Origin of the sequence: Stieleria tagensis (genome assembly GCF_024129865.1) — a bacterium.
Taxonomy (GTDB): domain Bacteria; phylum Planctomycetota; class Planctomycetia; order Pirellulales; family Pirellulaceae; genus Stieleria; species Stieleria tagensis.
In genome coordinates, this window is sequence record NZ_JAMYFE010000111.1 from 1 (window position 1) to 57,671 (window position 57,671).

Sequence of the window (57,671 nt, forward strand, 5' to 3'; positions counted from 1 at the left end):
CCTGACCCTAGGCTAGGCTGTCGAACGCCGTTGGCGTAATGAGACCGCAACCAGAGTCAAAAACTTCGCCACATGGTTTTCCACGGTTGCGGCCGCTGGCGTGCCGCTGCGGAGACAGGCCTGCTCGTGCTAGCTCAAGACGTGAGGCGATTGTTCAACCTCACCCTGAAAACCCCCGCCTTGTTGAGCCGTGAGCGAAGCTGCACGACCTCCAAGCGGGAGAGTGAATTGCATAAGCGCAACTTCAAAGCGCGTGAGCGAGGGATTTAGCCGGTCGACGGGATCCCTCGCTCACGCGTCGGGCTACAAAAAAACATTGCCCCATGCGATGGCGAATTGCTAAGCTGCACCGCCACTAACCGAGCGAGATCCCGATGAAATCAGAACTGAACAAGATGCTCGCCGGCGAGCCCTATGATGCATTCGATCCCCCACTTGTCGAAGCTCGTCTGCAAGCGCGAAAGAAACTGTTTCGTTTGAATCAGACTGCACCCGACGACGCTGCAACACAACAGCAAATCTTGAGCACGTTACTGGGATCGGTTGGCGCAAACCTGACCTTGGAAACACCCTTCCGCTGCGACTACGGCAGCAACATCTATCTGGGTGAAAACGTCTACTTCAATTTTGACTGTGTGATCTTAGACGTCTGTGCTGTTCATGTCGGTGACTTTGTCTTTTTCGGCCCCGGCGTCCATATCTACACCGCGACGCACCCGCTGGAATCCGAATTACGTCGCGACCAAGAATTTGGACGTGAGGTTCACATCGGCAATGATTGCTGGATTGGCGGACGAGCCATCATATGCCCCGGTGTGACCATTGGCCCCCGCACTGTCATCGGTGCGGGCAGTGTGGTCACGAAAAACATTCCGCCAGGCGTACTGGCGGTCGGTAATCCAGCACGTGTCATCCGCCAGATCACGTGATTGGCAGCGTGAGAAAACACCAGTGCCGTTAAGCAATCTCAAGCGGCACGATACAGGTCTTCACGGGTTGGCGGCATGCCCGACAACCCCTTGCCGGCACGCTTCGTCGCGACGACTTGGAAAATCTTGATCGATCCGGCTGAAAAACCTGCCGAACCACCGGCCATGTATGCTGCCCACAATCGATAGCGTTCCAAACCAACCAGTCGGATCGCTTCGTCTTTGTTGGCGGCAAGATTCTTGCACCAATACTTCAACGTCAGTGCATAGTGTTCACGCCATGATTCCACATCGTGAACTTCGAATCCTGATTTTTCCAGGAAGTCAGTGGTCATCCCAACCGGGGTCAATTCCGATCCGGGAAAAATGTACTTCAAGATGAATTTGCGTTCGGGACGGATCCGTGTGGCCGAGCGTTTTGAGTTTTTTGCACGACGTGCGATGGCGTGATTCAAAACAATGCCACGATCCCGCAACATTGAATTGATTTTCCCAAAATAGCGGGGGTAGTTTGCGATACCAATGTGTTCGGACATCCCGATGCTGGAAATCTTGTCATAGGATCCTTGGTGATCCGCATAGTCACAGATCTCCACACTCACCTGGTCGGTCAAACCGAGTTCTGCAATCCGGGCCTTGGCGAAATCGTGTTGCTCTTGGGACAACGTGATTCCGTGTGATTTGACGCCAAAATTTTGTGCGGCATAACAGATCAATCCACCCCAACCGCAACCGATGTCCAACATCCGGTCACCCGGCTGCAGCCTTAATTTGCGACAAATCATTTCCATCTTGTCGCGTTGGGCTTGGTCCAGCGAGTTGTTCCAATCGGTGAAGTAGGCGCAGGTGTACTGCATCTCGCTGCCGAGAAACAGCTTGTAAAAATCATTGCCAACATCGTAGTGGAATCGAATGTAATCGGTGTTGTCTCGCTTGCCCTCTTTTCGACCGATCATATCGCGGCCACCGCCCGGCTTTGCGGCCAAGTGGTTTTCAAACGCATGCCCCAAATCAGCGACTTGTGTTTTGGCAAACAGGAACGGCAACGTTTGTTTGACCAGCATCGTTTTGCTGATCTCTTTCATGCGACGACGATTTGATTTATCGGTCCGCAACGCCTCGGTGAATTCCATCAAATCACCGCCTTCAAGCGTGACATGACCGGTCGCGTACAACCGCACCAAAGTTTCCAGACTTGGGCGCCGCAGCAGCGATCCAATGACACCGGGACCCGAAACACCGATCGTGTAGCGTCCGTCGACTTGCGTCCCAAGCGGCACCTGTTCACCGTTCCACAAACGCACCGATACATTCATGTCGAGAGGCTGGGCAACTGCATGAAGCACTTTCTTGATCGAATTGAGTTGCGCGTCAGTTGAAAAAGGGTGTCCCATCCCTGGAATCTCCATCTAATGATTGACCTGAGTCCACTTTCAGATTGGGCCCGGTAGGTGAGGTAGCTGCAAAACCGCGCCGAGAGTAGCAACTTCCCCCGGCAAGGTTTAGCTCAATTTCCAGGCTGCGTGACCGCCGAGTGAAAAGCTGCCACTTCTGCTGGCCAAGGCTGCGGTTGTGTTGCCAGCAAACCTGTTAAGATACGCAGGTTGCCACCTCGTGGTGCGTCAATATTTAAAAGTGGGGTAAACGTCCGGCTTGCCATCACCACTCCGGGTGAATCGCAAGCTGGCAGCGTGCGCCACGAATTGTCGACCCGAAATTCAGATTTGAACGCACCACTCGACCCGATTGGCAGTTTCATGTTCTCACGGATTGTGTGTCCCCCAATGATCTCTCCGATTCGACTGATTTTGTTTGCAGCGTTGACCTATCTTCCGATGTTGACGTTGCCGGCGGCTCCACCGAACATCGTCACCGTCTTCATCGACGACATGGGGTGGTCCGACCTGTCCTGTTTCAACGGCGAACGAGTCGAAACGGAAAACATTGATCGACTGGCTGCCCAAGGCATTCGGTTCACCAACTTCTACGTGAACTCGCCGATCTGTTCACCCTCTCGCGTGGCATTGTCAACGGGCCAGTACCCACATCGCTGGCGCATCAGTTCCTACCTGGCCGCGCGTAAACTGAATCGTTCGCGTGGCATGGCCCAGTGGCTGGATCCGTCCGCCCCGATGTTGGCCCGCCAACTTCAGAAATCCGGTTACGCGACCGGGCACTTTGGCAAATGGCACATGGGTGGGCAACGTGATGTCGGCGAGGCTCCGTTGATCAACGAATACGGATTCGACGAAAGTTTGACGAACTTTGAAGGCCTGGGGCCCCGGGTATTACCGCTAAAAGATGCCTACGACGGCAAGCCGCCGCAACCGCACGATCTCGGTTCCGCGGACCTTGGTCGCGGGCCGATCACATGGGCCGATCGTTCTGTGGTGACGGCCGCTTTTGTCGACCAAGCGGTGGCGTTCATCGACAAGGCCGAAAGTGACGGGAAACCCTTTTTCGTCAATCTCTGGCCGGACGATGTGCACTCACCCTTTTTTCCTCCCCAGGTTCTTCGCGAGGAAACCGATCAAAGTAAACGAGAACTCTATTATGCGGTGTTGGATGCCATGGACCAGCAACTGGGCAAGTTGTTTGACCGTATCGCCAACGACCCCCAACTCAAACGCAACACTCTGATCCTGGTGATGTCAGACAATGGGCACGAAGAGGGCGCGGGAGCGTCGGCCCCACTGCGCGGTGCAAAAACCTGGATGTACGAAGGCGGAATTCGCTCGCCCTTGATCGTCTGGGGTCCTGGTTTACTGCCGGAATCCACCGCGGGCACCACCAACAATGATTCCATCCTGTGCGCGCTGGATGTCAACCGTTCGCTGTATTCAATCACGAATACCGACTTGCCCGAAAACACAAAACTTGACGGCGAGGACCTGGCGTCGACCCTGTTGGGTCAGGACAAACTGAGTCGTAGCGAACCCATTTTTTGGCGACGACCACCGGATCGCCCCGGCACCGCACAACAAGACAATCCGGACTTGGCTGTCCGATCCGGCAAATGGAAGTATCTGGTCAACTACGACGGTTCAGATGCTCAACTGTATGATTTGGACCAGGATCAGTCGGAATCAAATAATCTGGTCGAACAACAGCCTGCGATCGTTGGGCAATTGCAACAAGCCGTTTCAGATTGGAACGCTAACATGCCAGTCGATGCGGGCGATCCCGCTTGGATCGACGAGCAGACAGTCGGTTCCATTGCCCCCGACCAATTCACCAACCCGATCGGCGAGGGCGCTGATCCCTGGGTGATCCGAGATCCGAATCAACCACGTTATTTGTGGTGTATGTCAGTCGGCAATCGTGCCATCTCGATCAATTCCAGCGACGATCTGACTTCGCTCGGGCAGCCACACGTGGTTTGGTCGGCTCCGGAGACGGGCCCTTATTCAAAAGAAATCTGGGCCCCTGAATTGCATTTTTTGGACGATCGTTGGCACATCTATTTTGCCGCGTCCGACGGCAAGAACGAAAACCACTTGACCTATGTGCTGACGTCCAAAACGCGTGACCCGCTAGGCGAATATGAATTGTCCGGTCCACTGGCAACGGGTGAAGGACAGGATGGAAGGTCACCGAATTTATGGGCCATCGACATGACGGTGCTCGATCACAATGGCCAACGCTATGCGATTTGGTCTGGCTGGGACGCACCCGGGACGGACCAACAGTACTTGTACATCGCGCCGATGAAGTCGCCGACTGAATTGGCTGGCCCGCGTGTGCGACTGTGCGATAATGATGACTATCTATGGGAACGCGTCGAACCCGATTCATCGCAGCGGGGCCTAAATGAAGCTCCGGAAGTGTTTCAGGCCAAAGGCAAAACCAGGCTCGTCTATTCCTGCGGCGCTTCCTGGTTGCCCACCTACAAATTGGGTTTGTTAGAACTGGTTGGTGACGATCCGCTGGACCCAAATGCATGGAAGAAACGTGACAAACCGGTTTTCGCTGGTACAGCATCGGTCTATGGCGTCGGGCATTCATGCTTTGTTCGCTCACCGGATCGCAAACAGTGGTGGCACGTTTTTCATGCCAAGCGTGATCGCAACCCAGGTTGGCGACGGTCTATCCATGTCCAACCGATGAACGTTGGCAAACGAGGGTTTCCGCTTTTGGGGAAACCCACCGATGCGGGTGAAATCCTAGACCGCCCCTCAGGCGAACAGATTGAACCCGCCAAAATGCCCCTGTCACTGCTGCAAAGCGATTCGCCCCCTTCGCCACAGTGGTCTTACTATGGTCACCATCAACGATTCCACCACGACGAATCGGGATTGGAAATCGGAGTCGTTCCCGATGCCCCGATCAACGATTACCTCAGCGGCGAAAAAGTGGTGCTCGATGCGGATTGCCCGAAAGATTTCCGAGTCGGTGTAACCATTGATTTTTTCGGCGACTCCTCGGCGCGTGACGCCGGGTTGCTGCTGCGCTGCAGTGCCGCTGCAGTCGGCTTCGACGCCCAGCGAGGCTATTTTGCGGGACTGATTCCACGGACCGGGTTGGTCATCGTGGGGAAAACAGACGGCAGCAACTGGTCGGAAATCGCCCGCGCACCGACCGAAATTGATGTGACAAAACCACAGCGGTTGGACGTGCTGGTCAAGGGAAACAGAATAGTCGTCACGCACAATCAACTTGAACGAGTTTCGACGACGGATTCAACTTACACCAGCGGGACCATCGGACTGCGCGTGGTCAATACACACGCTCGTTTCAGCAATTTGAAAGTAGACGTTGCCGGTTCATAGAAGTCCCCAATAATAACCGGCAGACACCTAACAACCAGCGGCGATCGAAAGCCGTCCACTAGAGTTGAAGCAGATGATGATTCATTCGACACGACGGTTTTTCACCATTGCCATGCAGATCGTCGGCATTGTCACCTTGATCGGCACCGCGCAAGCAGACGACGGTGATTCAAGGGGCGATTCCAGCACCGTTGATTCCAGCACGATGAATGGAAAAGTCATGGTCGGCTACCAGGGCTGGTTCAATTGTCCCAGCGATGGCGCGGAACTCGGTTGGACACACTGGGCACGAAACTCCAGAAAACCGTTTGGTCCCGGAAACGTCACGGTCGACTTATGGCCCGATATGTCGGAATTAGAATCTGATGAACGTTATCCGACCGAATTTAAATTGGCCAACGGTCAGGCGGCAGAGGTGTTCAGTAGTGGCAATCGAAAAACGGTGCTGCGCCACTTCCGCTGGATGCAGGACTATGGAATTGACGGTGCATTTTTGCAGCGATTTGCAAACGGAGTTCTCCCAGGCCGTACATTGCAACACAAAGACACGGTTCTATCGCATGTGCGCGAAGCCGCGGAACTGGCAGGTCGGACTTATGCGGTGATGTACGATTTGTCAGGGCTTCGGGCAGGTGAAGTGTCTCGTGTGCGCGATGACTGGAGTCGCTTGCGTGAGGAACAAAAAGTGACCAGCGATTCGACCTATTTGCACCACAATGGGAAACCGCTCGTCGCCGTCTGGGGCGTGGGATTCAGTGACAAGCGTGATTATTCAATTGACGAATGTTTGCAGCTAGTCAACTGGCTGAAATCCAATGGCTGTAGCGTGATGTTGGGTGTTCCCTCGTATTGGCGCGACGGAACTCGCGACGCTGTCGACGACCCCAAACTACATGCGATCATCAAACAGGCCGATGTCATCAGCCCCTGGTCTGTCGGCCGCTACCAAACTCCCACCCAAGCACAGCGCCATGCCGAAACGGTTTGGCAACGGGATGCCAAGTGGTGCGCCGACGCGGGGTTGGATTTTTTGCCGGTCGTCTTTCCCGGTTTTAGTTGGCACAATTTGCATGGCGACAAACTGAATGCCATCCCACGGCTGGGTGGCAAATTTCTGTGGTCTCAAATGGTCGGAGCCAAACAAGCCGGTTGCAAGATGATCTATGTGGCGATGTTCGACGAGGTCGACGAAGCGACTGCGATTTTCAAATGCAGCGACGATCCGCCCGTCGGTGATGGCGCGAACTTCCTGACCCTCGAAGGGCTCCCGAGTGATCACTACCTGAAATTGACCGGACAGGGTGGAAAACTCATTCGTGGTGAAATCCCGGTCACCGCACAAATTCCTTGATTCTGATGGGACGTCTTGGTGAACGAATCCAAACCCTTTGTCATTGTCGAATCTTTAAGTTCATCGCAGATCCAACAATTACATCAACTGACTACGCAACAATGGTGGGGCAAACAGCGATCACTTGATGACATTCGAATCATGCTCGAGCACACCAGTTTGATCCTCGCTGTGATTGATGAACAGACCGGCGACCTCGCTGGGTTTTGTCGTGTGCTGACGGATTTTGTGTTTCGTGCCACTATTTTTGATGTGATGGTCGACGATCAACACCAAGGCCGTGGCCTTGGAAAACGATTGATCGACGCACTCACCGATCACCCCAAACTCAGAAGGGTTGCTGCGATTTACCTCGCTTGTGAACCAAATCTTGAGCCGTTTTATCAGCGTTGGGGGTTTTCTCCATTCAATGGGCGTACGGGTTGGATGGTGAAAGTTCAACGCCCAGAATAGTGGTCGCCCCCCGATCAACCGTCACAATCGATACGTTTGCTCCCTGGTCCTCGCATCTGGCGTTGGATTGTACCGATCCTGCATGAATTCCACTCGGTGATGAACCGAAGGATAAAGCGGGTTGGTCTCAAATTACAGGGAAGCATCGATGATGACCGAAAGCGGACAAACGGAAACTTCCAATCGTCTGGCGAAACGCTTGTGGCTGATAACGGCACTCGGATTGACTGCAACCGTGGGATTGAGCGGTTGCCAGTCACTTGGCAGCAAAACCGCGGGCAGCCAGGACCTGGAACGCTATGACACCGTCCAAGAGGTCGCTCCGGTATCGCCTGCGCCAGCCGACGACGGAACCGATCCCGCAGTGTTACCGGCGGGTTTCACCGATGAACTAGAACAGATTTCGCCCAGTGATTTGAGCGGGACCGCCGTCCGCCAACCGTTTTCGCTGGAACCCGTTCGCTTGGCCTCTCGGCCTAACAACACGGTCACCGATCAGCCCGATGTCACTGACGGTTTGACATTGGAAGGGATCGAGTCAATCGCATTGGCCAATAATCCAACCATCCAACAATTGGTTGCAACGACTCAAAAGGCAGCCGGATTTCGCACGCAGGTCGGACTGAGGGCGAATCCGACGATCGGCTATCAAGGCCAACAACTGGCGGACGAGGGCACGGATCAACATTCACTGTTCATCTCACAGACAATCATCACGGCCGACAAACGTGAGCTCAATCGACGGGTGCTTAACGAAGCACTCCGTGCGCAACTATTGGAACTAGATGCCCAAAAATACCGTGTTTCAACCGACATTCGCGTCAAATTCTATGATGCCTTGGCAGCACAGCGGCGCATGCAGGTGATCCATGATTTTCAGTCTGTCGCGGATCAGGGCCTGGAGATCGCTCAATTGCGCAAGGACGCCAGTGAAGGATCACAATTAGAAGTCGTGCAAGCCAAGGTGCAAAAGAACGAAATCGACCTTGCGCTACAGCAAGCCGAAGTCAACTACCACGCGGCTTGGCGTGAACTGGCCGCACTCGCGGGCAGTCCCGAGATGATCCCGGTCGCGCTAGTCGGCCAGTTACCCGATTCTGCAGAATCGCAAGACTGGTCAGCGCTGGCGTCCACGATGATCGTATCCAGCCCTGAATATCAAGCCGCACAAACGCGAGTCAGCCAGGCGAATGCAATTCTTGCCCGCCATAACGTACAAGCGGTTCCAAACTTGGAACTGCAGTTGTCTGCCGGCAATGACAATGGAACCAATTCTGGATTCATGAACGTCCAAGTGGGCGCGCCGATCCCGGTGTTCAACAAAAACCAAGGCAACATTGCGGCGGCACGTGGCGAACAAATGCGTGCCTGCAAAGAGGTCCAGCGAATTGAAAATTCGATCAAATCGCGTTTGGCCGTCGTGTCACGTCAATACGATGCTTCACTGGCTGCCGTCAATCAATATGCCAACAATATTCTGCCCAATGCAGACCAGGGACTGAAGCTTGCAGAAATTGCCTACAAAGCCGGTGAAACCAGTTTTGTCCAAGTCCTGGTCGCGCGGCGCACCTATTTCGATACCAACTTGAAATACATTCAATCCCAATCCCAGTTGGCCCAGGCACGTGCCCGCGTCGACGGCTTTGTCTTGACCGGTGCACTCAATCCCGTGATCGATGAAAGCGGCGACGACAGTCTGCGCGGACTCACGTTCAGCCAACAATGATCGTCGCCACTTTGAAATCCGGGTTTGAATGCGCTTGGACTTAGACCTCTGGAATCGATTCCTCTGGCGGTTCGAACCAACGATAGATCGTCGGCAGCACCAGCAGTGTCAGCACCGTTGACGTGATCAGCCCGCCGATCACAACGGTCGCCAGTGGCCGCTGGACTTCGGCGCCAGAGCTACCTGAGAGTGCCATCGGGATGAACCCCAGCGCGCCACAGGACGCGGTCATCAATACCGGTCGCAATCGGTCCATCGCCCCGCCGACAACCGCCTTTCGCTGTGATTCGCCCGAATGTCGCAGGTGCCTTACGTGCTCGATCAACACGACGCCGTTCATCACCGCGATCCCAAACAATGCGATGAAGCCGACGCCGGCTGAAATTGAAAAAGGCATGTCGCGAAACCACAATGCCAACACACCGCCTGTCGCTGCGATAGGTACGTTCAAATAGATTAGCATAGCCAGCTTGACGGAATTGAACGTCATATAGAGCAACGCAAAAATCAGGAACAAGGCAACCGGAACCGCGATCGAAAGTCGGCGTGTTGCCTGTTGCAAATTCTCAAATTGTCCTCCCCACCGTAACATGTAACCCGCTGGCAATTGAACGTCTCGTTCCACAACTCGCTGGGCTTCAGCAACAAACCCTGCCAAATCTCGGCCGCGTACGTTGCACTGGACTAGCAATCGCCGCCGCACGGCATCGCGACTGATCTCGACCGGGCCGTCTTCGGTGATAATGTCGGCCAACTGGGAGATCGGAATGGGTCTCCCCTGAGAATCATCGATCTTCAAGTTGATCAACTGATCGGTCGTTTCGCGTGACTGTGGCTGCAATCGAATTTGCAACGGAAATCGACGTTGGCCTTCAAACACTTGACCGACCGGCATCCCGCCTACCGTACTGATGGCGTCCAAAACATCGCGGGTGTTGATTCCATAGCGTGCGAGATCTTCGCGGCGCACTTTCACACGCAAGTACGATAGCCCGGCGATCTGCTGTGCCTGGACATCGGCCGCGCCAGGCACTTGATCGAGTGCCCGTACCAATTCATCGCCTTTCGCCTTCAACAAATCCAAATCGTCACCATACAAGCTAAGCCCGATATCCGAGCGCACTCCGGCCACGAGTTCTTGAACACGTAGTTCAATCGGCTGTGTGAAGCTATACGAATTTCCGGGGACATCCCGCGTTAGGGCCGTTTGCATCTCTTGAACCAGTTGCGGCTTTGACACTCCCTGCGGCCATTCTGTCGTCGGCTTTAACCGAATCAACATGTCGGTTTGATAGACGCCCATCGGGTCGTTGGCGATTTCGGGACGGCCTGTTTTTGACACCACCGTTTCGACCTGCGGAAATTTCAGCAGCGTTCGCTCCATGGCTTGAGTCATTTCAATCGATGTTTCCAACGAAACGCTGGGCAATCGAGTGGCCTGAATGGCCAAATCCCCCTCGTCCAGTTTGGGAACAAACTCGACTCCGAATCCAGCCGCAAGAACAACACTGATGGCAAACGCAGCCAGCGCACCGGAAAACATTGCCAACGGGTTCTTCATCGAGAACTCCAGCATCGGACGATAGGCTTGTTTGATCCAGCGCACCAAGAACGTTTCTTGCGCCTTGACCTTTCGCGCCAAAAACAATGACGCCATCACAGGCATCACGGTGACCGAAAGAATCAGCGCCGATGAGAGCGCCGTCATGAAGGTAAACGCCATCGGACGAAACATTTTGCCCTCCATGCCCTGCAGACTTAGGATTGGCAAAAAGACAATGATCACGATGATGCCGGCAAACAAAATCGGTTTCCCGACCTCCTTCGCAGATTCACGGAAAACCGCGTCGGGAACCCGCGCACCATCGTGTTCCCGCTGGTAGCGGTTGGCGCGGCGGACACAGTTTTCAACCATCACAACCGCTCCGTCGACAATCACGCCAAAATCGACGGCCCCAAGACTCATCAAATTGGCCGACACGCCGGCATACCGCATGGCAATCAGAGCGCTCATCGCCGATAGCGGAATCGCAGCCGCAACGATCAAGCCTGCGCGAACATCGCCGAGCAGAATAAACAACGTCAAGATCACCAAAATCACACCCAACCCGATGTTTTCACCCACAGTGTGAATCGTTTTGTTCACCAATTCCGTTCTGTCATAGAACGTGTCAATGGAAACACCGGCCGGCAATGTCTTTTGAATCTCCGCGATCTTTTGCTTCACATCTGCAACGACTTGGCGGGAGTTTCCCCCCATCAACATCATCACCATTCCGACAACGGCCTCGCGATTTCCATCCCGAGTCACTGCGCCTTGCCGAAGCATGGGCGCAAAGTCAACGTTGGCGATGTCATCAATGCGGATCGGCGTGCCCTCACGACTTTCCAAAATGATGCTACGGATATCGTCCAACGACGTGACCAAACCTTCGCCGCGAATCAATCGCTGTTCGGCATGATGTGCGATGTAGCCTCCACCAGCGTTCCCATTGTTTTTCTCAAGCGCGTCGATCACCTCGGTCAGCGAGATATCGTAGTTTTGCAACTTAATCGGATCGATCTGTACTTCATACGTTTTCAATGCACCACCAAACGTATTGACCTCGATCACGCCCGGGACGCTGCGTAACTGGAACGCAATTTGCCAATCCAGTATCGTACGCAACTCGGTTAGTGAATGTCCTGCACCAGGGTCGCCACGAACCTCGAACTGATAGATCTCGCTCATTCCAGTCGCGATCGGTCCCAATTCGGGAGTTCCCATTCCCGGCGGAATGTCCTCACGAGCCTTTTGCAAACGTTCGTTGATCAGATTTCGCGCCCAATAGATATCCGTCCCGTCTTCGAACGCCACGGTCACTGCGGACAGACCAAATCGGCTGATCGAACGGATTTCATCGACCCCCGGAATCCCGCTCATCGCGTTCTCGATCGGAAACGTGATGAATTGCTCGACCTCAACGGGGCCCAACGCCGGCGAGTTGGTGAGCACTTGAACCTGGACGTTCGTTAAATCGGGGACTGCGTCCAGTGGGATCGTGATTGCCGCAAAGCAGCCCATGCCCAGAATGGCAATCGAAAGCAGGATGACGATGAAGCGATTGTTCAGCGACCAATCAATCAGATGGTTGACCATGTTTATTCGTCTCCCATCAGTTCGGCGAGCAGCTGAGATTTCAAAATGAACCCACCGTGCACGACCACGGATTGTCCGGCTTGAACTCCTTGCATCACGACCACGCTGGATTGGTTGGCCGGTCCCAACACCACATCGCGGCGCGTGAATTGTCCATCCTGATCATGAACAAAGACGAATTGTTTTCCGTCGTGTTCGTGCACGGCCGACAATGGCACTTGAACCACGTCAGTCGGATGAGCACTTGGGAACTCGATGGTCACAAACATGCCCGGTTTCAACGCACGATCTGCGTTGTCCGCGATCGCTCGCAAGGAGATCGTCCGAGTCGTTTCGTCCATGATCTCGCCGGTATAAAACACTCGCGCCTGGAATACCCGATCCGGCAACGCGGCATTTCGCACCAGCACGGTTTGCTCTTTCAACGAATCAAGTAGTGGTAGGTGTTCTTCATAGATGTTGGCCGTGACCCAGACGGTCGAAAGATCTGCAATACTTAGCAGCATGACATCCGGACGCACCTGTTCGCGTAGAACGACGTCCTTTGTCAACACCGTGCCGTCAAACGGGGCGCGGATCGCATAGTGTGAAATGGATTCCCCCTGGCCGGCGGGATCAATCGTGTCGATGTCGTTTTGGTCAACGTTCAGAATCTTTAAACTGGTCGCCGCCACAAGTGTCTTTGCTTGAGCGACCTTCACCGCCTGGGACGTCAGCAGAGTGGATGTATTGAGTTCGTACTGAATCTGTTCTATTCGAGACTGAACGGTGGCTTGATCTGCATTCCGGTTGGCGGTTGCCGCAAGTAGCTGCTTGCCCGATACAGCCCCCGACTCTGCGACGCTTCTTAGCCGGTCCACATCGGCTTCTGATTTCAACAGATTCGAATAGGACGCCAGGGCTCGCTCGCGAAAATCCCCCATGGGACGATTTCGAAACTCGCGCTCTATCTGTTTGATATCTGCTCCCTGTCGCAGCGATTCGATCAGTTGGTTGGCATTCTTGGCGATCTCGGATTGCAAACGATCCTTGGTTTTTGCCAGTTCCAACTGCAATCGAGCTTGGTAAAGTTCCAACTTCGCCGCACCGACTTCTCGGCTATGCACGACAGCCAGCAAATCATCCGTCTTGACACGCTGTCCCAAACTGACCGAAACGCTATCGACGGTCCCTTCGACCATCGAATAAATGTGGGCCAAACGATCCTGATTCAACGATATCTTGCCGGTCAATTGAAATCGTTTCTGGAACGGACCGCTGTTCACGGCTTCAATTTCAATCCCCGATGCTTGCCATTGTTCGGGAGCAAGCGTCAGCCGTGTCTCCGACGATTCAGCATCTGACGCGTGAATGGTCGAAACACTTGATTTTTGTCGGTCGTCCTCCAAAGTTGTCTTTTGCATCGCTACATCGGAGTTCGGATCGACGGGCACAGTCGTTTCGGAGTGTGCCGTTTGCCAGCGAAAGGCCATCAGACAAATTGATATCGACAGGGCTAGCAAGAAGCAGCTCCCAAGGACGATCGGGGTGCGCACGCGATTGGAAGGCGCCGGTTCGGTTCGGTTCATTGTTTCGGTAGGAATGTCATTAGCGCAGCGAGAGACAAAGAGAACCATCAACCACCGAGCGCGCAGACAGCTACCCGAGTGATGGTCACAAACAGCAATGGCTATGACGCATCCGTTAACAACGAATGACACCCGAGAGTTCGGGCAAAGAGAGGCGACTGGTCAGCAATCGCACCGTTTGGAAAGACAGCGTTCGCGGATCGCTGGCACCGTAATGCACTGAATGCAAGGCAACAGAAAACAGGCCCAGTGTGGGCAAAACTGCGACGTCTAAATCATTCGCTGCCGAGAATTGACTCGCTGGCAAACACTCCACCTCACAATCCGATGGATCACCGCCGATCGATGCGAACGCTTGCGCCGGCAGTAACCAGTGAACATGCCAATCTTGGGGCCAGTTCCCAGCATTGGCCGGTCCGCCGTGATGCCAAACAAGATGCCGTGAAAGTTCCTCCACCTGAAGGACCGATTCAGCTGCCACGTCGTGGCAATGACCGACGGGAATCGGTACCGGCCACAAAAGCAAGACGAACACCAGCTTCTGCAAGAGCGAACGATAGTCGTTGCGGTACGAAAACGGATGCATCGGCTGGCGGGAGTCTTCGTGTGAATACACGGCAGGTGGGCAAACAATCGGGATCATCCTAAATCGTGATCAATCGACTGTCAATCAATCGGTTGCTGGCCCCACAAAAACAGGCCGCCATGGGCAGTGCAGATTTTAGCTGACTGCCTATCGGCGTTTTACATAGACATAGTAGGCGCCACAGATTTCCTGGCCGGCGTCATCTAACATCCACGTTTCCAGTTCTGTTTCCCCCGCCAGTAAATCTGCTGTGAATTGGATCGACAGACCATCTTCGGCAGCCGGTTGAATAGGAAAGGTATGCTTTCCGAGACGGATGCGGCCTTGGGTGATCGGCAATACCTTGCCGGGAACGAAGACGCCGTCGGTCACTACGGTTCGGCGACAACCTTGATCCAATCGCAGTTTGCTTTCTCGTGGCCAACGACGCAGTTCGACATCGTAGGTACCGGCCTGGGCCACGCTCAGATGCCAGACCCCATTTTTTTGAACACCGCGTCGAATTTGGATTTGCTGGTCGACGAAGACATCCAACCATTCGCAAGCTGTCAACATCGCGGGATTCTCCGCGTCGCTACCAATAACGACACGCTGGACTGCCAGAGCGTCCCGTTTCACACCGTTCCACCAATCGTCTAAATGCGTGCTCAGCTCGCGGACCACATCGGGGTTGTCCGCCGCGACATCGTGATCTTGGTGAGGGTCCGCAGCGACATCGTACAGTTCGCGATTCTCCAACAATCGCCAATTTTTCCACAGCACGCCAGCACCGTCACGATGTGGAACCGAGGGGTTTTGGTCGGTGTACTCGACTTTGAACTGCGGCATCCGGCTGTAGTTGATCACCAATTTCCGATCGCCAAGGGTGGAAGGCTGGCCGCGCATGATCGCCGCCAAACTCTGACCATCTAAGTGGGCTGGAACGTTTGTAATCCCCGCCAGTTCGGCAAGGGTTGGCAACAAATCCTGGACCTGGCTCAACTCATCGATTTCCCCCATAGCCAAGTTGCCCGCAGGCCAACGCACGAAACAGGGAACCCGATGCCCGCCTTCCCAAAGCTGTGTCTTGCTACCACGCATACCGGCATTGAAATAGTCCTTGCCCATTGTGCTGCCGTTGTCCGTCAGAAACACGACGATGGTGTTGTCCAACAACGCATGGTCTGTCAAGAACGAGTCTAGTTTGCCAACGTTGTCATCGATGCTCGTTCCCATCGCCAAAAAACTGACCAATGATTCAATCTGGTTCGCATTGAGCTTCTTGGTGATCTCAGGATGATTGGCCAGTGAATCACGAATCGGCTGCCGGTAGTGGTCTGGAACGAACCAGGGCCAATGTGCCGCGTTCAAAGCGATGTAGGCAAAAAACGGCTTGTCAGAATCTTCGCTACCGATCCACTGTGACGCCTGGTTGAAAAACACGTCGGTGCAGTAACCGCTGTATCGTTCCGGCTGGCCGTTGTGAATGTAAGTGTCGTCGAAGTAGTCGTTGTCCCAGTGATCGGGTGTGCTGTTGATATGTGACGAGCGAAACCAAACGGCTTCGTCAAACCCACGATCTTCCGGACGAAACGGATAATTGTCGCCCAAATGCCATTTGCCAAAAATGCCTGTGCGATAGCCTGCCGAGCGAAACACATCGGCAATGGTTTTCAGTTCGGGGCGCATCAACGTCCGCCCGCTGCTCACATTCACCGCGCCGTTGCGGAACGCGTCCAATCCCGTCATCAACTGCCCCCGTGTCGGTGTGCACATCGGCGCAACATGAAAGTCTGTCAAGCGAACCGATCCTGCTGCCAATCGATCTATATGTGGTGTTTCCACCACGGGATTGCCATGGCAGGAAAACTCGCCATAACCTTGATCATCCGTCATGATCACAATGACATTCGGTGATGCCATCGATTCCGCGTGGATCTCCGTTATCCCCAGCCCCAACGCCGTCCAGAATGCGACGACCGCGATTACCAGAGATGTTAAATTCCTCGCCCGAAACGCACCGAGGGATCGTGGATCTACCGACCAGTCTGGGCGAGCAGCTAAACAGGGACGAATGAGTTTTTGCATCGCGATAAAGATTTTGGGGAGAAACGGATCAGTCGGCTAGGAAGAAACCATGACAGGTCACCTCGTTTGAATCGCCCACCCTGGGCGTATTGAAGTTGCGTTTTTATCACAACCAGACCCGTGGGGTTTAAGAGCCAGCGCGCCGGATGACAGCTCTATTGGCCAATGACAAATTCACCGTTGACGGTGTTCCACGAATCGTTGCTATTTTTTCCGGTGAAGATCATGGTGAATCGTCGCCCATCGTCACTGATCCACTTCTGCGTGAAATTCCAAAAGAACGTCGAAACCTCGATCTGTCCTCGCCCCCAATCCTGTTCGTAGCTGACGGTGGTCCATGGCCCCCAAGGTTCCGGCGCATCGAATAATCCGAAATGCCCGGTGTGCGTTTCACTGTGTTCGGTACACAGCAGGTAACGTTTCAATCCCGCATTGTAACCGACGCTGACATTCCAACCGACACCGTTGGGGTCTTTGAAAACAGCCTGGCGCTGCTTCAAATCAGACGTCCACAAAGGTTGTCCGGCATGCACACCGGAAAAGAACTCGTAACCCGATCGATTTCGAATCTGGCTTTTCGGCACCCGTGCCAAGTAGATTTTGCCTGGTTTGTGCACGTCAAATCCGTGTTCGGTCTGCGGCAGCGAGTCGGGTCCCCACTGCGGGTGAATGAAATAGCTGTAGACAAAGTGATCGCGTGCACCGCGGTAATCCTGACCGAAGTTCAAAAACGTCGGCACGCTCAATCGATCGTCAAAATGGAATCCCCAATCGGCGAGTGTCCAACTGGCGCCTTCATCGGTTGACCAAGCGATGCGGCACGATTCCATGTGTCTAGCCGGTTGCGCGGCAACCCACATGTACAACACCCCGTCAACGCTTAGGATTCCATAACTCTTGCCGTCGAACGTCGCGGCATGTTCGGTTTGAAAACCGCCCCAAACGTTTGTTGCTTGATAGTTGTTTGCATCACCACTGATGCGCGCCACACCCAGCTTCACTCGACCAGCTGAATTCGTGCCGCCGAATCCACCACCATCGCCCCAGGCTGAATACAGATTGCCATCGCGCGACCAAGTCACCGGCCAATTGTCACTGCCGGGTGCTAAACGGCGATGCGTTTGAAAATCAAACTCAACGCGATCGATCGTAGAACTCGCCGGGTAAGGTGCTTGCGAGAACACAACGTTGGGCGCGAGCAACAAAACGATCAGCTGCGCGATCAAAACAATCACGGATCGGTTCGACATACGAGTTTTTTTCAGTGGAGAGAAAACGGGCAATCCGTAGTCTAATCAATATAATGGCTCTGGATATTTTGCCACAACGAAATCGTCAGGCGACAAGAATGAATGGCACTCGATTTTTTTTCTGTGCACTCATTGGGCTATCGTTTCAAACCAACCTCTCGGCGGAAGAGAATTCATTCCAGCTAACACGACGTGTCAGTGTCCCTGAAGCGCACCAGGCTGTGCCCCTGGACGAGTCTTCATTTTATGCGATCTCAAATCATGCGATCACTCGATATGACAAACCTTCCGAACAACGCCTTGTCTGGGAAGCACCGGCAAATTCAGGGATTCAACATCTATAACCACACACGTTTCATCGGCTGCGTTCTGTCGTTGATCGTCGCGTGGATTGTTCATCGACCCATTCACTGTGTTGCTGCGGAGCCACTAACGGTTGCATCGGATTTTGAAGGAGCGTCGGTCCGCGTTCTTCAGATCGATAACACGCAGCGCAGCGTCAGTTTCATGCCAGGCGGTGATCCTGCCCGCGGCTGGCCCTGCTGGTGGTACCTGCGAGTCGACGGGATCACTCCCGGAGAGACGATCACATTGCGATTGCAAGGATCAACGGCGGCGATGGAAAACCAAAAGCCACTGTCGGCTTCGTGGGCGATGCCTGCACAAGCCAGTTTTTCGATTGACGGCGAAACCTGGCTGCATACCGATAACGGCAGTCGTCAGGACGAATGGATGATTTACACCGTCAAACCGAACGCCGCTTCCATCTATGTCGCCTGGGGGCCACCGTACACACCGAGCTTCGCCGACGAGTTTCTGAATAGGATGGCAGACAGTTCACCGTATGCAACCGCGATGGAGTTGTGTCGGTCGCGCGAAAATCGTCCGGTACCCATGCTGAAGGTACTCCAAGGCGAACGACCGCATTCCCAACGGTTTGGGGTCTGGATTCAGGCACGGCAACATGCCTGGGAAAGCGGGTCTAGCTGGGTCTCGCACGGTTTCACCGAATGGGTACTCGGTGACAGCCAAGAAGCAACTTGGCTGCGACAGCATGCGGAAATCTTCATCATCCCCATCATGGACGTGGACAACACCGCCACCGGCAACGGCGGTAAGAATGCGATTCCACATGATCAAAATCGCGACTGGTCTCCCGAGCCTCACTGGAACGAAGTGATCGCCGCGCAGCGGCACGTGCGCGGGCTGATCGCTGAAGGGCGGATGGATGTTTTCATCGACTTGCACAATCCCGCTCCCAGCGACCCCAGTTTCTTTTACATCCTACCGAGCGAAATGTTGTCCGAGCCCATGATCGGTTTGCGCGACCGCTTCATTGAATTGGCGTATACGAGAATCAGCCAAATCAAACCACTGATCCCAATGAGCAACAAGCCCAAGGTGACTGGTGTCAACTATCACCCGCTGTGGCGACAGATCAGTGCAAACTGGGTCAGCATGAACGGAAACCCACACACCGTCAGCCTTTGCTTGGAGACGATCTGGAACTACAAAAACAGCACGACCTCTGGTTACCGGTCGGTCGGCGCAAGCCTTGGCCGCGCGGTGCAGACGTTCCTCGCCGAGCGTCCCGCAAAGCATCTTGACGATCAAGATCCGCCCCGCATTGGATCCGACTGAAGCCCTTCCCTGCCAAATCCTGCTCGGATTGACAGCAATCCCCAGTCGTTTTCTCGACATCGACACCGAGACGCTTTGTCGCATCCAGCGGCCGCTTCTGGCAATTTGATTTCTCAACAAGAAGTTCGGCGCGAGATCAAATCGCCGTGATTCGCCGGGTTTTCTGCTCGCAGGGGGCGTTGATCAGTTCCTCAGCCTGCCTCGCCCGCAAGCAACCTCTTTCCAAAATCGACTCATCTCAGTGTATCTGCGCAGACGAATATAGCGTATAGATTCGCCTTCGCGAATATAAGCTTGCTACCCAGCAAGCTCGTCGCACCTTGCCCCCACTGAGCCGAGATCAAGTCGGCTTTTCCAAGCGTACAGGATTTCAAATGAAACGTCACAACTGGCGAGTTCGGGCTGCCGTTGCATTCACGATGGCAGCATTGTCCCTCACCCAAACCGCTTCGATTCAGGCCCAGCAAAACTCGACGCCTGCGATCGAGTCGGCGAGCCCAGGTATCACTGCGATGCAACAGGCGGCGCAGTACGAAAAGTACCTGTTTGTCTATTTTTGGAAACAGAACGATCAGCAAACGCAGGCGATGCGGCAGGTTTTTCAGAATGCAACGGGCGAAATGGCGAACGTTGCCAACGCGATTGCGGTGCAGATAACCGATCCGAAGCAGAGTCCCATCGTCAAGCGATTTGATGTCAGCCGAGCTCCAATGCCATTGGTTCTGGCGATCGCCCCGAATGGCGCGATCACGAAAGGCCTTCCGGTGAAGTTTACCGAACGGCAATTGCAGGACGCGGTGGTCAGCCACGGAACCGCGACCTGTTTGAAAGCGTTGCAGGACCGCAAGCTGGTATTGCTGTGTGTGGCAACTCAATCTGGTGCCAATCCTTTTCAGGGTGTGCGCGAATTTGCTAGTGACTCGCGCTATGCTGCATCGTCACAAATCGTGTCCGTCGACCCGACAGACCCGTCAGAGAAAGTTTTTCTACAGTCGTTGAAAGTCGACCCAGCCGGCAGCACCCGAGTGGCGGTTGTCTTGGCTCCTCCGGGTCAGCCGGTTGCAACGTTTGCTGAAGCCACGAGCAAAGCTCAAATTGTCGAGCGTCTGACAGCAGCAGGTTCGGCTTGCTGCCCAGGTGGAAATTGTGGTCCTGGTGGTCAGTGTGGGCCTGGACAGCAGTGTGCGCCCGGCCAGAAGTGCGGCCCCAACGGCTGTGCCCCTCAGGAGTGAATGCGTTGGACATCTGGACACAAATGGAATTGAAACAGGAGACAGTTTGATGAACCTCAAAACACTGGTCTGGCGTGAGCTGTTCGAGCGTAAAAGTCAGATGATTACCATCTTTGTCGGTATCCTGTTGGGGATCACGACGGTGGTTGCAATCAAGAACATCACCTGCTTTTCAGAGAAAGCGGTTGCGAGGGAAATGGACAGCTTGGGCGCCAATGTGCTCGTCCTACCAAAGTCCGTCACGCTTCAGGATTACTATTCTGCAGACATGCACAGCGAGACGATCCCGGAAGAATACGCGTTGCGATTGACCATGTCGAACCTGGAAGGTGTCGACAATCTATCGCCTAAACTGTGTGTGCCGGTGCAACTGGCAGGCCGCCAGTTCACGCTGACTGGAATCTTGCCCAAAAGCGAATTCCAGGCAAAGGCAGCTTGGGGAGGTGCCGGAATTTTTTCCCGCCCAATCGGCTGTGGCGCGATCGACATGGGTGTCGAGCCGGAAATGGAGGACAAAAAGACGCTGGTTCGCAAACGGGTCATCGATGACCTGGGAACCCACGAAGCTCTCGTGGGTGCGGATACTGCCGCAATTCTTGGCGTCCAAGAGGGCCAATCGCTGCACTTGATGGACACCGAATTCTCCGTCGTCGCGGTGCTACCGGAAACGGGCACCGTGGATGATTCACGAATCTTCGCTCACTTGCACACCGTCCAGGATATGTCAAACAAGGATGCGGTGGTCAGTTGCATCGAGATTGTCGGGTGCTGCAAGGAAATTTCTGCCGGCTTGGTAGGCAACGTGAACAAGTTGTTGCCGGATGCCAAAGTTGTCACGGTGACTCAGGTGGTCGCAACTCAGACAAAGGTGAACGGCATGATGGAGAAGCTTTCGCTAATCTTCGTTGCGATCATTGTGGTGGTCGGCGGGGCCGGTATCGCGAACTACATGTTCGCCAATGTCTACGAACGCCGCCGAGAGATTGGCACTTTGATGTCGTTGGGTGCAGAATCAAAGCTGATCCTGCAAATTTTCTTACTCAAAGCACTATTGCTGGGTGTGGCTGGCGGAGTAGGCGGATTCGCGTTGGGAACAATCCTGGCTGTGACCTTGGGGCCGCGACTTGCCGGGGTTCCCGTTTTGCCAATGCCCCTGCTGGCTTTGTGGGCGATTGGAATTTCAGTTGGCATCACTTTGCTGGCCAGTTTCTTTCCCGCCCGTCGTGCCGCTCGGCTCGATCCCGTAACTTCATTTCAGGAGGTTTGACTGATGTTGTGCATGGAAAACGTAACCAAGACTTACCAGTTGCGACACCAAACCGTCGTAGCATTGGACAATGCTACATTGGATATCCCCGAGGGAGATTTCGTTTCTTTGGTTGGTCCGAGCGGAAGCGGAAAGAGCAGCTTACTGGTGATGCTCGGCGGTATGCTCTCGCCGACATCCGGAAAGGTGCTATTGAAGGGTGAGTCGATGTATGGCTTGGACCCCGACGGTCGCGCTCGCCTGCGGAAAGCGAACATCGGATTCGTCTTTCAGACGTTCAATTTGATTTCTTATTTGTCCGCTCAAGAAAATGTCCAGATCCCGCTTTACCTATCAGGACACACTGGAGTCGAGCAGCAAGACAAAGCCGCCGCACTGCTCGAGCGGGTCGGTTTAGGTGACCGCTTGGATCATAAACCAAGCGAGCTGAGCGTTGGACAGCAGCAGCGAGTCGCTCTCGCCCGCATGTTGGCTAACGATCCAGCCGTGATCTTGGCGGATGAGCCCACGGGGAATTTAGATCCGGAAACGAGCGAGCAGATCATTGGTTTCTTTGAGGATTTCAACCGAGAAGGACGCACCATCGTGATGGTCACGCATAATCCGGACGCCGCGGAGCGAGCCAAGCGAGTTTTGAAACTGCGCGATGGCAAAGTGGTGGACGACCGTGCGTCGATTCAATCCATTTCAGCAGCGTGATGCGTTGCCCCGGTGGCGCGGGGCTTGAAGTGGCGTCAGTTGGCAGCTTGCCTCTTTAGTTGTGTGAGCTGCCAGCTTGCGTGTATGATTGCGCCGGCAAGCTGGAATCCCACCCCCAGTTTTGGTGAACCCGCCCGAAAACAAATGTGAAAAATTGAAATACAGATGCCGAAGACTAGCGAAGCCATGAACGCAACCTGCGGTACATCAATCGAGGACGCCAGCACAGCCATCCCCAAGGCGCAGATTGGCGTTCATATCAACACGATGTTTCGCGCGTTTTCCGATCCGACTCGGCTACGCATCCTTCACCTGCTGGTCAGTGGCGAAATATGCGTGGGCGACCTAGTGGAAATCCTTCAACTACCGCAGCCCGCTGTGTCCCGGCATCTGGCATACTTGCGTAAAGCTAATTTGGTCCAAGTCCGCAAGTCCGGTCTGTGGGCCTACTACTCTCTCGCACCGGTACAGTCGTCTTTTCAAAGCAAGTTGTATGAGTGCTTGCAAGAATGCTTCTGCGACGTGCCGGAGCTGGCCGAAGACTGCCAGCGCAAATTGCAAGTGACACAGTCGGGCGGTTGCTGTCAACTCGAGTCCAGCAGTGATGCTTGATCTCCCCAGTGGATCATGAAGCGCTGACAGTGGACGGATCTAAGCGGGCCGAAGAAAGACTGCCACGCAGGAAACCGCAAGGAAACGCACGAGTGAATTGAGAAAGTTGGTGCAGTCAGTTAGCTGCCACAGAGCAGTTCCACGAGTGAATCGGGCGACGCGGTTCGCGGATTGTTCGACATCCGCTGAGCGTTCACACTTCCGACCAGACGTTGAATTTTTGCGATGTCATTGATCCCAGCGGCGGACAGATTCGCAGGGCAACCAATCTCCGCCAGTATTCTGGCAATGATTTCACGGGCGTGTTCGACGTCGTGTGCACCGAGCAATTCAACAATCAAATCGATACGTTTCCGCACGTGCTGCACACCGCGGGGGTCCGCACAATCAGACTCCGACACCTGTGAGTTAAATAACAACATCGGTCCCAGTGTCATTGCCACCGCAAATCCATGGGGAATACCGTAGTCAGACGTCAGTGCATACGACAGTGCATGTGGCGCGGTCGTCTTGCTGACGTTGATCGCTCGCCCCGCCAAATAGGATGCTCGGCACATCGCAAGTCTGCTTTCCGGTGTCGGGCTACGCACGCCATTCACCAGATGCGCTAGCGAGTGTCGAAGTGATTCCGTTGCATCGCGAACAGAATCCTCGCTGGCCCCCGCTGCCCAAATGGATTCGATGGCTTGGCAGAATGCATCCAGTCCAGTGGCCGCAGTGATTGGCGGTGGTAAACTGTGCGTTAATGTTGGATCAATGATTGCTTCGTTTGGCAACAGTGACTCATCAGCGAGCGAGAACTTCTGGTGGTCAACGTAAACCACCGCAAAATGTGTGGCTTCACTCCCGGTACCTGCCGTGGTAGGGATCGCGAGTAACCGGTTTTCAGTTGGCAACAACGGCGCTTTTCCGGTGACGATCTCGCGTGCCGGATTCGGTTGCCTTGCAAGTGCTCCGATCAATTTGCCAAGGTCCATCGCGGTGCCACCGCCCAGTGCGATCACAAAATCGGCAGCATGATCGTTGTATTGAGCAATCCCCCGCTGTACGTCAGCCAATTTGGGATTCAATTCGAAATCGGTAAAACGGCTAACACACAGATCTTGCAACAGAGGCTCCAACACGTCGCAGCCGCCACTGGCCGAATAGGCGACTTGGTCCACCACAAAAAAAGGACGTCGACAACGCTCGCGGCGCAGAATGCGTCCCACTTCCTGCAATGCGTTTTCGCGTAGGTGAACGTTGGATGGAATCATCGCCATGGTTCAGTCGTGTTCGGTGGGGCAATCGTCGGTCGTCGCCCTACCCGCTAGAGTTCAGTTGGTCTCTGGCTAGGCAGGGTGCATATCGCGGTTTGATATGGAGGCTGCGGTAGTGTACCAACGACCCACGCGACGACAGGAGGTCGTGACTCTAGTTGGGGTCTCTTAACGCCAACGGCGTGAAATAACTAAGCCTAGGGTCAGGTCTTGCGAGCGCCGTTGGCGTCGAGCTGGAAATGGCATCAATCCGATGGCTACAGCAACATCATCAACCCAGATACACGTTCAACCGCTGCGCCGTGTGTTACCATTCAGACTGTCCTTGAGACGATGTTTCCACCCTGATTGGCCTTGAATCGATGATGACTTCTCCGCTTCGTTTTGCGCTGTGGTCCTGTGCGATGGTGATTGCCTGGTTTTCCGGGCACAGCGTCTGCGCCCAATCGCTGCAGGTTCGTTCACCCAATGGTCACCTAACTCTAAAAATCGAATTGGATGGCACTCAGCAAGCCACTGTGAATCTCTCGCGCGATGACGTCGTACTTGTCCACTTCACACTGGGATTGCAATTCGGCGATTCGGGATTGTTCGGCCAGCGATTGAAGATTTTAGAGAGCGCGACGAATAGCCAAGACCTGACCTATCAGATCGCAGTGGGCAAAACCGAGTCAGCTCGCGACCGCCACAACGAACTGAGTGTGCTGGTCGAAGAAGCCAGCGCTGCGCATCGGCGTTTGCAGTTTGTTTTTCGTGTGTTCGATGACGGAGCAGCATTTTGCTACCAGATTCCTGAACAACCAGCGATGAACGAGTTTGTGTTGACGGACGAACACACTCGATTCGAATTCCCAGGATCTCCCACTGCTTACGTGTTGCCGCTTAAAAACTACACAACACCTTACGAGTCGTACTACCAAAAACTTCAGGTCGCAGAAATTGACTCGGATCGTCTATTCGGAATGCCCCTACTGTTGCAACGTGAACTCACGTCCGACCAGTCCGTTTGGATCGGATTGACCGAAGCGGCACTCACGGATTACGCCGGAGCCTACTTGTCTGGGGTCGCCGGTGAACCCGGCGTTCTGACGACGAAGCTATCGCCGCTGCCCGGACGCAGCGAAGGCGCAAAAGTGCTGGGAACCGCACCGCACGCGTCCCCATGGCGAGTGATGATGGTCGGCGACGATCCTGGCCGGCTGTTGGAATCGAATTTGATTTTCAACCTGAGTGATCCGCCGAAGATCGAAGACACGTCGTGGATCAAACCGGAAAAAACGACGTTCCCATGGTGGAACCACTATGTGCTCGAAGGCGTTGATTTTGAGCCGGGCGTGAACACCGCCACGATGAAGCACTACATCGATTTCTGTGCCCAGCACAACATCCCCTACCATTCGCTGGACGGCCTGGACATCGCCTGGTACGGCGGCCCGATTGCTCCCAATGGCCCGACAGACATCACCACTGCGGCACCGTCGATCGATCTGCCGCAGTTGCTGGATTATGCCAAACAGAAAGGCGTTCGACTGCGGCTATGGATGCACTGGAGAGCATTGCAGCCACAGATCGACGAAGCGTTTGCGCTGTACGAAAAATGGGGTATCGAAGGAGTGATGGTCGACTTCATGGACCGAGACGATCAAGAGATGGTCCGCTTTTACCACGAGATGGCTGAAAAAGCGGCAAAGCATCATTTGACGTTGACGCTACATGGAGCTTACAAGCCCACAGGCATGGAACGAACCTGGCCCAACGTGTTGAACTACGAAGCGGCACTGAACCAGGAGTACAACAAATGGGGAAATGGCAATTCCAAAGGTACCCCGCCAACTCACAATTTGGACATCGCTTTAATACGAATGCTGGCCGGCCCACTGGACTATCACCAAGGCGGAATGCGAAACGTGTTACCGGTGAACTATCATTTTCGCGACATTGCCCCACCGGTACAGGGAACCCGAGGGCACCAATTGGGCATGTACGTAGTCTACCAAAACCACCTGCCAATGATGGCAGACTATCCGTCTGCCTATCGCGATCAACCTGAACTCGATTTCCTGGTGCAAATCCCATCCAACTGGGATGAAACACATGTCCTGCAGGCTGAAATGCGAAAGTCATTGGTGATCGCGCGTCGTGATGGTGACGATTGGTGGATCGGCGGCATGAGCGGTGACGACGACGTCGCATTGACACTTCCGTTGGCGTTCTTGGGCGACGGTGATTTCGAGCTAACGATGTGGATCGATGATCCAGAATCGCCACCCACCACGGTCGTCCAGAAACAACAAACCGTTCAGTCATCCACACAACTGGAATTCAACCTACCAGCCGCCGGTGGCTTCGCAGCCCACTTGCAATCGGTAGGACGGTGATTGGTGATGTTCCGTAACCCGGCGCGAGACGGCCTGTTGGTTTAGTTGGTCGGTCGCAAGTTGGTGTGGAGGATTTATCCGACCGGCTTTATTCTTCAAAGAAAACCCTCGTCCGAGTCGGATAAATTCTCCCCACACCAGCGTGTGTTCAATTTATCCGCCGTACGCCGCAGTATCGCATAGGAACAGTCAAAACAGTGGACGACATTCGCCGAACAGAGTTGATTGCGACCTATCGCGATGGACTGCTCAACGACACCTTGCCGTTTTGGATCGACCACTGTGTGGACCATGAACAGGGCGGCTTCATGACGTCCCTTGATCGCGACGGAACGGTGATCGACACCGACAAAGGTGTCTGGCAACAAGGCCGATTCACTTGGCTGTTGGGCGAGTTGTACAACAATGTTCAGCCATGTGAGCAATGGTTGGAACTCGCCAAGCAGGGTGCCCAATTCATGGACGCCCATTGCTTCGATCCATCCGACGGACGCATGTGGTTTCACGTCACGCGAGACGGAAAACCGATTCGCAAACGCCGCTACGCCTTTTCCGAAAGTTTTGCTGCCATCGCGTATGGAGAACTGTTCAAAGCAACCGGCGACCAACGGTACGCCGAACAGGCAAAGCAGACCTTCCAGCGATTTCTCGATCACAATCTCGATCCCCACTCCGCCGCCGCGAAATTCACTGCGACGAGACCTTCCAGAGGCATCGGTTTTCCAATGATCACCATCGCGACCGCCCAGGAACTGCGCGAGTCTGTGGGGTTATCCATCGCCCAGGAGTGGATCGACCGTAGTATTGCTGACATCCGCCAATATCATTTGAAGGAAGACATTCAGTGCGTGATGGAGACGGTGTCGGCGACCGGTGACATCATCGACCATTTTGAAGGGCGTACACTGAATCCCGGCCACGCGATCGAAGGCGCCTGGTTCATCATGATGGAAGGCAAACTGCGAGGCGACGAGGGCCTGATTCAGACGGGTTGTCAAATGCTCGACTGGATGTGGCAACGCGGCTGGGACAATGACTTTGGCGGCATCCTGTACTTTGTCGATGTGCGTGGATTGCCCGTTTCGGAATACTGGCACGACATGAAATTCTGGTGGCCACAGAACGAAGCAATCATTGCCACACTGCTTGCGTTTCAGCTGACTGGCGACTCAAAATACGCTGAGTGGCATCGGATGATTCACGACTGGACTTATAACCATTTCCCCGACCCTGACCATGGCGAATGGTTTGGCTATCTGCATCGTGACGGCAGCATCAGTTCCCAATTAAAAGGCAATCTTTGGAAAGGCCCGTTCCACATGCCTCGAATGCAACTTCGATGTTGGCAACTGCTGTCCGAATCGTCGTGCTAACTCCGATTCCAATCCTCCACACCAAACAAACATCATTGTGTTTGCGAACGAACGGCGTGCCGATAGTACGACTCCAAACACAACGTGGCCATGGCGGTGGTGTAGACGGTGCCGCCGTAGCCGCCCCAAACGGTACTGGCGGGCCAACTGCCGTCGGGCCGCTGGGTGGCCAACAGCCGCTGTTTAAGTGCGGTGTTCCAACGGTGCCAGGCGTCGTCTTGCAACTGATGCAACGCAAGCGTCGCGTAGTACCAATAGTAATAGTTGTCCTGCCGCATTCCGGGCAGCGCCTGCAACAGATAGCGTTCCGCTTCATCGACTTCGCCGCGAGGCACGGTTTCGCCGATCAACAGTCGCGTCGCCAACGCCTCGGCCGTCATCGTTCGACTGGTCGCTTCGCCGGGCCGGTAGCATGCTAATCCACCGCCACCGGCGCGCACCGTTCGCAAGAACCGAGCCACTCCACTGACGTTCTCGCGTCGGATTTCAATCCCAGCACGCTTTCCACCGTCCAGCACCATTGCCTGCCATCCCAACTGGCTTAGGTCCCCAGGATCGCCGCGTGTGTATCGCCAGCCTCCGGTCACCGGATGCTGCATCCGCACGGTGTGCCCGATCGCCCGCCGCGCCGATTCGATTGCCGAAGGATCCTGCGTCATCACTGCGGCTTCGCACAGCGAGAGCGCCGCCATCGAGTGACAGTAGCTTGCGGCATAGATCGTCGCATCCCCGCTGAGCGCACCGTCGGGATGCTGGTGTTGAATCAGATAGGCCAGTCCACGATAAACGTTGTCCGCGTAATCGCCACGGAGATGCGTGTTGCCAGCGCCCATCATCGCCAACAATGACAACCCGGTCAGACCGGTCGTGCTTTTAGTCCCCGCACCAACGCGTCGTTCACCCAGCGGAGCTCGCTCCACGCCGGCACCTGAGGCACGTGGGTCCCAGGAGCCATTGGGATGTTGGGACGACGATAGAAATCGCAATGCTGCTTGCACCGCGGCTTCGGTTTCAGCGCTTCCACCGGTTTGCTGCAACGCAATCTGTTTGGCCGCTCCCACACGATTGGCAAAGTCGGCTTGCTCGTCACCGGCAACCACTGCAGCGGTCGCTCGCGCGGTTTGACTCGCCGGCGCAGGCTGAACGTGCTTCACCACCTTGGCAGGGATCGGTTCGGGCGGTACCGCCGGTTGCGGAACTGTGGCCGAAGCCTCCTGTGTCGACGGGACGTCAGATGCTGAATCAACCACGACAGCCTCTGGCTCCGTAGGGACGTCGGATTCCAGTCGCGATTGCAACAGTTCATCCAACGATGACTGGAGATCAGCAGCGAGATCGGTGAGTTCGGATTCGGCGTTGACTGTTGACGGGGTGTTTAAGGAAACCGGCGTTGCCATTGGCGATGCGACCGTTGGTTCCAACGCGGGTTCCGGCGGCGTCTGCTCGATTGGCTCCTGCGGGGAATCTTCTGTAGGGGGCAGGTCCACCGTCTGCTCCGCCAACAAATCGTCTAACTCGGCAACCGGCAGCGGAGCGATCGCGTCGGTGACGCTGTCACCCGATTCGGATTGGACATCCAAGCTGGGATCGAAGGTCGAAAAATCGAACGCTTCAACTCCAGTCGACGTGGCCGATGGGTCTTGCGTCACCGAGCCACCGTTTTGCTGCGATTGGTAGGGCACCAACCAAATCAACAATCCGTGCAACACGACGGCAAAGAACAAACAGATCGCTCCCGCTCCGCGCCCTTCTTTTTTGGCTCGGCGGAACAACCAAATGGTGGCCGCCAACATCAGAATTGCAATGATGGCGACAGCGTAGACGAGTTTGGGGTCGGCCCATAAATCGGTGGTTTGACCGATCGTTGTCAACGCCGTAGCCCTCCGCCGCCCGCTGTGTCGACCTTCACCGCGATGCCAATCTTTTCAACACCGGTTTGACGGACGACATGCGCGATTTCGGCAAAATGTTGAAGTGATCCACCGCTATCGGCGCGCACCACGACTTTCAGCCCTGGATAGGCGGCCGATTGTGTTTGCAAGGTCTGTGACAACTGATCGATCGTCAACGGAGTACCGTCCAACAGCAGCCTGCCGTCGGCGGTGAGTTCGACAACCCGCTCATCGGGTGTTCGTGACATCGCACTCATCGGTCCGACAGAGGGTACCGACACATCGATCCGGCTTTCTGAGTCGCTGAATTTAGTGCCGACCATAAAAAAGATGACCAGCAAAAAAACAACGTCGATCATCGGCGTCAGATTGATCGTGACGTCTTCGGCAGATTGATTTCGTTTGGCCATGGGATAGTTTTCAGTCGAGTCGTGAAACCCTTAGGCAGCTTTTCGTTTCTTGGTTCGTGCAGTCCCCGCGTTTTCCAATCCTTCTGCTGAAATACAGTCGATCACTTTTTGACATAGTTTTTCGATCTCGCCCAAATAGCGATCCGACTTGCTGCTGAAATACATGTATGCAAGGTAGGCGGGAATGGCGACGGTCAATCCACCGGCGGTCGTCATCAATGCGGTGCTGATGCCGCTGGCTAACATCTCAGGTCGGCCGATAGATTGCTGATCACTGATCACTTCAAATGCCTGGATCATACCGATCACCGTGCCCAGCAGTCCCATCAACGGAGCCACGTTGCTGATCGCATGGAAGACTCGCAAGTATTTCTTGAGTCCATCGGAGACTCGATCGCCAGCGTCCATCACGGCTTGTTCGATTTCAAACATCGGCCTGCCCCAACGACGCAGCGCCGCGCGAAAGACTTCACTGACAGGGCAATCAAATTCTTTACACAACTCTGTGGCTTCGTCATAGCTAAGCACACCGTCTTCGACACATTCGGTGAACCGGCGGACGAAAGGGCGTGGGATCACGCGACCACGACGCAGTGCAATCAGTCGTTCTAGCGAGAGCGTGAACACCAGCAGCGAGCAGACCGCCAACGGTAACATCAACCAACCACCGGTCATCACCTTGCGTACGATCGCCGGCGTTTGCAACCAACTGGCCGATTCGCCTTCCTCACCGGCTGCGTCGACTTCACCGCCGATCGCGTCAGTCGCCGATCCGGTGTTGCTGGGCACCGCAGGGATCCCGCCGCCAGACTGGCTGGCGACACGATATTCCGGGCTATTGGGTGATGTCGAGAATCTTGGCGGGCTGCCGGTGTTGCTGTTTAGAGATTGACCACCGGAAAAGGGGGCGCTGAACTGGCCGTTGCGATATTGTCCTTGCGCTTCCGCCGGGTTCGTCGACGACATCCACCAGGACAGGCCCACTGCCAGCACGACAACCGGCAACAGATGTGACAACAGACCGACGTAGCTTCGCCGCTGCTGCGGGGTGCGCAATTGGACGGACGATCGGTGTGGTGGGGATTGTGTTTTCATCGAATGGCGTGATTCAGCGTCGCAAGCGTGAGGAATCAGAGTCGAATGCATCGGCGTTTTTGCCCGCTCGCCCCGGCGATTTCTGCCTGGTGCCTGGCAGTGACGCCATTCTGCGGCGTGCTTCGGCGGCATGAGCGCTATCGGCAAACCGATTCAGCAATGTTCCGTAACAAACTCCGGCCTCCTGTGTCCGCCCCAATTGTTCAAATGACTTGCCAGCCTGGACCAGCGACGGCGCCGCATAGGGCCCGCCGGGATCCATCCCCTCCACCTGGCGGTAGGCATCGATCGCCTCAGCAAAATGATGCTGCATGAAGTGCGTTTCTCCGATCATCCACTGCGCCCTTCCTCGCAGCCCCGCAGTCGATTGCGGGGATTGCACCACTTTTTCAAACAGGGATCGCGCCCGGGGAAAATCCAAACGACGAATCGCCAAGTCGGCATCCAACAAATCGACCAACGCGGTTTTGATGTCCATCTTTTCAGTGGCCAATTCGTCAACACAACGTCGCACGCGATCGAGTCGCCGCCCCGCTTCGGTCACTTCCGCGTGTGACACGGCGGTTTCGGCACAGCGCAGCAACGTGGCAAAATCCGTGGCTCCTCGCTGGTCGACCAAATGAGCCCACCAAGTGAACGCCTGTTTCCCCTGTGAGGTTTGGGTGAGCGCTTCTGCAAACAAACGGTCGACGTGAACGGTCCGCGCGGCAATCGGTTGATCCAGTTCAATCGTGCCGGCTGCCAGGGCCAGCATCGACCAGCGTCCCGTCCGGCCCGCCCACCGACAGGCCGATTCGCACGCCATTTCTGATGCAGCTGGCAAATCACACGCGATCAACCGCGCCGCAACTTGTTCGGCAACCGCTGCACCCTCGTTGTGGCTCAGTTCGCTCAAGACGCCTGCGGTCCGCTGCCCATTGCTATCCTCGGTCGCCAGCCGTTCGACCAGCACATCGAATCGGTCTGCCGGCAACGCCTCGCCGGCGACACTTAGCACCGCGGCGACCAAATCAATCGACCAACGCTGGGTGTCGCCCTGTGCGCTGATCCAATCTGCCACCGCTGGTGTCGGCGACCAGGGCCCCGGATCAAGCCGTCGAGCGAGTGTTTCAAGCACCAGCGATTCTGTGAGTTCGTGCGCGGGCCAGCGACTCAAAAAATCGTCGGTGGCCGAATCCGATTCGTCCCACTGATCCAATTGTCGCAAGCAATGGATTCGCATTGCCAGCGTTTGCGGAGCGTCTTGATGCGTGGGGAAAGCGTCTGCGAACTGCTGCAGTCGCTCGGCGGCGTCGCGCTGCCGTTCAGGCTGCATGGCGGTAGCCCAGCCGAGCCCCAACATGGCCATCGCACGGTTGTCGGCGACTGCCTGGCGCCCCGAATGTGTTTCCGCGAACTGCAAAATTGATTGGTATAGAGTTTCCGCGCTCTCTGGCCGCGGGGCGTTCAGCTCCAATCGAGCCGTTTGCATCGCGACATTGACCAACGATTGCTGGCGTTTGTCCCCGCCTGCAACTTGCGTGCGCTGCAATTCGTCCATCGCCGCGACCAGCACTGGAACCGCAACCTGCGACTGACCAGCTTGCACCAGGTGCGTGGCAACCACCGTGCGGATCAACAACCGCTGCTCGCAATTGCCGGCCGTGCAATCGGTGTGGGTCAACGAGTCGGCTGCGGCGATGTACAGCGCATCGATTTGAGTGGCTTCTAAGTGTCCGACTGCCTTGCGAGCAAGCAACACAAATTCAACCGATAGATCGACTTCAGATTGCTGCTGCAGTTCCAGCAATCGTTTCCGGGCGCCGGCCAAGTCACCACTGTCGCGATCAAGATGAATTTGACGGATTGCCGCCGGAACGTCGTCCGTGGAACCACCCGCATGGCCGTTCGATTGCGACCACCCAGGCCCCATCATCAGAACGGATAAAAGCACGACATAAACGATCGGAGATCGGCGATGGCTTGCCACCAGCCGACGCGCAACATTTAAAGTTGCGCAAACCGGCGATTTCAATGGAAATGAATCGGCAAATTGCCTTTCCGCATTCTTCGCTCTCCCCTGGGAGAGTGAAAGCCAAAGCGCAATAGGCCCCCAAGCGGGCGTGCTACAACGGTGCGGCCTGCCAGGGGAAATCGATAGATCGATAGACAAGAGTTTCAGACGCATTTTCGACCGGTACAATCGGAATAACTGGAAATACCGGATCCATCGCCAAAGTCGCAAGTCGAGTTTTAGCGCCCAGACCGCCTGCTTCCACTCATTTGCGGGCAAACCAACTATCCCCGCTGAAGGCTTTTATCTAACCTTGAGAGTGAGGAAAGCGTGGTTTTCTTCGTCTAGTTTGCCCTCATCCACCGGACCACCCCCCTCGTATGCTCAAAGCTCTCGAACTCGCCGGCTTCAAAAGCTTTGCGGATCGCACGCGCTTTGATTTTCCTGATGGGATCACGGTGGTGGTCGGCCCTAACGGTAGTGGCAAATCAAATATCGTCGATGCGATGAAATGGGTGCTCGGATCGCAGAGCGCTAAGAGCCTGCGTGGTAAGGAGATGTCGGACGTCATCTTCAAGGGCTCCCAGACACGTCCGGCGGCGTCTGCTGCCGAAGCCACCATCATCTTCGATAATTCCAGCGGCAATTTGCCTGTCGATGCCCCCGAAGTCCATGTGACTCGCCGCGTCTATCGCAGTGGTGAAAGTGAATACCTGATCAATCAACAAGCCGTCCGCTTGAAAGATGTTCGTGACCTGATTCGCGGCACCGGAATTGGTATTGATGCGTACAGTCTGATCGAACAGGGCAAAGTCGATCGGATGCTACAAGCCAACGCCAAGGACCGGCGAGCCATTTTTGAGGAAGCGGCCGGCATCAGCCGTTTCAAAGCCAAGAAAATCGAAGCTGAACGACGTCTCGCCCGCGTGCAGTCCAACCTGACTCGGCTGAGCGACATTGTCGAAGAAGTGGGAACGCGATTGCGCAGCGTCCGCAGTCAAGCCAGCAAGGCGGAACGCTACCGCCAAGCCAGCGAGCGTCTGAAAGAACTTCGGACCGTCGCCGCTTGGACGGACTGGGAAAACCTGAACACTGAAGTCCAGGGGTGCGAGTCCGAACTAGCCGAAGCGATCGAGTTGCAAAACAAGCTGCAAGCCGAGCGCGAGGAAATGACAGCGCGTCGGCAAGCCGCTGACATGCAACTGCAACAGATCGCCGACCAAGCAAACGAGCTGGAATCGCAGCGCCGTGAAACGCTGGGCAAAGTCGCGACGCTCTCGGGACGCAAAGATGCCGACGAATCGTCCGTCCAAGAATTGCGACTGGCGGTCGCCAACTCGCTGCGGCGGATGCGGTCGTTAAAGGTTCAAGCCGAAGCGGCAGCCGCAGATCTGAAAGTAGCCGCGCAGCGTCTGGAAACAAGTCACAACGAAGTCACGGCAGTGGCCGAGCGGGCCATTCAGATCGAATTGGATCGAGACAAGATCCAGGCCGAGACGGATGAAATCCTGCAGCTTCGCGATCGCACCCAACGCCAACACTTGGCAGCACTGCGAAACGTCGCTGAAATGGAGTCGAATCGCCAACACCTGGAATCAAAACTCTCCGAAGCAGCACGGTCCTTGGTCAGTTTGACCAAACGCGCCGCGGAGGCGTCCGCCGCTCTGCAGACCGCGATTGCCGACGATGCCCAGCGTGCCGAGCATGTCGAGCAACTGCAACAAGAGATTGAAACTGCAAAAACCGAGGTTCGAGCGGCCGAGATCGCGACTCAGGAGCAGCGCGGAAAACTCGACCGCCGCAGTGGTGAAACCGCCGAACTGCGCACTCGACTGGAAGGCGTTCGCCAACGCTATTTGGTGTTGGAAGATCTGCAACTGCGGCACGAAGGCGTCTCCGGTGGCGTCCGTACCGTGATCCAGCAATTGTCTGAACCCGGTCATCCGCTGGCCAATTCGATCCAAGGCATGGTGGCCGACTTGGTCACGGCAGATATTGACGTCGCCCCGATGATCGACGCCGCACTGGCCGAACGATCGCAATACATGGTTGCCCGATCGGGTGACCTGGCCGACGCGATCAGCAGTGGCGAGATTCAAGTCGACGGCCGTTTAGGGATCATTCGTAGTGACCTGCTACCGGAGCCGCCCAAAGAAAACCGAATTCAGCTCGACGGGCTGCAAGGTGTAATCGGTCGAGCGGATCGAGTCATCCAGTGTGACCCCAAGCAATCCAAATTGATCTGCCATCTGCTCTCGTCGACTTGGTTGGTCGAGGACCTACAGGCCGCCAAGATCGTCACTCGTCTAGGCGGTCCCGGGCAGCGAGTCGTGACCCGCAAAGGCGAGGTCATCGAAAGCGATGGGACAATGATCCTAGGCCCCGCCGCTTCGGCGACTGGACTCGTCAGCCGACGCAGCGAATTGCACGCCGCAGCCGAAGAAATCGAGCGTTACACGTTTCAAATTTCGGAAAACGACGATGCCATCGCCGAATTGGCGGGCCTGGTCGATACCCATTCCAGTCAACTCGGGCGTTTAGAAATCGCCTACCGAAATCTGGTCACCGAATTGGCTGCCGCCCAAGCCGAACGTCGGCACGCCAGCGAGCGCCTGACGAATTGCCAGACAACCGATCGCGAGACCAAGTCCGAATTGGAATCGACGCGGCAACGACAATCCGAGCTTAAGTCAGAAACCGACTCCCTGGCCGCAGAAATCCTGAATGGTCGCCAAAAGATCGAGGTCTTGGAGAGCGAGTCGGCTGATATCGAAGAAACACTCTCGGAAACTCAGCAAGCGCTGCAATCCGCCAGCAGCGCCGTCACGTCAATCTCGGTTGAAGTCGCACGGGCCGAACAGAAACACGAAGCACTGGTCGCGATGATCGACCAGCAGCGTCGTGATCAATCCGAACGCGTTGCATCCGTCGCCGATGCCCAATCCGGCGCCGACGGTGGCTACACACGCTTAGCCGAATTGAACGAGCGAATTGACCAAACCACACTCGAACTGTTGGAATTGAATTCTGCCAGCGAACGATCTGAGCAGGAACTAAAAGAACTAGCGGTGAACGCCGAACGGGTTCGTCAGACCAACCGCGAAACCATGCTTGCCAGTGAAGCAGCGATCAAGAATGCTGCCAAAGCAAGCGAGGCGGTGCACGCCATCACCAGTCGCCGTGACGGGGCCAAACACCGTCTGGGCACGTTGGCCGAACGGATCCAAGAAGACTACCAGATTGATCTCGAAAACGACGATCCACCGCAGGAACTTGCCGAGATCGAAGACCGCCAGGCGATGGACGAAGAAATCAACCGTCTGCGCGATCAGTTGATGCGAACCAGCAACGTCAACATGGAAGCGCTAGCGGAACTCGAGGGATTGCAGGAACGGTACGACCACCTGAACGGTCAATACGAAGACCTGTCGGCGGCCAAGGATTCCTTGCAACGAATCATCGGGCGCATCAATGCCGATAGCCGACGCTTGTTCCTGGATACGCTGGAAGCAATCCGATTGAACTTTCAGAAACTGTATCGCAAGTCGTTCGGTGGTGGGCACGCTGATTTGGTGCTCGAAGATTCCGACGATCCGATGGAAGCCGGCGTGGAGATCGTGGCCACCCCGCCAGGCAAACCCAGTTTCAGCAATTCATTGCTATCCGGTGGTGAAAAAGCCCTGACCGCCGTCGCACTTTTGATGGCGATCTTCCAATACCGACCCAGCCCGTTTTGTGTGTTGGACGAGGTCGACGCGCCGTTTGACGAAGCCAACATCGGTCGCTTTGTGACCGTGTTGAATGAGTTCTTGGACCACAGCAAATTTGTCGTTGTCACCCACAGCAAAAAAACGATGACCGCCGCAACCACCTTGTACGGCGTCACCATGCAAGAGTCTGGTGTCAGCAAACGTGTTTCAATTCGCTTCGAAGACGTCAGCGACAACGGTGAAATCAGCGAAGGCGAAGCCGCCTAAACACCGCATCGACGTGCTGACAAGCTGTTGAAGATGTGCTGCTTATCCCAACCCGACGCGCCAGTTTTGAAGCCAGCGCGTTTATGGTAACCCGACGCGTGAGCGAGAAATTTTGGGTGTTAGCGGGATCCCTCGCTGACGCATCGGGTTACCATTCCCACCCTAATCAACAGCCCGTGACGCGTCGGATCAGGATCAATCACTGGCTCGCGAGAACGCCCTACAACTGATTCAATCTCACGCCAGAATTTCGTTGACGACTCGGGCGGGTTTGACACCGGTCAATTTTTGATCCAGGCCTTGAAATCGATACACCATTTTTTCATGGTCGATGCCCAGTAAATGCTGAACGGTCGCATGAAAATCTCGCAGGTGCACTGGGGATTCTGCGATTCGATACCCAAGTTCATCCGTGGCGCCGTGGGTCATTCCGGGTTGAACCCCGCCGCCGGCCATCCAGATCGTGAACGCATTCGGATTGTGATCGCGACCGCGGAATTTGGTCTGCTGTCCGCCCCGATTTTCAGCCATCGATGTGCGACCAAACTCACCACTCCACACAACCAGCGTTTCATCCAACATTCCACGTCGTTCTAAATCGTTCAACAGCGCGGTCATCGGACGGTCGACGGAATCACATTTCTTGGTCAGTCCCTTTCCGAGCGACTCCGATTCGTTTGTTCCGTGGGCGTCCCACCCCCAGTCAAACAACTGAATGAATCGCACCCCGCGCTCGGCCAATCGGCGTGCCAACAAACAATTATTCGCGAATGATTCGGCCCCCGGTTCGGTCCCGTACTCCTCGTGAATCTGTTTTGATTCTTGGGAAATATCCATCGCTTCGGGGACAGCCGTTTGCATCCGAAATGCCAACTCATACTGATTCATCCGCGTCAGTGTTTCCGGATCACCGAACGATTGATAATTCAACTCGTTCAATCGATCCAAGGTGTTCAGCACCGCGCGACGCTGGTCCCTCGAAACGCCTGTCGGATTGGAAACATTCAAGACCGGATCGCCTTTTGATCGACATTGCACACCTTGGTAGACCGAGGGCAAGAAACCGCTGCTCCATAACGCTTTGCCAACCCGAGGCTGACGCCCACCGGAAAGCAAGACAATGAATCCCGGCAGGTTTTCATTCTCTGAACCCAATCCCCAAGTCACCCAAGATCCCATCGAGGGGTAACCCACCCTTGATTGGCCGGAATGAACCATCAACTGCGCAGGGCCATGGTTAAACTGATCCGTTTCGAGTGACTTGATAAAACAAACCTTGTCGACGACCTTGGAAAAATGGGGCAGACGATCCGAAACCCAGGCACCACAGTCGCCATGTTGAGCGAACTTGTATTGTGGCCCCAGCATCTTCGGAGTGCCTTGAATGAACGCAAACTGGCTGCCTTCCAGATACTCGCTCGGACAGTCTTTCCCGTCGAACTTTTCCAAGGCCGGTTTGTAATCGAACAACTCCAGTTGGCTGGGGGCGCCGATCATGTGCAAAAAGATCACACGCTTGACTTTCGCGGGCAATCGCATGGCGTTGTCAGCGGACGTAGCGATAGCAGATCCGTTCTGTGATGCCAGCCATGTCGCTCCCAATCCGGTTGCGCATTGCTGCAAAAAGTGACGCCGTGTTTCAAGTTCTAATTTCTGGCGGATTGCCTGTTCGACGAGGCTCATTCGGTTTCCAATCACTGGCTTAACACCTCATCCAAATTCATTAGTACGTTGGCCACGGCGGTCATTGCCGCCTGAGAATCGTCGCCACTTTCGTTGTATAACTCTCGCAGCGCTGCCCTCTCGGTTTCCGAAGGCGACCGACAGGTTGCCAACCGGAATCCATAATCCAATTGTTGATCGATCGGGCCGTCGTGATCGGCCATTCGACCGGCCAGCCCCTGGGCGGCTTCGACAAAGGTCGCATCGTTCAGCGTCATCAACGCCTGCAGAGGCGTATTGGATGGTAAACGCCGCATCGAGCAAAATTCTCGCGAGGGCGCATCAAACGATGCCATCACCGGGTAAGGAATCGTTCGTTTGGTGTAGGTATAGATCGTCCGGCGGTAGCGGTTCGGGTCAGTCGGTGCCACCGTCGACCATTTGTCACTGCCCTGAAACGGTTTCCAAACTCCACCGGGCAACGGCGGAAAGACGGGCGGACCGAATTGTTTGTCACTCAACAGACCGCCAATCGACAATGCTTGATCGCGGATCATTTCCGCTGGCAATCGATTGCGTGGACCACGGCTGAGCAACCGATTGAATGGATCGATTTGCAATGCCTCCGGCGTGATGCGGGCCGATTGGCGGTAGGTTGAACTAAGCACGATTTCTCGCAGCAGCGTCTTGATACTCCATCCCATTTCGTCCTGAAAACGGGCAGCTAAATCGTCCAGCAATTCCGGATGCGACGGTGCCGCGCCAGCGATCCCAAAATCCTCCTGGGTTTCCACAATCCCGACGCCAAACAGTTGACTCCAAATTCGATTGACCGCGACGCGCGCCGTCAACGGATTTCGCGGACTTGCAACCCAGCGTGCCATTGCCAGCCGAGCATCTTGTGGTGACACCGGCTGATCCGACAACGCCGGCAAAAAACCTGGTGTGCCTGGTTCGACGGGATCCGTCTTGGTCATTTGATTGCCACGATCAAACACCCGCGAAGGCCGGCTGAATGGTTCGTACCGCTGTGACATGATCGGCGTTGGGATCGATGCAATTGCCTTACGTTTATTTCGCAGTTCCTGGATCGTTTGCCGATTTGCCACACGATCTTCATCGTCCAACCAATTCGTAAATCCGTTGGAATCACTGACAGCAATCTGGCCACGATGAGCGATCAGCGGAAACGCGCCCAGTTCAACCCCGTTAAAAACCAAGTCGACATGCAAGCGATCGCCGTCGTTCAATGCAACGGGAGTCTTCAACAGAAACGCCGCCGTGCGTGGATAGTGAATCCGTGAATACGGTCCGACACCGCGGCTTGATTTCGCATTCAAACTATCGTTGGGATCAAGCAGCGGGTCAGGCTCGTCGGAAATCACCTCTGCAAATTCAAGCTTGGTCGTTTCACCGTCACTAGCCAGTACGCTGGCATCGATGTGAGACACTAAAAATCCCCATTCGGAATCCACCAACGCTTTCGCGGCATCTTTTGGAAATCCAATCAAACGCAGCGCGGTGATTTTTGAAACCGACGGATCCACTTTGCAGTCGATTTTGACGGTCGTGTTTCGTTGCACCGTGCCCGTGGTTTGATACTGCTCGATTCCCGCATCGTGACTGACAACGACTTGCGTGTTGTTGTTGGTCTGCAATTTCAGATCGGAAACCGGTTTCCAATGGGATCCATCGACCACCAACTGATTCACACGATCCCATTCACCTTTCCAAATCTGTTCGATTTGCTGGTCCAGTTCTCGAGCCAACGGGTAGTCATCGGTGTCGACTGGAACGGCCAACGTCGGCAACTCGTTTCCCAAGTCACTGTCGGTCGTGTTATTGAAGAACGCCAAGAATTCATAGAACTCTTCGTGTTCGATGGGATCATAGGGGTGCGAATGACACTGCACACAGCCGAACGACAAACCCATCCAGGCTTGCCATGTCGTCGAGACACGATCGATCACCGCTTCGGTACGAAACGTTTCGTCGTCCGTCCCGCCTTCCTCGTTGGTTTGTGTGGTTCGATGACAAGCCGTGGCCAGCAAATCGGCCATCGTTGGATCAGGCAACAAATCCCCTGCCAGCTGACTGATCGTGAATTCGTCGTAGGGCATGTCCGCGCCGAGCGCACGAATCACCCAATCGCGAAATTGCCAAATCGTACGACGTCCATCGAGTCCCAGTCCCTTGGAATCGGCGTAGCGGATTGTGTCCAACCAAACGCTGGCCCAGCGTTCCCCATAGCGGGATGACATCAACAATCGGTCCACCGCGTGCTCATAGGCCACATCTCCCAGCTGCTCAGCAGCCAGTTCAAACGCGTCCACTTCGTCCGGCGTTGGTGGTAAACCAGTCAACTCCAGCGTGACACGCCGCAACCAACGCGCCGCAGTGGCTTCTGGCTGTGGACTCAATTCCGCCGCACGCAATTTCCGCAGAATAAATCGGTCAATGCGGCTGCGACTCCATTGATCATCTTCGGCCTGATTCAGATTCGATTTCGCCGGCGGCTGATACGCCCAGTGCTTGCCCCACTCGCCCCCCTGGTCAATCCACCCCCGCAACGTCGCGATCTCTGCTTCGTTGAGCGCCCGACCATGCTCGATCGGCGGCATGTGCTCTTCTTCGTCGACCGGCAACAGCACTCGATCAAGTAAGTACGAATCGCTTGCGCTGCCTGGCTCAATCACCCCCTCGACGCTTTCGGGGTACACAAAACTCAATCCACCGGCCTGTTTCACACCGCCGTGACAAGCCACGCAGTGCTCATTGAAGATCGGTCGCACGTCACGATTAAAATCGACCCTGTCGGGAACCGTTTGATCGGCCTGTACGGACGGACAAAGCAACAATAGCAATCCGACCGGAAGCGCAATACTTACTCGATAGATCAGCGGAATGGAGGGCAAAATCAAGGCACCGTTGGCGATATTGGTAGGACTTCGGCGGGTGCGGCAACAGCGCACACATTCCGCTCCATCCTAGCTGTTTTCATGCGAGTTGACCAATTCCATTCTCAATTCGCCGTTGAAAATGCCGCTCACACCGTGTGACAAGAGGCAAAACAGAGCCAATCCGTCTCGGCTGCGATCCGATCTCAAACCAATTCCTCAATCACCGTTCCGTCGCGGTTGATCTGTACCGGCCTGCCATCGCTGGTTTGCAATTCCCTGTCGCCGTCGATTCCGATCAAGCGATAAATCGTACGCACCAAATCGGCTGGGCTAACCGGGCGATCCGCGGGTCTCTGGCCGTGCGAATCACTTTGCCCGATCACCTGGCCACCGGTCACCCCACCACCGGCCAGCGCGACACTGAACGCTCCCGGCCAGTGATCGCGGCCACCACGGGTATTCAGTTTGGGAGTCCGACCAAATTCTCCCATCACAATCACCAACGTCGAATCGAGCAACCCTCGCTCCGCCAAATCGTCTAACAAGGCGGCGTACGCTTGGTCCAATTTTGGAATCTTGCCAGCCGTTCCACCGGTGAAGCCTTCTTTCAATCGATTGAACAGATTCTCATGCGTGTCCCAGCCGCGGTCAGTCACCGTCACAAACTTTGTGCCCGCTTCGATCAAACGTCGCGCCATCAGACAACTTTGGCCAAGCGTATGACGACCGTATCGCAGACGCGTCGAATCAGGTTCACGTTCCAAATCGAAAGCCGAGCGAGCCTGCGGCGATTGCACCAATCGAAACGCTTGATCAAACGCACTGTCGCCTGGCGTTGATTGTGAGAGTTGCTGGTGTTGATGTCCAGAAAACTCCTCCACGACTTCACGGAACTTGCGACGTCGGTCCAGTCGTCCCGCCGTGATCCCAGGCAGCGTTTGCAGATCTTGAACCCGAAAATCGGGCTTCGAAGGATCGCCGTCGATCACAAACGGCGACGTCGATTCCGGAAGATAGCCGCACCCCAGCATCGCATTGGGGCGGGTGATCGCAATATTGGTCGGCAGCGCAGGCAATGTTCCCGGCGGATTCTGGCTGCCCAACCATTTCACCACCGACGGCAACCCAGGATAGGTCAATGCGCGACTGGGTTCGTAGCCGGTCAACAAATAATGACTGGCAAAATTGTGCTCCCCCAGCGTCGATGTCATCGAACGCACCAGCGCAATCCGATCCATCATCGCCGCAGTGCGTGGAAGTTGTTCACAGATCTCAATCCCAGGCACGTTCGTCGAGATCGGTTGAAAGGGACCCCGAATCTCCGCCGGCGCCTCTGGTTTCAAATCAAACAAATCCAGATGACTGGGACCGCCATCCAACCACAACAAGATGCACGACTTTGCCGTGACCGCCGAATCTGTCTCCGATGCCAACCCGGCCCGGGCGTGAAACCAGTCACCAATGCCCAACCCCAACGCCGTCAATCCACCGACATGCAATAGATCACGGCGCCGCTGGCAGACTTGATTTGGAAACATCATTTGAAAAACTCTCGGGATGGTCGTCAAAGAAGCCACCGCAATCTCACTGACTCAGCTAGTGATTGGTCAAAAAGGTTTTGCTGGTCAACAATCCCCAAAACAAGTCAGCAAAAAACTCCTGGCGATCGCCCAGACTTGACCACCGCCCCGTTTCGTCTTGAATCTTGCTCCATTCTGCTTGCCAAAACGACGCCTCGGCATCTTGCATCGGTCGTGACAGCGTTCGCCAATACAATGCGTCTGCCAAACGCAAATCGTCGGGTTCATCCCGCAACAGCTTGCTAAGCGCCCCGGTTGGATCCACTAAGCGTTGATTGATCAAGTCGCCATTAAGAAAGTGGAGGGCTTGAGCCATCGACCCAGCATCCAGCGCAGGGGCCTCGCAGGCCGCTTCACGGTCACAACGCCCCAGTACATCCAGCGCCGTGGATTCCAAACGGTTGTCGGTTATCCGCAACGCATTGGTTGCATCGCTGTCACCAAAGGTCATCGCGACGCCAGTCGCGTCGGCAATCGTTCCGGCCAACACCTCGGCCTCCAATGGCCGAACCATGCGATGTGAATAGTCGTTGCGATCGTTTTCATTTCCTGGCGATGGCCGAGACGATCGACCGTAGGCGTCGGACAGACAAATCATTCGCACCAGTGGTTTCATTCGGAAATCGTGCGCAATGAATTCCCTCGTCAGCGCGTCCAGTAACTCTGGATGACTCGGTGGATTCGTGGCCCGAATATCATCGACCGGATCGATCAACCCGCGCCCCATCAACTGAGCCCAGACGCGGTTCACTGTTGCGCGTGCAAAGTAGGCGTTTTCTGGGTCAGTCACCCAGTCGGCGAATTGTTGCCGACCATCGGCGTCGCCGGCTAGATCTCGGGTTCCTGGAATTCGTTGAGTTGCCGGCCGGCCGCTGACCGGATCGGTGACTTCGCTGCCTGGCAATGAACGCACCACGCGGCCCTGTTGCAGTTTGGCAAAAATTGCTGCCAGCCCGTGATAGTCTTGTTGCCGCCAATGATCAAAGGGATGGTCGTGGCAATTCGCACACCGCAGTCGCACTCCCATCATCACTCGCGTGGCCGATTCAGCCAGCCCCTGAGGCCCGCCGGCGGATCGCAAAAAATTCACCGGCCCGATGTCATATCCGTCGCCATTGGCAGTCAGCATTTCTTCTGCGACGCGGTTCCATGGCACATCCTCACGGATTTGCTGGACCAACCATCGCTGAAACGCCTCCGCGCCCGCCGGTTGCAACTGCTTGCTATCGATGGCCAGAATATTGGCCCATTTCAAAGCCCAGTAGTCGGCAAATTCGTCTGCGGCCAGCAAACGATCGATCAGGAGTTGACGTTTCCGTGGATCCGGATCGACCGCAAAACGCTGAAGTTGGTCAACCGGTGGCAATCGTCCCGCCAGATCCAGCCACGCCCGCCGCGCGAACGCGAACTCATCCGCGTCGCCAGAAGCGGGGATTCGAAACCGCCTAAGTTTCTGTGTGATGTATCGATCAATCAAACCGGATTGTTCAAGATCCGGCGGACCAACTGAGGTGTCATTGGCGACCAAATCCTGCATCGGAACGGCCAATCGAATCGCCTTCACTCGGTCCAGGTAGCGGGCAATGACGACGTGTTCCCCGCGACGATGCACTCGCAGCTGCTGGTTGTCAGTCTCAACGGAGACGGATTCGGGGTCATCTGATTCCCAGACTGTCCAGCGGGTCACATCCTGACGGGTCCCATCGGAAAAAGTGGCTCTCGCTGAAACATTAACCGAAGTTCCCGGCTGGTCCAACATCACCGATTCCGGATGAAACACCACCTCAGTCACAGTCCGGCCACCCTCGCGACGTGCTCCAGAATCGATCCATCGCTCGAGCCATTGATAGGCCAATGAACCCGCATCAAATCGTTCGCCACCGCCATGCTCCATCGACTCCGTCGCTTTTCGCAGCAGTAGACTCTTCGAAGCGTCAAACAAATTCACACGTCGCCCTTCCAAATCCCGCGTCAGAGCGAAGTGGTCTTTTTTCGGATTGGATCCGAACAATGACAAACTCAATCCGCCCCGTCCGATCGCGGCACCATGGCACGCCCCCGCGTTACATCCATAACGTGTCAACAGTGGCACGACTTGTGTATCAAAGTCGATCTCAACCGGTATGTCTCTACTATCGTTCGCTTGAATGGCACTGCCTTGCCCGCCAGACTCGATCGCCATTGCAACAGCCGACCAAGCGAGCAGCAAACCACACAGACCCGTCGTGATATGAATTTTCAACGCTCGGCTTCAGGCTTGGGGGCTGTAGGTGCGGCGGACCTCGCCCGTCGCTTCATTGCACTGTCCTGTCGGCCCGGATACGCGAATTTTTCTAACGTCTCAACCGTCGGCGGTTCTTGCTTCAATCGTTTTGACAACTCAGCAGCAATCTTGGGTCCATCGGTCAACGATGGCTGTACCAGAGCTGCATTGGCCACCACTTTGTTTTCATCGGCGATCAGGATCGTCAATTCCACGTTCCGATTCAGACCATACGCGCCGGGACCTTCGCCGCCATCGACGGAAACTCCCACGGGGACTTGGAACTGCAATGATTTGCGAGCCCGATTCAGATACTCCTTGGCTTTGGCTTGGTCGTCATCCAACCAAACCACAACCGCCGCAGGTGCGGGGTCGACCAACGAGTGGGCGTAACTGGTGAGTGCCCGCGTGAGCGCCATTCCCGGCCGCGTCAGTTTATGTACGAATACGACCAGCGTTGGTTTGCCGCCTGCCAATGCAATCGGATCAAAGGTCTTGTCGGCGAGGTCATCATAGACACCTTGCAACTCAAACCCACGCAACGGTTCGCCGGCCTGTGGACCGGAAAACACAGGATCATCACACTGTCCCACTGTCGCGGGGATCAGATTCAATGCAGACAATACCAGGATGAACACCGCCATTTGGTTTCGAAACCCAGACATCAGCGATTCTCACAATGAAAACAAGGGAATTGAAAACCCGGACTTCAAGCCGATTCATCCCGTTGGTTATAACCGAACCTATCCCACGGCGCAGAATAATCGAGTGAAATCACTTTCTGTCGGCCGGCTCCCAAGTCTGACCATTCATCGATGATCCGTTTCTTTCCTTTCGACAAACCCGTTTTCGAGCACCAGTTTGGTATCGCAGCACTCCCAGCGGCGCAACCGATTCTGCAAACCACTGATCAATACACGCAAGAAATTGAACTCCGACGTCAACAACTCGAATCACGCTTTCGCGATACCTATTTGGTTGATTCCGATGGCAAGGCATCTCATTCGAATCAAACGCTTCGATTCCTAGTGGATCATTGCGATCACCTTTCGCGCCACCAAGACCAATTCGTCAATCAGCTGACTGGCGAATCGATCCCAATTGCCGATGCTGACCTGCACTGGTTGGGCCGGAACGTTCAAGAGGACGTCGTGGTCCTGTCGGATGATGTTCAGCGCGGTTTCCCGGTGTTGAGTGGTTGCGTTTGCTTTCCAAGTGGATGGTCAATTGCCGAGAAACTGGGCCAGTCGGTGCTGGCGATTCATCACGACGTCCCCGAATTTCAGACGGCCCTGTATCCCGCAACGGAAAAGCTGATGCAGCGGATGAAGCCAGGGAAAACGGTCTGGCGCACCAACTGGGGTGTCCGGCCTTGGTCACAACTGGACCAGTCGCCTCGACATCAAGCTCAGCTCGATCTCCTGGCCAAGCAAATCACGCCGCAGAATGCTGGCCAGCGCTGCTATTTTCGCACTGAATTTCAAACGCTGACACGACTCCCTGGTTCTGCAATCGTCTTTACGATTCTGACGCAGCAGTGCAAATTGTCTGAACTGACCGATCCGCAGCGAGACTTGCTCCGCGGCGTGCTGGCAACCTGCCCCGAATCGACGCTGCGCTACAAAGGGATCTTGCCGTTCTTGGACGCACTGACAAACCACTAAGCAATTCTGGGAACTTCATGGGCGTCGCCTCCCGTAGCAGCTGCCGCCAAGCTGGCGATTACCCACACGTTTTGTTTGATCGCCCGCTAAATCCTTCGCGAACGCGTCGGGTTGCCATTTGTGGGTAATCGCCAGCCCGCCAAGATTCAGATCGACTCCGTGCGCGTGCTATCGTGCAGAATCGCTCAAACGTTACGATCCCGACGAAATCGATTTCCGATAGGCCATCGGGGAAACGTCCACCTGTGACTTGAATTGTCGATAGAACGTGGACAGGTCGTTGAACCCACATTCGAACGCGACCGCTGCAATCGAAAGGTTTGTTTGAGCCAATTGATGTTTGGCATGGTTGATGGCAAGTTTTCGAACGTGCACCAACCACGTCGAACCAGTCTGTTCCTGGAACAATTTTGTGAACGCTCGGCGCGATAGGCCGATCGATTCGGCGGCTGCGTCAATCGTCGTCGCTTCATAAAAATCGGTTGCCAACCGCGCCACATAGTCCGCCATCACTTCGCGGTCATCGCGCGACACGTGACGCTGGTCGGACGAATCCCCACCCGGGGCCGATTCGCGTTGCTGCAAGATCCATTCGACCAAACGCATCGCAGCGCCCACCAGCGAAATTGCAACCGTCCGCCCCCCAGCCGCCTGATGATGTCGCATCCGCCGCAGTTGACTCGCCACGCGATTGGATAGATGCGAGTTGCTAGGGACCAAGCCCCAACGCAGATAGCCGACCAGCGATGGATCAAAATCAAACAAATGCTGGTTGATACAGCAAACGTATAAACTGCTCGCTGCATCTGGGGCATCTGCGATTCGATTTGCCACCCGCGGCGGCACAACGATTAGATCGCCTTCTTCGAAATGAACCACACGGTCTTTGGATTCCACCACACCGCGACCGCGTAAAACGTAAACCAATTTGACAAATTCGTGCTCACGCCACTCCATCGTGAACTCCGGCGAATGATGGCTCTCCAAAACCAACACTCCCCACGACGGCAGATTCTCGTCCAATGCATGGTCGGTTAGTGCTGGTTTCGTCATACGCCTCTGCCCGAAATGCCAATTTCAGATGATCCGATTTCCCAAGACATGCTCTCGCAAATCGGCTAGCATTTCAAGCCGCTGCACAAACGATGCCCAAAACGCAATTGGCGAATGATGACCGCATTTGAACCGATCGATCCTATCTCGTTGCTCAAACCCCGCCGCAAGATCACAGGCATCTCCGCCATTCTGTTGCCATTGCTTGCGGATGATAGCGTTGACTGGAAAGGCTTTGATGCCCATGTCGCTCGTACGTTTGACGCCGGACTATCCCCGGCGATCAACATGGACACCGGATATGGAAACCTGATCGACGACCAGACACGACTCACAGCCCTGCAGCGGACTCAATCAATCGCCGACGGGCGTGATTATGTCGCCGGATCCTTTGTCGGCGATGGGCCCGGTGCCGCTTTCAACGACACCGCCTACTGCAAGGCGATTGATCAAATTCAATCCCACGCTGGCACGCCGATTTTTTTCCAGTCCTATGGGCTGGCACATGGCAGTGACGACCAAATCGTCGCCAACTACCAGACACTTGCCAATCACTGCGATTCGTTTTACGCGTTTGAACTCGGCACGGTGTTTGCGCCCTTTGGCAATATCTATTCACTCAGTGTTTACGAACAATTGATGGGCATCCCAAAGTGCCGTGGTGCAAAACACTCTTCGCTTAGCCGTGAACTGGAATGGCAGCGATTGATTTTGCGGGATCGTGTGCGGCCGGATTTCAAAGTCTTCACCGGAAACGATTTGGCAATTGACATGGTGATGTATGGCAGTGACTACCTGTTGGGACTTAGCACGTTCGCGCCGGACGCGTTTGCGTTGCGCGACGCGTATTGGGAACAGGGATCCTCAGCGTTCTACGAACTCAATGACCTACTTCAGTATCTGGGCGCGTTCGCATTCCGTGCCCCCGTTCCAGCCTACAAGCACAACGCCGCAATGTTCCTGAAACTGCTGGGTCAGATCGAAACCGACCGAACCTTTCCGGGTTCGCCGATCCGTGCGGACAGCGACCGCGATGTGCTTGCTAAAATCGCAGCCGATCTGCAGGCCTGTATGAGAACGAGTCCATCGGCCGCATCGATCGCCTGAGTTCACTCCCACGACCATCACGTTTCCATTTCGCCGATCGCCCCGCCGACGCGATTCCCTTTTCATCCCACTTCGCATCAATCAATCATGGCCACCTATCCTCGAATCGCCAGTCTGAAAACGTTTGATGATTTCCAACAGCGACTCGATGCGCTGGGATTGGAATTGCCGGCTGACGAATCGGTTCAATCGGGGCCGGATTCTCCACTCGCACAAACCAGTCGCGTTGGCAGTTTGACGATCGGCAATCGATTCTGCATTTTGCCGATGGAGGGTTGGGATGGCACAACCGACGGCAAACCGACGGAACTGACGCGACGCCGATGGAAGAACTTTGGCATCAGCGGCGCCAAATTGATGTGGGGCGGCGAAGCGGTGGCGGTCCGCCACGATGGGCGTGCCAACCCCAATCAATTGTGCATGACCGACGCCAACCTTTCCCAGATTGGTGAATTGAGGGAATTGTTGATTCAGTCCCACGCCGAACGTTTCGGCAACACGGACGATTTGGTGGTCGGCCTGCAATTGACTCACTCAGGTCGATTTGCCCGTCCCAACGAAAAAACAACAGCCGAACCGCGAGCCGCACAGCGCAACCCGGCGCTGGACCCTCGGATGCAGATCACAGACGATTCAGCAATGATCAGCGACGATGAATTGAAATCGCTAATCGATGACTTCGTCAAATCTGCGGCCAACGCGTCCAAGCTAGGCTTCCAATTTGTCGATGTGAAACACTGCCATGGCTATTTGGGCCACGAACTCCTGAGCGGTGTTGATCGCCCGGGCGAATTCGGCGGCAGCTTTGAAAATCGAACGCGTTTTCTGCGCCAGATCGTCGCCGGGATCCGCGCCGAGGCGCCAGGGTTGGAGATGGGCGTGCGGCTAAGCATCTTTGACTTTTTGCCGTATTGCAAATCCGAAAGCGGCGTCGGCCAGCCCGATCCGGCCGGTGACCCGAGATTAGTGTTCGGCAGCACACCCAACGGAGACGGTGTTGACTTGACCGAACCGATTCGCTTTTTGGAGTTGATGAAATCGCTGGGTTTAAATCTGGTCTGCACCACCGCCGGCAGCCCCTACTACACGCCTCACATTCAGCGGCCTGCCTATTTCCCACCCAGCGACGGATACAATCCACCCGAGGAACCGTTGATCGGCGTGGACCGACAAATTGCGGCAACGGCGGAACTCAAGAAACGGTTTCCCGAAATGTTTATCGTCGGATCTGGATACACTTACCTGCAAGACTGGTTGCCCAACGTGGCTCAGGCGGTCGTCCGCACTCAAATGGCTGATTCGATTGGACTCGGACGCATGGTGTTGTCGTATCCCGACCTGCCAGCCGATGTGCTAGCCGGCACCGTTTTGGTCCGCAAGAAAGTCTGCCGTACCTTTAGCGACTGCACGACCGCCCCACGCAAAGGCATCGTCAGCGGTTGCTATCCGTTGGACCCGTTCTACAAGAACATGCCCGAACGAAAGCAACTGCTCGAACTCAAAAAAGGCTAGTGCATCATTCAGGCTAACACTGATGCGACTACTTCGCTTCGCGATTAAGTGGTTCTTCCACCACCAACGATTTGGGGAAATCCGCAGCCTGCTTGCCGCCACGTTCTTCCCATCGTTTGTTTTGTGAATTGCCAGCTGGTTGATTCATCGGGATGTCCATCCCACCGGCATCGCCAAGCATTTCATACAACTTGTCCTCCATTTCTTTGGCAACCGATTTGTAGTCCGGATCATTGATCAAGTTCTTGACCTCCTCCGGATCAGTCGTCAAATCGTACAGTTCATCAACGTCCCACAAGCCGTAGTAGGTGATGTACTTGAACCGATCGCCACGCAACGCAAACTGAGTCGGGGATTGTGGAAAGTTCTTTTCCCAATAGTAGACGTACAAGAAATAATCTCGCCACGGCATGTCTGGCGTGTTGGGCATGTCCAGGAAACTCTGGCCGTCCATGTAGTCCGGCGTTTCGATTCCGGCGGCGTGCATGATCGTTGGACCGACATCGATGTTCCCAATCACGTTTTCGATGACCGTACCGCCCGAAAATAAATTTGGGCACTGCATCATCATCGGGACACGAATCGACGCCTCATAAGAAACACGTTTGTCGATCAATCCGTGCTCGCCCCACATGAATCCGTTGTCGCCCATGTAGATCACCAGCGTGTCGTCGTGAACGCCCATCTCCTTCAACTGATCGAGCACTCGCCCCACACTGTCGTCGACCGCGAGCACCGATTCACAGTAGCGCCGGTACAGGTAATCCAAACCCTTGTCGCCGTGGTAAGAAAAATCGATTCCATGCCAACTGTTGCGTTGATCACGCACCCAACGTGGCGCATCATTTTCTGCTTTGATGTTCTCGCCACGTGGCAGAAAACTCAAATCAACATCGGCATAGCGATCTTTGTGTCGTTCTGCCGGAGTGAAATTCGAGTGCACCGCTTTGTGTGACAGATACAGAAAAAACGGTTTGTCGCCGTTGCGTTGCTTCAACCAATCAACCGCATAGTCGGTCAATTCGTCTGTGATGTAACCCTTTTGCTTGACCCGTTCGCCGTTAACGTTCAGTGTGTAATTCGGGCCAGGCGGCAAATAGTTTCCTTGTCCGCGGAAACTGATCCAATGGTCGAATCCGGGCCGCGGATCGTCGTGATGACCACCCATGTGCCATTTGCCAATGAACGCGGTGTCGTAACCGGCCCGTTGCAGATACTGAGGGAAGAAGACGGTGCCTTCGGGGACCGTTCGATTGTTGTCAATCACGCGATGCTTGTGCGTGTACAACCCGGTCAAGATCGAAGCACGACTGGGCGAGCAAAGACTGGTGGTGACAAACGCGTTCTTCAGATGCGCGCCGTTGGCAGCCAACGAATCCAGGTGCGGGGTTTCCAGAAACGGATGCCCGGCAAACCCCATCGCGTCATAGCGATGATCGTCCGTCAACACAAACACCACATTGCGTGGCTTCACTCCCTCCCGCTTCGGAGTCTCAGGTAAATCTGCCGCAGACGCAAACGACCCGGTAAACAGAGACAAAACGAGCGTGAGGGACAAGCTCACAAACAACAGACGCGGTGGCAAAACCATATCGCAATCGACTCCAAATTTCGGTGGGGAAAGACAAACACGGAATCGCGTAGTCTAAACCGAATCGGAACCGCATGCGCGCCCGTCTAGGCGAAGCTGTCTCGAGAGCCATCTGTGACCACAGGCAGGCAATCCTGCCTCGCTGCCCCAGGCGAGAAAGCTACCGATACGCTTTTCATCGCAACCCGAAGCGTGAGCGAGGGATTTAGCCGGTTGACGGGATCCCTCGCTGACGCGTCAGGTTGCCAAAAACCAATGCCCCTCGCGAAAGCGCCGGCTTCAAACCGAACGCGTCGGGTTACGAAAGCTGTTAGGCCGCCGCCCGCGAATCAGTCATCGACGCCCCCCTACGGACGCGTTGCAATGCGTTGGCCTTTGGGCCGCAGCAGGAACACTTTTGGATCATCGACGATGAAGGTCGTGCTCCAGCGCTGGCCATCGTCGGCACTGCACACGTTGTAGAAGAACGTGCGAAAGCGTTCAGCGCGATAGCTGTACGGGTACTGACTGGTGATATAGTCCTCTTCGGTCAAATCATCGACGCCCGGCGATGCGTAGTAGTGCACCATCCCATCGGGAGTCACACTCATACCCATCGTCCACCAACCCGTGGTCGTGATTTGAGGGCCACGAAAATCGCCACCCCGTTGATTGCCACGCACCCGCAGGTAGGCAAAGTCATTCGGTTTTCCCGACTGTGATTTGCTTTCGAATTCCACGAACAACCCAGGCCAGTAGACTTCGTTGCCCATTTCCTGACGGGTGTGTTTGAAGATCCCGATGCCGATTTCTTTATCGACCATAGCGGTGGTTTCCAAAGCCAATCGGAATCCAAAATGGGGTCCACTTCGGTTCTCCCAACTGTCCACCGGCGGCAAGAACACACGCGTCGTCACGCTGGGGACTTCGCTAATGTCGATCCGACGTTTCAGTCGGTATTGAACGTTGGCAACGAAGTCGTCCTGATGCATCGTTCCACTGGGTCTGCCCGGGATGCCGGTGAATTTACTTCGCAGCAACAGTGCCCCTTCGCTGCCGGGAAGACCGCCGGCCGGCGTGGCAACCCGTTTGACGATGTCTGGATGGCCACGTTTGATGCCTTCGTACCATCGACCGTTCGTGCTTCGCCCCATCGGGCCGCGTTGGTTTTCGTCAATGTCTTCGGTACTTTTCGGGTCCCTGGGCACATAGCCCCATTCGGGGTCCTCAAAATCGTCGGCTACGCCCACGATCTCGCTTCCCACCCCGGGGACAACGGGACGCTGAGCCGACGAATCGGTCGCGATCGTCGCTGTGCCAACGAATACGGCAACGGCTGCACCGCAGCGGTACCAGTGTGAAACGCCTGTAAGAATTTGCTTCAGCGAAGTCGTCATCGCTCTTCCGTCTGTTTGGATCCAATCGGCATGTTTGCTGATGGAGAGACCAGACGACGCGCAGCATCCCCCCCGCACACCACCAACCAGGGTCTCCCTTGTCCAATTTCATCGGCATCCGGTTGGAACAACTGTATCGGTTTTCGCGTTTTTTACGCCGTTCGCAGATTCACTTGGCGACAAACGTCGCGGATCGAGTCCTGGTCACGCAAATAGAACGTGGGAATATTGGCACCTATGAGTGGACCAGCCGCGGCGCTGTAATCATTGATGTCATAGGCGTTGATAATCGCAGCCACCGCTTTGCCACGCCGAGCAAATCCGATCAACATCGCCAGCGTTTCGGGGCTTGCTTTCTGGAAAATCGCAATCAACGTCGTCTCGTTGCTGATCCGCGACTCCGTTTCAGCCAACAACTCTCCCATTGTCATCCCATCACTGCGTTCCAGTCGCGCCAATGTGGTTCGCAACTGTTGTAGATGCACCGCCCCCCGACCAACATCCAAGACAACCGGTCGCAACCGATCGTTCTTGTCCAGCATGGTCGCTGACTGGCGGGCCTGATCACGAATTCGGTGGTCCCCAACCCAACCGTCGGTGCGAATTCGATCCGCCGCGTCGCGGCCGTTGCTGATCAGCGCAAACGGTTGCGATTGATCGTGCAATGAATTCGCGATCGACGCTGCGGCCGTGATTGCCAGATCGGTTCGAATCGGTTCTTGTTGTGACGGGTTGGTCGCCACATGCATATCCAGTACCAACGTCGCGCCGGCAATCGATGTCGGCTCATAGACTTTGCTATGGAGTACTCCGGTCCGCGCGGTCGCCGCCCAATGCACACGCCGCATCGGGTCGCCGGGTTCCCAACGCCGAATCCCTCGCAACCGCGTGGGATCCTCCATCACGTTGTCTCGCATTCGAATCTCACCCAGCGGACGTCGAGATGCGATTTCATAGTCAGACATCTCCAACATCTTTGGCAACACCGTCAAATACTGTGGTGTCGTCCCGACTCGGTAACGCCGGTACAGTCCCATCAAATCCCCAGTCTCCAACACGGTCGGACCGATTTGAAAATAGCCCCGGCGGTTACAGCGGATCGTGTAGTTCAATTCGCTGCTCTGGCCGGGCCAGAGCAACAGCACCGCAACCCGATCCCCCTCGATCTCCAATGTCGGTGGCGTGTGAATCGTGGCCCAACGCGGCACCAGGTCCTCGACCAACACCCAGAACACCGGGATCCGGCTGACATTGGTCACAGTGACTTTGAATTCCAGCGACTGACCAACCTTCAATTCCCGGTCGCCGCCGTCACGGGTCGCGACAGTGCACTGCGCCCAGGTATTGGCCAAAAACCGATTCAAGAAAATCACCGTCGCGGCAACGATCGCCGCCAACACCCACAATGAGGCACCAAACACGAGTCCCGTCAGCAAGACCGCGGCGATCCCGGCAAGCATCGAAAACCCGACTCCGGGTGCAGCACGATTGGTCTGGTCATTCATGCCCACATCATATCCCAACCCGCCAGTCCCGGCGGCAACCCCCAGGCCAATCGGGTGCTTGCCCTAAAGGGGCGCGGGCAAATCTCGACGTTGAAACAGATAGACGGCGGCCAAATAGCAAACGATTCCCATCACGATCAACAGCCCCGGGTACACCAATGGCGGAAACATTGAATCCGGCATCGCCGCGCGCAAACTCCATGGCGAAAGCTGCGCCGGCTTCATCGCCAACTCGGTCAGCTGTTGAGGACGGTAGCAATTGAAGAACGACATCGATTTTAACCAGCTCAACGATTCCGCTGCCTTACCCAATCCAAACATCACCAATTGCAGCACATAGATCGCCATCACTAATCCGATCGTCCGCCATCGGTATCGATCCAAACTGCTTAGCAGCGTGGAAAGTCCCAGCAAGAAAAAACCAAACGCAAACAGGTTGAACGTTGCCGAGGCAAACATCGACGCATCGACACGCTCGGACAACGCAAACGCCTCCGTCTGAGGCTCGCCCATCGGCAGCGGCATCTGCCAGCCAAAAATGGGAATCTGAACACTGGGCGCGGGGATCGTTTCTTCAATCGTGGTCGTAGTGATTCCGACCCCAATGCCCGCCCAAACCATCAAACACAGCGCAGCTAATCCTCCCACCGCAACCACAGCATGGGACCACAACAGTTGGGCGCGGCTGATCGGCTGCGACAGCACCATTTCCATGGTCCCGCGACCGAGTTCCCCGCTGACCACATCGCTGCCGCGTGACAAACACCAAATCACCGTGCACAAAATCACCATCGGTTCGTCGTAGGTCATTCCGACGCGCCCCTGATAGGTAAACAGCGTGTCAAAACTGACCGGAGCAAATTTTTCGAAGTCCCGAAACTGCTCTAGAATCGTTTGGAATTGCCCCATGTCCAGCAAACTGACCACCCAGACGCGCACCCAGGCAAACGCGAACAACGCGGCGGCAAGCGGCCAAAACAGAAAGGTTGCTTGTTTCAAATAGCTGTTGATTAACACTCGGTCCATCACGCCGTGACTCCCGATGGGTTGGGGGCCACGTCAGCGCGCGAATCCGCAATAGGCAGACTGCGCGGATCCGGCAATGTGTCGCGATGCACCGAATCATAGATCGCGCGCAGCCCCAACGGTTCGATCCGCATCCGTTGCAGCCCCAGCGATCCGATCCACTCCAGCATTGGTGCCAGATCACCGGCGGTGTCGATGCGAATGGCTCTGACATTTGTCGACGGACGAGCATCAACCGCTGTCACCACAACGTTCTCTCGCAACTCCACCGGAATTTGATCCGTGATCGTCGACACGTCGCACCGCTCATCCGACGGCAAGTCGGCCCAGATTCGATGCCGTTGGAAAAGATCCGCCATTTCCAACTCGCGCACCAGTTTGCCACGTCGTAAAAAGCAGACCCGGTTGCACGTCTCTTCGATTTCACTCATCACATGCGACGACAGCATGATCGTTCTTCCCGCGCGGGCGGCTTGCTGAACTAATTCCAGCACGGTCGCACGGACGGATGGGTCCAGGTTTGCGGTCGGTTCATCGAGAATCAACAGCGGAGTGACCGGAGCCAAGACGACGGCCAACGCTAATTTTTGACGCATCCCGGTGGACATCAATCCCACAAAACGCCGCGTGTCCAACTCCAGCGCCTCGGCAATCTCGCGACTGCGCGACAGATCGCCTAACGGATGAATGTCAGCGAAAAACCGCAATACCCCGTCGCCACGCAAATGCCTAGGCAAACGCGCATCACCAGGCAGATAAGCGACCT

38 protein-coding genes (1 of these 38 running past the window's edge) are annotated in these 57,671 nt (G+C 55.4%); 16 read left to right on the forward strand and 22 right to left on the reverse strand.

The genetic code is table 11. The features are described from left to right. The first annotated feature begins 374 nt into the window (after positions 1 to 374). Positions 375 to 929 carry a sugar O-acetyltransferase gene (locus NHH03_RS23615; protein WP_253160358.1) on the forward strand — a complete coding sequence of 185 codons (555 nt, stop codon included), beginning with the start codon at positions 375 to 377 and terminating at the stop codon, positions 927 to 929. 38 nt (positions 930 to 967) lie between these two features. Here the strand turns inward: NHH03_RS23615 and NHH03_RS23620 are convergent, their stop codons facing one another. Next, positions 968 to 2,323 carry an SAM-dependent methyltransferase gene (locus NHH03_RS23620; RefSeq protein WP_253160361.1) on the reverse strand — a complete coding sequence of 452 codons (1,356 nt, stop codon included), beginning with the start codon at positions 2,321 to 2,323 and terminating at the stop codon, positions 968 to 970. A gap of 390 nt (positions 2,324 to 2,713) precedes the next feature. On the opposite strand from NHH03_RS23620, the gene NHH03_RS23625 reads away from it, so the two are divergent. The 4 genes from NHH03_RS23625 (at position 2,714) to NHH03_RS23640 (ending at position 9,228) form a co-directional block, all read left to right on the forward strand. Continuing rightward, entirely contained in the window at positions 2,714 to 5,698 is a 2,985-nt protein-coding gene (locus NHH03_RS23625) for a sulfatase-like hydrolase/transferase (RefSeq protein WP_253160364.1), read from the forward strand. A 73-nt stretch (positions 5,699 to 5,771) separates the two neighbouring features. Further along, positions 5,772 to 7,049, forward strand: coding sequence for a glycoside hydrolase family 71/99-like protein (locus tag NHH03_RS23630; protein ID WP_253160366.1), 1,278 nt, complete (start codon positions 5,772 to 5,774; stop codon positions 7,047 to 7,049). Positions 7,050 to 7,067: 18 nt separating this feature from the next. Next, positions 7,068 to 7,502: a GNAT family N-acetyltransferase gene (locus tag NHH03_RS23635; RefSeq protein ID WP_253160368.1), complete on the forward strand. Its 435-nt coding sequence runs from the start codon at positions 7,068 to 7,070 to the stop codon at positions 7,500 to 7,502. 148 nt (positions 7,503 to 7,650) lie between these two features. Then, positions 7,651 to 9,228, forward strand: coding sequence for a TolC family protein (locus NHH03_RS23640; RefSeq protein ID WP_253160371.1), 1,578 nt, complete (start codon positions 7,651 to 7,653; stop codon positions 9,226 to 9,228). 40 nt (positions 9,229 to 9,268) lie between these two features. Here NHH03_RS23640 and NHH03_RS23645 read toward each other — a convergent pair whose 3' ends face one another. The 5 genes from NHH03_RS23645 to NHH03_RS23665 all read right to left on the reverse strand — a co-directional run bounded on the left by NHH03_RS23645 (position 9,269) and on the right by NHH03_RS23665 (position 17,838). After that, the gene (locus NHH03_RS23645) at positions 9,269 to 12,367 is read right to left on the reverse strand and encodes an efflux RND transporter permease subunit (RefSeq protein ID WP_253160373.1); all 3,099 of its coding nucleotides are present in this window, start codon (positions 12,365 to 12,367) and stop codon (positions 9,269 to 9,271) included. A 2-nt stretch (positions 12,368 to 12,369) separates the two neighbouring features. After that, the gene (locus NHH03_RS23650) at positions 12,370 to 13,770 is read right to left on the reverse strand and encodes an efflux RND transporter periplasmic adaptor subunit (RefSeq protein WP_253160375.1); all 1,401 of its coding nucleotides are present in this window, start codon (positions 13,768 to 13,770) and stop codon (positions 12,370 to 12,372) included. Positions 13,771 to 14,050: 280 nt separating this feature from the next. Next, entirely contained in the window at positions 14,051 to 14,578 is a 528-nt protein-coding gene (locus tag NHH03_RS23655; protein ID WP_253160378.1) for a hypothetical protein, read from the reverse strand. A gap of 90 nt (positions 14,579 to 14,668) precedes the next feature. Then, on the reverse strand, positions 14,669 to 16,423 hold the full coding sequence (locus NHH03_RS23660; protein ID WP_253160380.1) for an arylsulfatase: 1,755 nt from the start codon (positions 16,421 to 16,423) through the stop codon (positions 14,669 to 14,671). 320 nt (positions 16,424 to 16,743) lie between these two features. Continuing rightward, entirely contained in the window at positions 16,744 to 17,838 is a 1,095-nt protein-coding gene (locus NHH03_RS23665; protein WP_253160381.1) for a DUF4185 domain-containing protein, read from the reverse strand. Between the two features lie 276 nt (positions 17,839 to 18,114). Here NHH03_RS23665 and NHH03_RS23670 point away from each other — a divergent pair, with 276 nt between their 5' ends. From NHH03_RS23670 to NHH03_RS23690, 5 genes are all read left to right on the forward strand, one after another. Continuing rightward, positions 18,115 to 19,479 carry a M14-type cytosolic carboxypeptidase gene (locus tag NHH03_RS23670; protein WP_253160384.1) on the forward strand — a complete coding sequence of 455 codons (1,365 nt, stop codon included), beginning with the start codon at positions 18,115 to 18,117 and terminating at the stop codon, positions 19,477 to 19,479. A 374-nt stretch (positions 19,480 to 19,853) separates the two neighbouring features. Beyond that, positions 19,854 to 20,711, forward strand: a complete 858-nt coding sequence (locus NHH03_RS23675; protein ID WP_253160386.1) for a hypothetical protein — start codon at positions 19,854 to 19,856, stop codon at positions 20,709 to 20,711. A 49-nt stretch (positions 20,712 to 20,760) separates the two neighbouring features. Next, entirely contained in the window at positions 20,761 to 21,978 is a 1,218-nt protein-coding gene (locus tag NHH03_RS23680; protein ID WP_253160388.1) for an ABC transporter permease, read from the forward strand. 12 nt (positions 21,979 to 21,990) lie between these two features. Then, positions 21,991 to 22,677: an ABC transporter ATP-binding protein gene (locus tag NHH03_RS23685; RefSeq protein WP_253160391.1), complete on the forward strand. Its 687-nt coding sequence runs from the start codon at positions 21,991 to 21,993 to the stop codon at positions 22,675 to 22,677. Positions 22,678 to 22,842: 165 nt separating this feature from the next. Then, a complete protein-coding gene (locus NHH03_RS23690; RefSeq protein ID WP_253160393.1) occupies positions 22,843 to 23,289 on the forward strand; it encodes an ArsR/SmtB family transcription factor in 447 nt (148 codons plus the stop codon). Between the two features lie 119 nt (positions 23,290 to 23,408). On the opposite strand, the gene NHH03_RS23695 is transcribed toward NHH03_RS23690, so the two are convergent. Beyond that, a complete protein-coding gene (locus NHH03_RS23695; RefSeq protein ID WP_253160396.1) occupies positions 23,409 to 24,545 on the reverse strand; it encodes a phosphonoacetaldehyde reductase in 1,137 nt (378 codons plus the stop codon). A 365-nt stretch (positions 24,546 to 24,910) separates the two neighbouring features. On the opposite strand from NHH03_RS23695, the gene NHH03_RS23700 reads away from it, so the two are divergent. Together NHH03_RS23700 and NHH03_RS23705 are read left to right on the forward strand one after the other, a co-directional pair. After that, complete coding sequence (locus tag NHH03_RS23700; protein ID WP_253160398.1) at positions 24,911 to 26,926, forward strand: glycoside hydrolase family 97 protein; 2,016 nt, start codon at positions 24,911 to 24,913, stop codon at positions 26,924 to 26,926. 197 nt (positions 26,927 to 27,123) lie between these two features. Continuing rightward, on the forward strand, positions 27,124 to 28,299 hold the full coding sequence (locus NHH03_RS23705; RefSeq protein WP_253160400.1) for an AGE family epimerase/isomerase: 1,176 nt from the start codon (positions 27,124 to 27,126) through the stop codon (positions 28,297 to 28,299). 32 nt (positions 28,300 to 28,331) lie between these two features. Here the strand turns inward: NHH03_RS23705 and NHH03_RS23710 are convergent, their stop codons facing one another. From NHH03_RS23710 to NHH03_RS23725, 4 genes are read right to left on the reverse strand one after another with little or no spacing between them, the layout of a single operon-like run. Continuing rightward, complete coding sequence (locus NHH03_RS23710; RefSeq protein ID WP_253160402.1) at positions 28,332 to 30,170, reverse strand: prenyltransferase/squalene oxidase repeat-containing protein; 1,839 nt, start codon at positions 30,168 to 30,170, stop codon at positions 28,332 to 28,334. Next, positions 30,167 to 30,601: an ExbD/TolR family protein gene (locus NHH03_RS23715; RefSeq protein WP_253160404.1), complete on the reverse strand. Its 435-nt coding sequence runs from the start codon at positions 30,599 to 30,601 to the stop codon at positions 30,167 to 30,169. Before NHH03_RS23715 ends, NHH03_RS23710 begins: the two co-directional genes overlap by 4 nt. 30 nt (positions 30,602 to 30,631) lie before the next feature. Next, positions 30,632 to 31,696 (reverse strand): MotA/TolQ/ExbB proton channel family protein, encoded by a 1,065-nt coding sequence (locus NHH03_RS23720; protein ID WP_253160406.1) that lies wholly within the window; start codon positions 31,694 to 31,696, stop codon positions 30,632 to 30,634. Between the two features lie 13 nt (positions 31,697 to 31,709). Beyond that, on the reverse strand, positions 31,710 to 33,629 hold the full coding sequence (locus tag NHH03_RS23725) for a tetratricopeptide repeat protein (RefSeq protein ID WP_253160407.1): 1,920 nt from the start codon (positions 33,627 to 33,629) through the stop codon (positions 31,710 to 31,712). 440 nt (positions 33,630 to 34,069) lie between these two features. Between NHH03_RS23725 and smc the strand changes: the two genes are divergently transcribed. After that, a complete protein-coding gene (smc, locus tag NHH03_RS23730; protein ID WP_253160409.1) occupies positions 34,070 to 37,666 on the forward strand; it encodes a chromosome segregation protein SMC in 3,597 nt (1,198 codons plus the stop codon). A gap of 237 nt (positions 37,667 to 37,903) precedes the next feature. Here smc and NHH03_RS23735 read toward each other — a convergent pair whose 3' ends face one another. From NHH03_RS23735 to NHH03_RS23755, 5 genes are all read right to left on the reverse strand, one after another. After that, the gene (locus tag NHH03_RS23735; RefSeq protein ID WP_253160411.1) at positions 37,904 to 39,349 is read right to left on the reverse strand and encodes a DUF1501 domain-containing protein; all 1,446 of its coding nucleotides are present in this window, start codon (positions 39,347 to 39,349) and stop codon (positions 37,904 to 37,906) included. An 11-nt stretch (positions 39,350 to 39,360) separates the two neighbouring features. Continuing rightward, positions 39,361 to 42,183 carry a PSD1 and planctomycete cytochrome C domain-containing protein gene (locus tag NHH03_RS23740; RefSeq protein WP_253160413.1) on the reverse strand — a complete coding sequence of 941 codons (2,823 nt, stop codon included), beginning with the start codon at positions 42,181 to 42,183 and terminating at the stop codon, positions 39,361 to 39,363. A gap of 248 nt (positions 42,184 to 42,431) precedes the next feature. After that, positions 42,432 to 43,769, reverse strand: coding sequence for a DUF1501 domain-containing protein (locus NHH03_RS23745; RefSeq protein ID WP_253160416.1), 1,338 nt, complete (start codon positions 43,767 to 43,769; stop codon positions 42,432 to 42,434). Positions 43,770 to 43,824: 55 nt separating this feature from the next. Continuing rightward, complete coding sequence (locus NHH03_RS23750; RefSeq protein ID WP_253160419.1) at positions 43,825 to 46,050, reverse strand: DUF1553 domain-containing protein; 2,226 nt, start codon at positions 46,048 to 46,050, stop codon at positions 43,825 to 43,827. After that, positions 46,047 to 46,736, reverse strand: a complete 690-nt coding sequence (locus tag NHH03_RS23755) for a hypothetical protein (RefSeq protein ID WP_253160422.1) — start codon at positions 46,734 to 46,736, stop codon at positions 46,047 to 46,049. Before NHH03_RS23755 ends, NHH03_RS23750 begins: the two co-directional genes overlap by 4 nt. A 150-nt stretch (positions 46,737 to 46,886) precedes the next feature. Between NHH03_RS23755 and NHH03_RS23760 the strand changes: the two genes are divergently transcribed. Further along, positions 46,887 to 47,735: a heme-dependent oxidative N-demethylase family protein gene (locus NHH03_RS23760; RefSeq protein ID WP_253160424.1), complete on the forward strand. Its 849-nt coding sequence runs from the start codon at positions 46,887 to 46,889 to the stop codon at positions 47,733 to 47,735. 192 nt (positions 47,736 to 47,927) lie between these two features. On the opposite strand, the gene NHH03_RS23765 is transcribed toward NHH03_RS23760, so the two are convergent. Beyond that, positions 47,928 to 48,788 carry an AraC family transcriptional regulator gene (locus NHH03_RS23765; protein ID WP_253160426.1) on the reverse strand — a complete coding sequence of 287 codons (861 nt, stop codon included), beginning with the start codon at positions 48,786 to 48,788 and terminating at the stop codon, positions 47,928 to 47,930. Positions 48,789 to 48,902: 114 nt separating this feature from the next. Here NHH03_RS23765 and NHH03_RS23770 point away from each other — a divergent pair, with 114 nt between their 5' ends. Further along, a complete protein-coding gene (locus NHH03_RS23770) occupies positions 48,903 to 49,895 on the forward strand; it encodes a dihydrodipicolinate synthase family protein (protein ID WP_253160429.1) in 993 nt (330 codons plus the stop codon). A gap of 87 nt (positions 49,896 to 49,982) precedes the next feature. Beyond that, positions 49,983 to 51,407: an oxidoreductase gene (locus NHH03_RS23775; RefSeq protein ID WP_253160432.1), complete on the forward strand. Its 1,425-nt coding sequence runs from the start codon at positions 49,983 to 49,985 to the stop codon at positions 51,405 to 51,407. A 28-nt stretch (positions 51,408 to 51,435) separates the two neighbouring features. On the opposite strand, the gene NHH03_RS23780 is transcribed toward NHH03_RS23775, so the two are convergent. From NHH03_RS23780 to NHH03_RS23800, 5 genes are all read right to left on the reverse strand, one after another. Then, the gene (locus NHH03_RS23780; RefSeq protein WP_253160434.1) at positions 51,436 to 52,998 is read right to left on the reverse strand and encodes a sulfatase family protein; all 1,563 of its coding nucleotides are present in this window, start codon (positions 52,996 to 52,998) and stop codon (positions 51,436 to 51,438) included. A gap of 347 nt (positions 52,999 to 53,345) precedes the next feature. Further along, a complete protein-coding gene (locus NHH03_RS23785) occupies positions 53,346 to 54,374 on the reverse strand; it encodes a hypothetical protein (protein ID WP_253160437.1) in 1,029 nt (342 codons plus the stop codon). Positions 54,375 to 54,526: 152 nt separating this feature from the next. After that, positions 54,527 to 55,879 carry a DUF58 domain-containing protein gene (locus NHH03_RS23790; protein ID WP_253160440.1) on the reverse strand — a complete coding sequence of 451 codons (1,353 nt, stop codon included), beginning with the start codon at positions 55,877 to 55,879 and terminating at the stop codon, positions 54,527 to 54,529. Positions 55,880 to 55,942: 63 nt separating this feature from the next. Continuing rightward, positions 55,943 to 56,905: an ABC transporter permease subunit gene (locus tag NHH03_RS23795; RefSeq protein WP_253160442.1), complete on the reverse strand. Its 963-nt coding sequence runs from the start codon at positions 56,903 to 56,905 to the stop codon at positions 55,943 to 55,945. Next, on the reverse strand, positions 56,905 to 57,671 hold the 3' portion of the coding sequence (locus tag NHH03_RS23800; RefSeq protein WP_253160445.1) for an ABC transporter ATP-binding protein. It continues 265 nt past the right edge of the window; 767 of the gene's 1,032 nt are visible here — the last part of the coding sequence; the start codon falls outside the window, past its right edge — the gene reads right to left on this strand; its stop codon occupies positions 56,905 to 56,907. Before NHH03_RS23800 ends, NHH03_RS23795 begins: the two co-directional genes overlap by 1 nt.

Excerpts from the sequence above, each read along its gene's own strand:
- NHH03_RS23735 (WP_253160411.1), bottom strand. The coding sequence starts at position 39,349 with ATGAGCCTCGTCGAACAGGCAATCCGCCAGAAATTAGAACTTGAAACA.
- NHH03_RS23755 (WP_253160422.1), bottom strand. The coding sequence starts at position 46,736 with ATGTCTGGGTTTCGAAACCAAATGGCGGTGTTCATCCTGGTATTGTCT.
- NHH03_RS23700 (WP_253160398.1), top strand. The coding sequence starts at position 24,911 with ATGATGACTTCTCCGCTTCGTTTTGCGCTGTGGTCCTGTGCGATGGTG.
- NHH03_RS23715 (WP_253160404.1), bottom strand. The coding sequence starts at position 30,601 with ATGGCCAAACGAAATCAATCTGCCGAAGACGTCACGATCAATCTGACG.
- NHH03_RS23785 (WP_253160437.1), bottom strand. The coding sequence starts at position 54,374 with ATGACGACTTCGCTGAAGCAAATTCTTACAGGCGTTTCACACTGGTAC.
- NHH03_RS23795 (WP_253160442.1), bottom strand. The coding sequence starts at position 56,905 with ATGGACCGAGTGTTAATCAACAGCTATTTGAAACAAGCAACCTTTCTG.
- NHH03_RS23620 (WP_253160361.1), bottom strand. The coding sequence starts at position 2,323 with ATGGGACACCCTTTTTCAACTGACGCGCAACTCAATTCGATCAAGAAA.
- NHH03_RS23765 (WP_253160426.1), bottom strand. The coding sequence starts at position 48,788 with ATGACGAAACCAGCACTAACCGACCATGCATTGGACGAGAATCTGCCG.
- NHH03_RS23675 (WP_253160386.1), top strand. The coding sequence starts at position 19,854 with ATGAAACGTCACAACTGGCGAGTTCGGGCTGCCGTTGCATTCACGATG.
- NHH03_RS23760 (WP_253160424.1), top strand. The coding sequence starts at position 46,887 with ATGATCCGTTTCTTTCCTTTCGACAAACCCGTTTTCGAGCACCAGTTT.
- NHH03_RS23655 (WP_253160378.1), bottom strand. The coding sequence starts at position 14,578 with ATGATCCCGATTGTTTGCCCACCTGCCGTGTATTCACACGAAGACTCC.
- NHH03_RS23780 (WP_253160434.1), bottom strand. The coding sequence starts at position 52,998 with ATGGTTTTGCCACCGCGTCTGTTGTTTGTGAGCTTGTCCCTCACGCTC.
- NHH03_RS23660 (WP_253160380.1), bottom strand. The coding sequence starts at position 16,423 with ATGGCATCACCGAATGTCATTGTGATCATGACGGATGATCAAGGTTAT.
- NHH03_RS23650 (WP_253160375.1), bottom strand. The coding sequence starts at position 13,770 with ATGCAAAAGACAACTTTGGAGGACGACCGACAAAAATCAAGTGTTTCG.
- NHH03_RS23770 (WP_253160429.1), top strand. The coding sequence starts at position 48,903 with ATGATGACCGCATTTGAACCGATCGATCCTATCTCGTTGCTCAAACCC.
- NHH03_RS23625 (WP_253160364.1), top strand. The coding sequence starts at position 2,714 with ATGATCTCTCCGATTCGACTGATTTTGTTTGCAGCGTTGACCTATCTT.
- NHH03_RS23690 (WP_253160393.1), top strand. The coding sequence starts at position 22,843 with ATGCCGAAGACTAGCGAAGCCATGAACGCAACCTGCGGTACATCAATC.
- NHH03_RS23670 (WP_253160384.1), top strand. The coding sequence starts at position 18,115 with ATGACAAACCTTCCGAACAACGCCTTGTCTGGGAAGCACCGGCAAATT.
- NHH03_RS23790 (WP_253160440.1), bottom strand. The coding sequence starts at position 55,879 with ATGAATGACCAGACCAATCGTGCTGCACCCGGAGTCGGGTTTTCGATG.
- smc (WP_253160409.1), top strand. The coding sequence starts at position 34,070 with ATGCTCAAAGCTCTCGAACTCGCCGGCTTCAAAAGCTTTGCGGATCGC.
- NHH03_RS23695 (WP_253160396.1), bottom strand. The coding sequence starts at position 24,545 with ATGATTCCATCCAACGTTCACCTACGCGAAAACGCATTGCAGGAAGTG.
- NHH03_RS23630 (WP_253160366.1), top strand. The coding sequence starts at position 5,772 with ATGATGATTCATTCGACACGACGGTTTTTCACCATTGCCATGCAGATC.
- NHH03_RS23615 (WP_253160358.1), top strand. The coding sequence starts at position 375 with ATGAAATCAGAACTGAACAAGATGCTCGCCGGCGAGCCCTATGATGCA.
- NHH03_RS23645 (WP_253160373.1), bottom strand. The coding sequence starts at position 12,367 with ATGGTCAACCATCTGATTGATTGGTCGCTGAACAATCGCTTCATCGTC.
- NHH03_RS23775 (WP_253160432.1), top strand. The coding sequence starts at position 49,983 with ATGGCCACCTATCCTCGAATCGCCAGTCTGAAAACGTTTGATGATTTC.
- NHH03_RS23680 (WP_253160388.1), top strand. The coding sequence starts at position 20,761 with ATGAACCTCAAAACACTGGTCTGGCGTGAGCTGTTCGAGCGTAAAAGT.
- NHH03_RS23640 (WP_253160371.1), top strand. The coding sequence starts at position 7,651 with ATGATGACCGAAAGCGGACAAACGGAAACTTCCAATCGTCTGGCGAAA.
- NHH03_RS23720 (WP_253160406.1), bottom strand. The coding sequence starts at position 31,696 with ATGAAAACACAATCCCCACCACACCGATCGTCCGTCCAATTGCGCACC.
- NHH03_RS23685 (WP_253160391.1), top strand. The coding sequence starts at position 21,991 with ATGGAAAACGTAACCAAGACTTACCAGTTGCGACACCAAACCGTCGTA.
- NHH03_RS23665 (WP_253160381.1), bottom strand. The coding sequence starts at position 17,838 with ATGTCGAACCGATCCGTGATTGTTTTGATCGCGCAGCTGATCGTTTTG.
- NHH03_RS23745 (WP_253160416.1), bottom strand. The coding sequence starts at position 43,769 with ATGATGTTTCCAAATCAAGTCTGCCAGCGGCGCCGTGATCTATTGCAT.